The organism is Veillonella parvula (assembly GCF_018366295.1).
GTDB lineage: Bacteria > Bacillota > Negativicutes > Veillonellales > Veillonellaceae > Veillonella > Veillonella parvula_P.
Map to the genome: position 1 here is coordinate 576,714 of NZ_JAGZIJ010000001.1, position 50,390 is coordinate 627,103.

Below are 50,390 nucleotides of genomic sequence, written 5' to 3' on the forward strand. Positions count from 1 at the left end.
TAACTATCGGATAGTCCAACAAAAATCATATTGTGGCAGTTTTGCCAGTTCATTCCGAATCCAGCGATACTTGGCTTTGTTACCAAACATTTTAGGAATCCAGAACCAAAACCTAACATCATGCCCTGCTTTCGAGTCGCCTTATCACTACCTTTGACGTCCTCTGCGAGATCAATCATTTCTTTCAGCGTAGTTGATTCATCGTTAAGGTCGCACCACACTAGCCATTGCTCATTAGATGCATTGACTAAATCAGCTGCTGCTCTACATCTTGATTCAAGAGATGCTTTGCGAGCCCTGCGGCGTTCCAGTAAGGATAAAGTAGGGACATCATCACCTGTTTTATCAACAATAATTTCATGTACGTGTAACTCAGGCAATTCATAGCCATCATCTTCATAACCCAGGGAAGCCGGGTTATCTAGCACGACTGCCCATGACGCCATCCATTCCCAAAAGGTATTCTCCGCATGACCTTTTAATCGCCATTTAGCGGTATCGCTACCATCGTGCGTGAAATACATAGATAACATCTCATTACGGCTCATGATGCCGAGGAACTCTGCGTGATTGCCAAGTTCCATATAGTCATTCGGTGCAGGTGTTGCCGTACACGCTAGCCGATATGGCGTATTACTGAATCGATTAATCAAATCCGTACGCACTTTACCAGTGAATGATTTTAGGATACTTGATTCATCCAATACGACACCTATTAGGTTGTCGGTATTGAATCGTCCCAATTTCTCGTAATTTGTAATATTAACGCCTGGCACAATATCATCATCAGATTCGCATATAGTCACAGGAATATCGAAACGTTCACCCTCGGACTGTGTTTGAGCGGCCACAGCTAGTGGTGCTAATATGAGTACTGATCCACCTGTATGTAGATAAATCTCATACGCCCATGACAGCTGCATTAAAGTTTTACCCAATCCGCAATCTGCGAATATAGCAGCTTTACCTTTTGCCAAGGCCCATTTAACGATATCTCGTTGAAAATCAAATAGATGTTTGTTTAACATGCCTGAATCAATATCAAATCCATGAGATTCCGACATTTTAGATTTAGCGGATATGAACTCTTCATATTGTTGCAAATACGTCCTCCTTTAGATATAATCAACGTAGAATATTATTTTTCTAATTTGAGCTTGTTGATGTTGCCGCATCATCAGGCTCATTTTTTATGCCCAAATCCTCGCATTCATCAGGAATGCAGTAGTCTCGCTTTGGACAGTTGCTGCAATTTCGCAATTTAATCACCACCCTTCAAAGCACTTAAATCAAGCACCATCTCAGGCTTTCTAGCTTCCCATGTGTAATAATCTAATCCTGCTTCTTTTAGCTTATCGGCAGCAGCTCTACCTGACTGAGAGGCATAGATGAATCGATATGCGGCGTTACGTGTATGTTGAATAGCATATATTAGATCTTCATATGGTCTTACTACGGCGCATATGGCTGCCCAATTTTCATTTGGATCGTCATATAAAACTTGGCAACGGCTATTCAATCGACCAATTAGGGCATCCTTTGAAGGTAGCATATCGATAAATGCATCCCCGAAACCGGCATTCGATAGTGCTTCCGCAAATGTGAGAGCATTCGATAAGGCCTCTTCAAATTTTTTGAAGTCCTCCCTATTAGATAGGGCCTCTTCTAAAGCAGCAATCTTTTCTTTATGCAAAGCACTAAGACTTTCCTCACTAATTTGATACACAAATTCTATTAATTTTTGTTTGCTGACATAAGATTTTGTCATTTTCTGTCTCCTTTAGTTGTAATAAGGGTTTTTACAATAATCTCCGTGAGTTCTTACTCGTGGAATGTACGTGACATTTTCCTGCTCTTCAGCATCCATTTCGGCTTTATCTTTGTAAAAGCCATATAAGGATATAACGAGTCCGATTAACGATTGCAATATAAACTGTTCCCATCCAATATGGTCAACTTCTAAGGCGCCCATAGAACCTACGACCAAAAATGCCCCAAACAACATATATCCCATTATTCCTCGTCCTCCTCAATCCGTTCAGCCGTAATGCCATCTGTAGTCACGATAATACGGATTTCCGATTCATCATAATCACACATAAAATCTTGCAACTCATATGCTGCATCCATAATATTGCTATTGATGTGATTTAAAATACGATCAGATTCGATTGCTTTTAGATGTGCGGCCATTGCTGTTTCGTTTACTGGAATAGCTTTCATAATTACGTTTCTCCTATAACATCATCATTGATAAAATAGATGCTACTGCTGCCGCAGCCAAACTCAAATGCATTCCTGCGTCAATCCATGTCATGATTAATTCCTCCTAATGAATTCCTGCGGATTTAAACTCCGCATCAACTACTTTCACGTCCCAGCCTAATGAATGGACAAGGAACGTCCTAAATCCCTCTTTATCAATGACAAAGCTACGGGATTTCTTGCCCGGCGACTGCCAGGCATATGCAAACGGAAATCGGTCTCTTGCGATGCCCTCTCGGATAGCCGTTAGACTAACACCGAGCACGGTCGACATCTGGGCGACTGAAATCACTTTTCTAATCATGTGCACTGCCCCTCCTTTTACTTGATTTTAATTCAAGTTTCTAGTCAAAAAAATTTGGTCAACCGTACAGCCGAAGTACTCCGCCAATGCCACTACTTTACTAATGGCCACATTGGATATATCCTTTTCCCACGCGTTATACGTGGCAACAGATATGCCAAGATCGGCGGCAACTTGCGCCTGTGTTGCCCCTTTCCGAGCCCTCAACTCGGAAATATAAAATTTGTTTGGCATTACTACCACCTCCTTATCGTGACCTCATAATAACATGAATTAAATTCAAGTGTCAATAACGAATTTGATTTTTTTTCAAGTTTACGATAAAAAATATAAAATATAATTGAATTTAATTCAAATGCATTATATAATTAGTATATAAGTTTGGGAGATCGAGAGGAGGATATTATGAAACTTTCAGATAATATTAGGTACTTTAGGAAATTAAGAAACTTATCACAGGATGAGATTGCTAAACGGCTCGGGTATAAGTCATTTACTACTATTCAGAAATGGGAAACAGGAATGGCCGAGCCACCAGTAGGTAAATTATATGAACTAGCAGATATACTACATGTCAGTATCATGGACCTGCTAAAGGACAATTTAGATGCTGAAGAAAAGTTAACAGTGAGCACGAATTCCTATCACTACGTACCTGCATCTGTATCAGCGGGCGCGTTAACCACGATAGACGCCATTAACTTCATGCCTACCATATCTATCCCTGATTTCATGATGGGGCGCTATGCGGGCAATAAGAATATATTACTTATGGCTGTCAACGGCGAAAGCATGAATAATGTTATCCAAAATGGATCCGTTATTGCCATCTTAACAAATATAGAACTACCAGATATCCATGACGGAGATATTGTAGTTATTAAGAATGGAGGGGATTATACAGTTAAAAGATTCTACAATGACAAACAACATCAAGAATTTGTATTTAAACCTGATAGCTCGGATATGGCATTTCGGGACATCATATTTAGTTACGAGAATACAGATGACTTATACCTGATTGGTAAGGTTGTTATGTACAATGTAACTTTGTAAGAGATTAATATGGGAGATTAATAAGGGAGATAAACAATGAAATTCTATAAAATTTTATCTATCGCGGCATTATTTGCAACAGTTGCTAGTTCTTCATTTGCACAATTTATTGATGTAACCCCAGAAACGTATGATAAAATCTGGAGCACCGGGCAAAATTATAAAACTGATCGTAAACTTGAAAGCCCAATTAATTATGGAGTTGAACTTCGGAGTGGAGCTGGTGGCGCCGCGGTATTAATTACCCCAGCTACAATCACTAAATATGTATCATATTCCAAAGACGATCGTCTGATTTTTCCAGACGAATCTTTTAAGAAAGCCATACTAAACAGTAATGATTATGTATACATAGCTACATATGCACTTCATCTAAAGAATCCATTAGCCGGTACAGTAATGCCTCAACTACCATCACAACGATTACTTATAGAAAAGGACAATCAGTATATAATCCCAGTAGCGATGAATACCAAAATCTATGATATGATGCCGCATAGCTATGCCCTTGTCTACTATGCAATACCTAAACAAATAATTATGAACCCACCGTATACTATTAAATTTATTAATGGAAATGGCGATAAAATTGAAATACCTATTACCACTGATAAATTAGCAGAACTTATGGATAAAGAAAATAAATTAGTCTATAAGACAAGTGATTAATAAACGTAAAGCCCCTATCCGATACTACTCAGATAGGGGTATTTTAGGAGGTATGTAATTATGGCCATGAAACGCGCCAATGGTACTGGCACCGTGTATAAGATGAAACATAAGGCTCTACGTAAGCCATATCGAGCCGTGGTGACTCTTGGATACAATTCTGAGGGTAAACCCTTACGGAAATCCATAGGTACCTTTGCAACGCAAAAAGAAGCGTATAATGCCCTTGCCTTATTCTCTACTAATCCACAAATTCAAGAGGAACGCAAAATCACTTTTGGGCAGTGCTTTGATTGGCGTATGGAAGAAGCTGAACGCCAGGGGCTATCTAAAGGGCGTATTAAAAGCATGCACGTTGTCCGAAAATTGGTAGAACACCTATTTAATATCGAAATGAGAAACCTTAGGGCGGCGCATCTGCAGTCTATATTCGATAATTCGACGCACACAAAATCTTATCAAAAGTTAATTAAAGCGATCATAGTTTCGGTCGGCACACTTGCCGTAAAGCAGGAAGTCATCCCTCGTAACTACCTTTCTGATATTATCATCAACAAAAACGCAACGCCGATTAAGAAAGCTAACATATTTACAAATTTAGCGCTCTATGAGCTTTGGCGGCACGATGACGATATAATCTCCAAGCTAACACTCATATACGCCTACACGGGGCTCAGATTGAACGAATTACAAACAATTCGAGTTGATGATGTCCACATTAAGGAGCGGTATATGATTGGCGGTTCTAAAACGGAGGCTGGCCGTAATCGAGCTATCCCTATTGCAGAATGTATCTCCCCTTTCATCAAGGAACTCTACCAGCAAGCAAAATTTAAACGCTCCGAGTGCCTACTAGATGGCGTGATACATAAGGACATATACCGCAAGGAACTGCAAAAAAGATGTAAAGAATGGAACCTAGGCGAGCACAAGCCACATGATACCAGACATACTTTTATATCAATGTGCAGCAATATAGGTATTGATGAGATTATAATCAAGCGGATCGTCGGCCACGCTAACAAGGATAATATCACTGCAGATGTCTATACGCATAAAACACTACAACAATATATTGATGCGGTGAATAAGTTACCTTACGGAGGTGACCTATTAAAAGGTGAGCAACGGTTGAGCAACCGAGAAGAAATTAGGTGATTTATACCGTTTTGCAAAAATAAAAAGACCAGTAAACATAAGCGTTTACTGGTCTTTTAGATTTGTTGTACTATTCAGCGGAAATTACAGAAACTGGGCAAACGGATTCGCAAGAACCGCAATCGATGCAAGCATCGCCAATTTCGTATTTAGTTTCGCCTTCAGTAATGCAGGAAACTGGGCAAACAGATGCGCAAGAACCACATTTAATGCAACCATCAGCAATAACTCTCATAATTAGGACCTCCATCAAAATATAGATCAGAACTTTTTATTATCATTTAGAAAGGCACTTGCCTCAACTTATGTTCTCATTATCACACAGTTCAAATTGAAAGTCAAATGAAAATGATAAAAAATTATAGAATATTTTGCATAATAATTGTTCCTTTTTATCATAAAAAGCCTATATTCATATGCATTTTGATATTTCTTTTCATTTATGTAATTGAGTTTAATAATCAATAATTGAGAATGCACTAATTATCATTTCAATTAAAATACGTACTATTATACTAGGAATTCAATTATCAATATTTATTATCATAAAAACTATTTTTTTATTACAACAGATTTAACGCTTATCTATATTTTAATCTAACATATAAACTTCACTCTAAAAAAGGCCGAATCATACGATTCGACCTCATTTATATTTATAAAGTAAAGTAATATCTTTACTATTATTCACTATATAACAATAATACTATTTTTTTCTTATAGCACTTAGAAAGATGTTAAGAATGTTAGTGTACCTAAAATAACGCCTGCAAGGTTTGGTACGATTAAAATATAATCACGTTTAGGTGATTTTGTCCAACCATATAATACCCAGATCAAACAGGATACTGCTGCAAATAATGGTTGCCATGGTTGACTAGGTTGACCATGAAGATTAGCAATTATTTGTGGGATATAGGCTAAAAATACAAATACACCAATAAATGCACCAATAGAACCAACTAACATGTTAAATCTTTCTTTTGTCATAGATGACCTCCTTATTCAACATTACATTATTATATCTTACACAATATACTATATCATATTTTTTTCGATGTAGTCAATTGTGTAAAATTAATCATGCAAATTAGTTTAATTCATATTGCTTTTGATTACACTTATATGTAATCTATATTAAAATCATATAGACTAAAATCATAAAAAACGAGGCCGAATCTTACGATTCGACCTCGTGTGTGCTTGTATAGTAGAGTAACCTATTCCCTATTATTTACCAGGGAAGAATGGCCATACCATTGGAATGATAATTAAGCTTACTACGAAGCAAACTAAAATCAATGGAACGCCAGCTTTTACATAGTCAGTAAATTTGTATTGACCAGGACCAAGTACTAATGTATTTGGAGGTGTACCTACAGGTGTACCGAATGCGCAGGATGCGGCAACGCCGATAGCCATCAATACAGCATGAGGATCAGCACCCATACCTTGAGCAATGGAGATACCGATAGGAGCCAATAATGCACAAGATGCAGTATTAGACATAAATTGCGTCATAACACAAGACAAAATAAACAATACGCCTGTTGCAAAGTAAGGACTAGGATCGGAACCCATAACACCAATTACTGCATCAGCAATCATTTTACCTGCACCAGATTGATCAAGTGCAGTTGCCACTGGCATCATACCAGCAAACAAGAAAATTGTTACCCAGTCAATAGATGTGTAAGCTTGTTTTTCATTCAAACAACCAGTTAATACGCAAAGCATTGCACCAATAACAGCAACCATGCTCAACGGTAAGTTAATACCAAAGTGTTCTTTCAATGGTTCACCTAAAATCATGGCAAGGATTACACCTAAAAGAATAAGTCCGGAGAACAATTGTTTCTTAGGATCGTTAGAAATATCTTCAGCAGCTACTTCTTGTTCTACATCACCGGCATCAGTAATTTCATGTTTAGGTAATAAATGTTTACCAATGAGCATCATGAATACGATAGTAGCGATAGTCAAAGGAATGCCAATCCAAGCAAACTCAAAGAAACCAAATGGTTCAATGCCAAATTTAGTCAATGTACCACTTACAATGATATTAGGTGGTGTACCTACCATTGTAATGATACCACCGATACCTGCAGCGAATGCTAAAGGCATCAATTGACGAGATGCAGGTATCTTAGCAACAGCACAGATACCAACAACTACAGGAAGTAAAGCAGCTGTTGTACCAGTGTTAGATAAAAATGCGGACATGGTAGCTGTTACAAGCATAATCGCAAGCATCAAGCCATTTTCGCTAGTCCCTGCATGAGATACTACGGTTTCCCCAATTTTTTGAGCCAAACCAGTATAGAATAATGCAGCACCAACAACGAACATGCCTGCAAACAACACAACTGTACTATCAGATAAACCAGAGAATACAACCTTAGGAGTAATAATACCCATAAGGCCTAATGTAATTGCGCCGCCTAAAGAAGTAATAGCTAGAGGAATAATTTCCGTAACGAATAAAACAGCCATAACTGCAAGGACGATTAAGGTTTGTTCTGCAGTACCCATACATCATCATCTCCCTTCAGAGAAATGCACTGACATAATTATAAGAGATATAAAATATAACCTACGATACCAATGGCAGAGGCCATTATAAAAGTAATCCCATATCCCTCTCTTGTTTTAGGATACCCAAATAATAAAGTTTCACCAAGAAAACCTCGGCGGTTAAACCAAGAATATTTAGTTCTCTGCTGAAACCATTTAGCTTTACCTTCAGCACCGATAATCAGCGCAGTAATAAAAAAAAACAATAAATGCCCAAACAAAACAAATCAGTATTTTTAATTCAATTGATAACAAGTGACCACCTCTACTATATTTAAAGCACTAGAAGGTTATTCTGTGAAATCTTGCTAATCACCTAATGACCGATCTGAAAAGCATTTATTGCAAATATTCCCTTTTATGTATGATTACATAATGACCAAGGGCTTTTTGATTCACCAATAGGTGTACCAATTTAGGTACACCTGGGTGAATAATTATTAAATTATTAGTGGTTAGACAACATAGCAAGCATTGTACCTGCAGCTACTGCTGTACCAATAACGCCAGCTACGTTAGGACCCATAGCATGCATGAGCAAGAAGTTAGCTGGGTTAGCTTTCGCACCTACTACTTGAGATACGCGAGCCGCCATTGGAACCGCGGATACACCGGCAGAACCAATAAGTGGATTTGTTTTACCACCATCTACTAAGCTCATCAATTTACCAAATAATACGCCACCAGCAGTACCACCGATAAATGCAACTAAGCCTAAGCAGATAATAAGAATTGTTTGTACGCTTAAGAAATGTTCCGCACTCATTGTTAAACCAGTACCAGTTGCCAAGAAGATTGTAACAGTATTGATTAACGCATTTTGAGAAGTATCGGACAAACGTTCAGTTACGCCAGATTCACGGAACAAGTTACCTAACATCAACATACCTAAAAGGGATGTAATGGAAGGAAGCAATAAGGAAATGAAGATCGTTGCAACAATTGGGAACACGATTTTTTCAAAACGTGTAACTTCACGCAATTGCTCCATAACAATTTCGCGTTCTTTTTGCGTAGTGAAGAGTTTCATTACAGGCGGTTGAATCAACGGTACCAAGGACATATAGGAATATGCGGCAACCGCGATAGCACCTAATAAATGAGGAGCTAGTTTAGTAGCTAAGTAAATGGATGTAGGGCCGTCAGCACCACCGATGATACCGATAGCAGCTGCTTCTTGAGCTGTGAAGCCAAGCATCATTGCGCCACCTAAAGCAACGAATACGCCGATTTGAGCGGCAGCGCCTAAAAGCAATGTTTTAGGATTAGCAATGAGTGGACCAAAGTCAGTCATTGCACCTACACCTAGGAAAATTAAAGGTGGGAAGATTTCTTGGGAGATACCTGCGCTAATAAGTGCCATAACGCCTTCTTCGAAACCATTACGAGGAATATTGGCAAGTATACAACCAAACGCAATCGGACCCAACAATAAAGGTTCAAACTCTTTAGCAAATGCCAAATACAATAGGATCAAACCTACAAGAATCATAATAGCATTGCCTGTTGTAAATGCGAGGAACCCGCTATCTGTAATAACGGATTGAATCGCAACAGCAAAAGCCTCCATATGCGTTCCCCTTTCACAAATATAAAATTGTTAGATGACGTGGCGCAGCCACGTCATACAACACTTGGTATTAGCCAAGAACAACCATGTCGTCACCAGTGGATACAGTTTGGTTAGCAGATACGCGAACTTCGGAAACTACAGCATCATGTGGAGCTGCGATTTCATTTTGCATTTTCATAGCTTCAAGGATCAACAAAGTTTCGCCTTTTTTAACTGCTTGACCAGCAGATACTGCTACAGATAAGATTTTACCAGGCATTGGAGCTTTTACAGTTTCAGCACCTGCTGGAACTGGAGCTGCTGCTGCAGCAGGAGCTGGTGCAGGAGCTGCTTTAGGAGCTGGAGCTGCTGCTGGAGCTGCTTTAGGAGCTGCTGCAGGAGCCGCTGCTTTTACTTCATTAACTTCTACATCATATGATGTACCATTTACTGTAACGTTGAATTTTTTCATCTTAAATTCCTCCAAAATGTGTAGTTCCTACACAAAACTTATAAATATTTTTACACATATAAATTGAGTAATCCCACGGATTATCAAAATAGCCAATTATCTTATCGATTACCACGCAAACGGCCTTCCATTTTCCAATTGTAGCTTACGATTGGACGGATATGCGCGATTTGATCAGCGGAATAACCCATTGCCGCTAATGCACCAACGATTACTGCTACTACATCTTGAGATGGAGCTTTACCGTTAGTTGTTGTAGCATTGCTCATTACAAATGCCTCCTAAAAATATTTTAACCTCTACCGCTTAAGCGACCTTCCAAGCGCCATTTAGCACTGGTTGCTGTAGGTCGAATAGATGCAATTTGTTCAGATGAGTACCCCATCGCCACAATGGCACCTACGATAGCTGCTACTACTTCATCCTCATTTTGAGCAGATGCATTTGCTGGAGCTACAAAAGTAGCTGTTGGAGTAACAACAGGAGCAGTTGCTGCTGGTGCTTCTTTTTTCTTCCTAGTAGGATCGATTAAATGTACGATTTCCATAAGAATACCTAAAGCTATCAATACAGCAAATACAACTGTCATATTAATCGCCATGATTAACCAAGGATTGGTAGTAACTGCTTGTCCTTCCATAATCATTCCCCTTTCTAAAAAAGTAGTAAAGAAAGGTATCTCCCAAATTCGATGATATGTTTACCGAATCGAATTATAATGGAATATTACCATGTTTCTTTGGAGCACGGTTTTCGCGTTTACTTGCAAGCATTGCCAAAGCGTTGATAACTGCTGGACGAGTTTGTTTAGGTTCGATTACAACATCTACGAAGCCACGTTCTGCAGCTTTATAAGGAGTCGCAAACTCTTCTACATATTTAGCTGTTTTAGCATCTTTATCTTCGTCTTTCTTGAAGATAATATTAGCTGCACCAGCAGGACCCATTACAGCGATTTCGGATGTAGGCCAAGCATATACTTGGTCTGCGCCTAAATCTTGGGAACACATAGCGAGGTAGGAACCGCCATATGCTTTACGAGTGATAACAGTAATTTTTGGTACTGTAGCTTCAGAGTAAGCATACAACATCTTAGCACCATGACGAATGATACCGCCCCATTCTTGATTTGTGCCAGGCAAGAAACCAGGAACGTCAACGAAGTTAACGATTGGAATATTGAAAGCATCACAGAAACGGATGAAACGGGAAGATTTGTCAGAAGCGTTAATGTCCAAGCAACCAGCCATTACCTTTGGTTGGTTAGCGATGATACCAACGGATTGACCATCAAAACGAGCGAAACAAGTAATGATATTTGTAGCATAGAATGGTTGTACTTCATAGTATTCGCCATTATCTACAGTAGCTGCGATAACATCTTTCATGTCGTAAGGCATGTTACTGTTATCTGGCAACAAGCTATTCAAGCTTTCATCTTCACGAGTTGGATCGTCACCAGTATCTACCAATGGAGCATCTTCCATATTATTGGATGGCAAGAAGCCTAATAAGTAACGAATTTGAGCGATACAATCATCTTCATTTTCAGCTGCAAAGTGAGCAACGCCAGACACGGAGTTGTGCGCCATTGCACCACCAAGATCTTCAGCTGTTACTTCTTCACCAGTTACAGATTTGATTACTGCAGGACCAGTGATGAACATTTGAGAAGTGTTTTTAACCATGTAGATAAAGTCAGTCAATGCTGGAGAATATACAGCACCGCCTGCACATGGACCCATGATTACGGAAATTTGTGGAATAACACCAGATGCATTTGTATTTTCAAAGAAAATTTTACCGTAACCAGCAAGGGCATCTACTGCTTCTTGAATACGAGCACCGCCAGAATCGTTGATACCAACAATAGGAGCACCCATTTTCATTGCTAAACGTTGTACTTTAACGATTTTAGCAGCATGCATTTCACCAAGAGAGCCACCTTCTACAGTGAAATCTTGTGCAAATGCATATACTAAACGACCATCGATAGTACCATAACCTGTTACTACACCTTCGCCTGGTAATTCTTTCTTTTCTTGACCGAAGTTAACACAACGATGTTTAACGAATTGATCAAGTTCAACGAAGGAATTATCATCGAACAATTTAGCCAAGCGTTCGCGAGCAGTCATTTTACCTTGAGCATGTTGTTTCTCAACGCGTTTTTCACCGCCACCAGCTTTAACTTTAGCTAGTTTTTCGTGCAATAACTCGATTTTTTCCTGCACTGTTGCCATTATAGCACCTCCAAATAAAACTTGTTACAGTATCATTTTATTTCATAAATGAATAAAGTTCAAGAAGCATACATATTTAATATATAACGTAGGATTATATGTATATGTATATCTACAACTCATATATAATGATGTGAATTGGATACTGTATTATTTCATACGTTGACATAATTCAAGCAAAACACCGCCAGTTGCTTTTGGATGTAAGAAAGCAATTGAGGAGCCGCCTGCACCATAACGAGGTTTTTCGTCAATCATACGAACGCCTTTAGCCATCAAATCAGCAATAGCATTTTCAATATTATCAACGCGCAATGCAACGTGTTGGATGCCATCACGACCGCCATTTTTTTCGATAAATTTACCGATAGGGCCATCTGGAGTTGTAGTTTCTAAGAATTCAAGTTCAGCATCACCACAAGGGAAGAAGGATACTTTTACCTTTTGTTCTTCTACGATTTCGTCTTCAGGAAGATGTTCAATGCCTAATGCATTTTTATAGAATTCTTTAGTTGCTGCTAAATCATTAACACCAATACCGATGTGGTCCACTTGTAATACTTTAAAAGCCATTTTGATTATCTCCTTTTATAAGGCTAAATCTCTCATGCTATGTAGTCGCCGTCTACTTTAGCACATTTGACATAACGCCGTTAACAACTGTATATGGATCGCTCATGCGTTCATTTACAGCTGCCACTTGGCTATTAAATTCATCGCTAGTGACTATTTTTTCCGCCACATAACGACCAATTTGCTCATTAATCATTGCGATGATTTCATCACGCGTACGTTCTGCCCGGCGAGCATCCAACTCACCAGAGTCTTCAAGATACTCAAAATGTTCATCCAAGGCTTCGATGAGTTCATCTACACCTTGATCTTTGCTGGCAACAGTACGCTTAATCGGAGGTCTCCATTTGACTTCGCGAGAATCGAGATCAAGCATCATCTCGATTTCAACATTCAAACGATCGCAACCGTCCCGATCCGCTTTGTTGATAGCAAATACATCGCCAATTTCAAGAATACCCGCCTTGATAGCTTGGATATCATCACCGAGACCAGGAACTAGTACAACCAATGTAGTATCAGCATTTTTTACAATATCTACTTCAGATTGACCTACGCCTACAGTTTCAATAATTACTAAATCCATGCCAAAGGCATCCATGAGTTTTACAACGTCTGCAGTCTTTTTAGATAATCCACCAAGACTACCACGCGTGCCCATGCTTCGAATGAATACATTTTCATTTAATGTTAAATCATTCATTCGAATACGGTCCCCCAAGATAGCACCTCCAGAGAATGGGCTAGTTGGGTCGATGGCAACGATGCCGATTTTTTTACCTTGATCTAAATAATGTTTAACTACCTTATCGGTCAAAGTACTTTTACCAGCACCAGGGGCCCCTGTAATACCGAGAATACGTGCGTTCCCCGTTTTAGGGTAAATTGCCTTCATAATATCGATGGCATTATCATACTCGTTTTCTACAGCTGTTATGGACCGTGCTAAGGCTAGTCTAGAACCTTCAAAAAGGCCTTTAACTAAATCCATTCGCCTCACCACCTATCTTCGAATATGGGAATAGAGGGGAGCCAACTATTCGAGTTGCACCCCTCTTTGCCCAAGCAATTATTTTACGTTTTCTTTAATAAAGTTAACGATATCGCTAGTTGGTGTGCCAGGTGTGAATACTGCCGCTACGCCAGCTTTTTTCAAGCCAGGGATATCAGCGTCAGGAATAACGCCACCACCGATTACAAGAACATCCCCCATGCCTTTTTCTTTCAAAAGTTCAACAATTTTAGGGAACAATGTATTGTGAGCACCGGAAAGAAGAGATAATGCAACTACATTAACGTCTTCAGAAAGCGCTGCTTCAACGATTTGTTCTGGTGTTTGACGAAGACCAGTGTAGATTACTTCGAAACCAGCATCGCGAAGTGCGCGTGCTACTACTTTTGCACCACGGTCATGACCATCAAGACCTGGTTTTGCTACAATTACTCTAATACGTTTTTCTGCCATGATATATTACCTCCGAAATCAGCTGATATTATAATGTGGAATGAGCTTCGTATTCACCGAATACTTCGCGCAATACATTACAAATTTCACCCAAAGTAGCATATGTTTTAACTGCTGCAAGAATTAATGGCATCAAGTTAACAGATTCGTCAGCTGCACCAGCTTTCAAATCAGCTAAGGCTTTATCAACTGCGGCTTGATCGCGGTTAGCACGAACTGCTTGAGTTTTCTTAGATTGGTTAACACCTACGGAAGCGTCTACGCGAAGCAAGTCTTTTGGAGCTTCTTCTTCAACTTGGAATTTGTTTACGCCAACGATTGTGCGCAAGCCAGATTCAACTTCCATTTGCCATTTGTAAGCGGATTCTTGAATTTCTTTTTGGATGTAGCCTTTTTCGATTGCTACTACAGCGCCGCCCATTTCATCAATTTTCTTGATGTATGCCATAGCTTCGTCATAGATAGCGTTAGTCATAGCTTCAACATAGTAGGAGCCGCCCAATGGGTCAACTACGTCAGCCAAACCAGATTCGTAAGCCACGATTTGTTGAGTACGAAGGGCTACTTGTACAGATGCTTCTGTAGGAAGAGCCAAAGCTTCGTCACGGGAGTTTGTATGTAAGGATTGAGTACCGCCCATTACAGCAGCTGCAGTTTGAAGAGCAACACGAACGATGTTGTTATCAACTTGTTGTGCAGTCAACATGGAACCAGCTGTTTGAGTATGTACACGAAGCATCATGGATTTTGGTTTTTTAGCACCAAAACGTTCTTTCATGATTGTTGCCCACAAGCGACGAGATGCGCGGAATTTAGCAACTTCTTCAAGTACGTTATTATGAGCATTCCAGAAGAAGGAAAGACGACCAGCGAATGTATCAACATCAAGACCAGCTTTCAAAGCTGCTTCTACGTATGCGATACCATTAGCAATTGTAAATGCGATTTCTTGCACTGCCGTGGAACCTGCTTCACGGATGTGGTAACCGGAGATGGAAATAGTATTCCATTTAGGAACGTATTGAGAACAATATTCGAAGATATTAGTGATCAAACGCATGGATGGTTTTGGAGGGAAAATGTAAGTACCACGAGCTGCATATTCTTTCAAAATATCATTTTGAATTGTACCTTTCAATTCAGTGGAAGGTACGCCTTGTTTTTCAGCTACTGCAATATACATTGCCAACAAAACAGACGCCGGAGCGTTAATTGTCATGGATGTGGATACTTTACCAAGGTCGATGCCCTCGAACAAGATTTCCATATCTGCCAAGGAGTCAATAGCAACGCCTACTTTACCAACTTCGCCTTCAGCCATAACATCATCAGAGTCATAACCGATTTGTGTAGGCAAGTCAAATGCACAGGAAAGACCTGTTGCACCAGATTCGATTAGGTAGCGGTAACGTTTGTTAGATTCTTCAGCTGTAGCGAAGCCTGCATACATACGCATTGTCCAGAAACGGCCACGGTACATAGTAGGTTGTACGCCACGAGTATAAGGGAATTCGCCAGGCATTCCCAAATCGCGTTCATAATCAAAGCCTTCAATATCAACTGGTGTATACACACGGTTGTATTTTAAGTTTTGACGTTCTGGAGTTTTTGCGCATTTTTCGTCACAAAGTTTGTTGTACTCAGCAATTTGGGCTTTTAAGTTTTCGTAAGCCATGTTTTCATCATCCTCCTAAAAAAACAGGTTATTTTTTCATGCTTCCAGTTTCTGTGAAGCGTTTATGCCAAGAAAGAGCTTCATCAAGCAACATTGGTGTATGGGCATCCTTTGTTGCAGCTAATGCTTTTTCTAGGTATTCAGTTAACATAGGTTTGTAGTCTGGGTGAGCACATTTTTCAATAATCAAACGAGCTCTTTCCACTGGGCTCAAACCACGACAGTCAGCAACACCTTGTTCTGTACAGAAAATCATAGTGTCATGTTCTGGATGATCCACATGGGATACATATGGAACGATAGAACTGATGTCGCCATTTTTAGCAACGGAGTTGGTACAGAAGATAGTGAGATATGCACTACGTGCAAAGTCACCAGAACCACCAACACCATTCATCATTTTGCTACCCATAATATGAGTAGAGTTTACATTGCCAAAAATATCAAATTCGATAGCAGTATTCATGGCAATGACACCAATACGACGAGCAATACCAGGGTTATTGGAAATTTCTTGCGGACGAAGAATAATTTTTTTACGATATTCATCAATATTCGCATAGAAACGTTTCAATCCATCTGGAGAAGGACTCAATGCAGTACCGGAACATACAGTTACTTTACCAGCATCGATCAAGTCAAACATACCGTCTTGAATTACTTCTGTATAAATAGATAAATCTGTGAAAGGCCCTTGAGCCAAGCCACTGATTACCGCATTTGCTACAGAGCCCACGCCGGATTGCAATGGAAGCAAGTTTTTAGGCAAACGACCTTCTGCAATTTCTTGTTCAAAGAATTTGATAAGATGTTGACTCATTGCCTTTGCATCATCATCAATAGCAGCTAAAGGTCTTGTTGTATCAGGTACATCACTTGGAACCACAGCAATGATTTTGCTAGGATCACAAGGTATTGCTTCTGTACCGATACGATCGCCGGCCTGTTCCAACGGAATTGGTTTACGATGTGGCGGATCCAACGGTTCATAGATATCATGCATACCAACTAAAGATAATGGTTGAGATACATTTACCTCTACGATAACCTTTTTAGCTTGACTAACAAATGTTGGAGAATTACCAACAGAAGTAGTTGGTACTAAAGAACCATCTTCGTTGATTTGACATACTTCAATAATTGCTACATCTAAATCCCCGAAAAATCCATAACGAATATTTTGTGCCATTGTGCTTAAATGCATATCGATGTATTTAACATCTCCACCATTTAAAGCCTTTCTCATATCTTTATTGGTTTGATATGGAAAGCGGCGATTAATACCATTAGCACGAGTTAATGCGCCATCAGCTTCATCACCTACGGAAGCACCTGTCCACAAATCGATTTTGAATGGTTCTTTTTCCATTCTTTCTGCCAATGCCAATGGCACAACTTTTGCATAACCCGATGGTGTAAAGCCGGAAATACCAACTTTATCATTAGGGTTAATCAACTGAGCTGCATCATAAGCAGTGACAATTTTACCTTGCAGGTCCACATTTTTTACGCGGTCTTTGATGTCTATCACCATAACCATCTCCTTTAAGAGTAACATTGTTAAACGACAATTGAATCTCTTTGGTCTAATACGTTCCTTAAACCGACTTCATCGTAGTCCACATCCAATGTATTGTCAACTTATATGACTAAAATGTATTTTTTATCACACTCCGACTGTGCATTATGACCAAAACGCATAGGTTTTTACATTTTCACATAAGTTTTATTCACACCGATATAACTCACAGGAATTATCAATTTAATAGTATATATTGTTGTTTTTTATATATATCGAACTATCTCAATACAACATATAGAGCCTTATCAATATAATAAAAAAATAATATATACAAAAACTGACCGCTACACCTCCTATAAAAATATAGATATACAAAAAACCGGTTTTCAAATGCAAGCAATAATGTTCAATTATTCTAACATTAGAAAACCGGTTAAATATACTTAAGCTTACCCTGCTAAGGTATGTATAAATTATACCATACTATGAAATTGTATCGCTACCATAAAACTTACTGATTATACAAAATATACCTTTTACATATATTTCTTTGTGGAAAGTTGTACTTTCACAAAGGCCCCAACCCAACCAAGGAGTTGCCAAAAAACAATAGTAACTTGATGGCTATAGAGCTCAAAATCAGACAATCCACTAAAAAGAACTCCGATAGCTAAAGCACCTATACCTATCTGTGCAGCTTGTCGGAACATATCCCCTTTCAAACGAACAGATGTAATAACATGACCGACGATAACTGCTAGGAATGATAGCAAGCCAGGAATACCTGTTTCAGCCAATATATTTAAATATAAATTATGGGCATGATACATCAACACATTAGGACCTTGAATGTAATAGTTATACTCTGGATAAACTAAGTAAAATGTATTCCACCCAATACCAAAGATTGAATTTTCTCGTACGATATACATTGTGCTGTCCCATAGAGCCCAGCGAAGATCTGATGACGTATCATGACCTTGGAATATAGACCAAAGTCGCGAAGCAACTTCCCCTTCATAGAAGTATAGAATTAACGGTACCACTAACAAGGATAAGAATAGTCTTCGTTCTACGAAAATAGCCCAATACAGAATCATGGCCGCAAAACTAATCCAAATACCACGCGAATAGGTTAATAACATCGTTAAAAATAATACAACACCAATAATCAGCATTGTAACAACTTCACGAGTACGATTCTCTTTCATATAAACAAGAATATAGCTAATACATACACTTAGTACCATCAATAGATAAGCCCCTAACAAGTTAGGATTTTGCAATGTAGACGCCATTCGACGCATCAATTTAGGGAATTGTGCTGCATCAACCCATTCTTTTATATGTATATTGGGAACAAATATATACTGATAGGCCCCAATAATGCATACAAGAACGGCTGTACCTAAAAAAGCACGAAGAAAATAGTTCCACTGTTTAGGTGTTCGGATATAGGTACGAACTAAATAGTACATGCCCCCACCCGCTACAATTTGGTAGAACCAGCTCTGAATAGACCAATCCCAGTTTGGGGACATTAACGACGATATACCTGTCCAGATAACAAAGATCATAACAGTCCAAGATAAATAACCTGTCGGCAAACTCAATGATTTACTAGAAATCAAATCATATAATGCTAGACCTATAGCCAACCAGAGAAGTACATCTCCCACCATTGGCTGAAGTGGCATCGCAATGACAACACCATAGATTAATCGTTCAATATAAAAGGTAAGTCGTTTCTGATTAGGAATGAGTGAGAGTTCCATATTCTCACCTCAATGGCTCATCTCATGGAAAAACCACTGACGAGCATCCCCTAGAATATATAAAGAACCACATACAGCAATGATATCACCAGTCTTTGTATGTTTGTATGCCAATGCTAATGCAGCCTCAACAGATTCTGCAGTTTGAGCCGTCACCTTAGGTACAGTACGACGAATCACTTCAACCAAGTTTTCAGGTACCTCTGTTCTATCTGTTGGTGCAGGTACAGCGAGGACTGTGTCGCCAGATTTAACCACTTCACGAATAATAGCCTCTTGATCTTTATCTTTAAGGATAGCCATTACCACCGTTTTCGGTGTGTCCTTAAATAGTTCATTGTACGTCATGGCAAAAGACTCAGCCCCGGCCGCATTGTGAGCACCGTCAAATATAAAGGTACGATCTAAGCCTCGTTTAACTTCAAAGCGCCCCGCCCACGTAGTGCGAGCAAATCCTTCACGCATTGTTTCTTCACTGATGTTCGTATCCTCTTTCATCAACAGGCGTACAGCCATCAATGCACAAGCGAGATTTACAGATTGGTGAATGCCAGCCATCGTCGTAAACAGCATAGCAGGTGCAGCATCGTTAGAACTAACCGTAATCATTTGGCCACCCGTTACAGCGCTGCGGCTATCGATACCAAAATCTTTATTAAAAACATAAAGCTTAGCATGTTGTTTTTTAGCTACGTCCTCAATAACATTAAGAGGTGTATCTTGTGCAGCTGTCACTACAGGCACTTTAGATTTGATAATCCCCGCTTTATGGCGTGCAATTTCCTCGACAGTATCACCACAATATGCTTGATGATCTATTGTTACATTAGTAATAACAGATACTTTTGGAGTCACGATATTAGTAGAATCTAGTAAGCCACCTAAACCAACTTCTACTACAGCATAGTCGACACCTTGCTCCTTAAAGAATAAAAATGCAGCAGCTGTTAATATTTCAAATTGTGTTGGCGCTTCTATTCCATTACTAATAATAGTATCTACTGCAACCTTTACGCGACTAATTAATTTTCCAAAGGCTTCCTCTGTTATATTTCCATCATTAATTTGAATACGCTCCGTATAGGATTGAAGGTGAGGCGATGTAAATCGCCCCACCCGTAATCCACTTGTAAACAGTGCGTAGGAAATATATGAGGTAACCGAGCCCTTACCATTTGTACCTGTAACATGAACAATTTTATAATCTTCTTGTGGATTCCCTAACACATCCATAAGAGCCGTAATTCGTTCAAGACCAGGTTTAATACCAAATGAAGATGCCTGCTCCAAATAGGCTAAGGCCTCCTGATATGTCATATAAACCTCCTATTATAAGGTTTCAAGGAACGCTTCACGTTCCAATAACGCTTGTTGTTTTTGTTTATATTCTTCTAACTTTTCTTTTTCTTTTGCTACTACAGCTTCAGGAGCTTTTGCTAAGAAGCCTTGGTTAGACAATTTACCTTCCAAACGAGAAATTTCTTTTTCCATTTGGATTTTTTCCTTTGCAATACGCTCTCTTTCTTTTTCACCGTCAATCAAGTCTTTAAGTAAGAGATATACTTCCATACCATTGACAACGGTTACAGTTGCATTTTCTGGTTTTGGATCATCGATACTAAGAATTGTTACTTTCTCAGCCCAAGCCAATGTTACGAAGTAGTCACTATGTTCTGCTACAGTTTTAGCTAATGCTTCATCTGTTGGCGCTACGATAACCTCAGCTTTTTTACCTAAAGGCACATTCATTTCAGCACGCATGTTACGAATACCTTTGATAGCATCCATCATAACTTCCATTTGACGTGCTGCCCCTTCAAGATTATCGAATTTCAATGCTCCAGGCCATTTAGTAACAACGATGCTGTCCCCTTCGTGTGGCAAATGTTGCCAAATATGTTCAGTTACGAACGGCATGAATGGATGTAATAATTCGAGCATATGACGTAAGATTGTTACAAGTAAATATTGAACTGTACGACGATCACGTTCGTTGCTTTCACTATACAAACGAGGTTTCGCTAATTCAATGTACCAATCGCAGTACGTATTCCAAATGAAATCATATACGGAACTTGCCGCTTCACCAAGTTCGAATTTATCGAGATTAGATGTTACGCTTTGTACTGTTTCATTGTATTTTTGAACAATCCATTGGTCTGCTAATGTCAAATCATCTGCTGTTGGAACGAAACTTTCATCATAATTTGTAAGGTTCATCAATACAAATTTTGATGCATTCCAAATCTTATTGGCAAAGTTACGGTTAGCCTCAACACGTTCCATATAGAAACGCATATCGTTACCAGGTGTGTTGCCAGTTACAAGAGTAAAGCGCAATGCATCAGCACCATATTGGTCGATAACTTCAAGCGGATTAATACCATTGCCCAAAGATTTACTCATTTTACGGCCCTGGCTATCGCGAACAAGACCATGAATAAATACATGTTTAAATGGAATTTCATGTTCAAACTCAAGAGCCATAAAGATCATACGAGCAACCCAGAAGAAGATGATATCGTAACCAGTTACAAGCACACTTGTTGGATACCATTGTTTAAGTTCTGGAGTTTGCTTAGGCCAACCCATTGTAGCAAATGGCCATAAACCAGAGCTAAACCATGTATCAAGAACATCTGGATCTTGTGTAACATGACCGTGGCAATGAGGACATTCTGTAATATCTTCACGGCTAACGATCGTTTCACCACAGTCATCACAATACCATGCAGGAATACGATGGCCCCACCACAATTGACGAGAAATAGTCCAATCGCGGATATTTTCAAGCCAATTCACATATGTTTTTGTAAAACGTTCAGGAACGAACTCTACTTCGTGGTCTTTAACAACCTTAAGAGCTGGCTCTGCCAATGGTTTCATATCTACGAACCATTGTTTAGATACCATTGGTTCGATGATTGTATTACAACGGGAGCAATGACCTACTGCATGGTCATGATCATCAATTTTTTCAAGTAGGCCTAATTCTTTAAGTTCTGCTACTACTTGTTTACGCGCTTCTTCACGAGGTAAGCCATTAAATTTGCCAGCACCTTCATTCATTGTTGCATCATTGTTCATAACAACGATGGATTCCAAATTATGACGTTGGCCCATTTCAAAGTCATTAGGGTCATGAGCAGGTGTAATTTTTACACAGCCTGTACCGAAGCTAGCATCTACATAGTCATCGGCAATTACAGGAATTTCTCGATTAACAAATGGCAAGATCAATGTTTTACCAATGAGATCTTTATAACGATCATCATCAGGATTTACTGCTACTGCTACGTCACCAAACATTGTTTCTGGACGAGTTGTAGCAACAACAACAAAACGATTATCTTCACCTTTTACAGGATATTTAATATGCCGTAAATGGCCATGTTCGTCTTCATGCTCAACTTCAACATCAGATAACGCAGTGGCACAACGAGGACACCAGTTGATGATGCGTTCACCGCGATAGATCAAACCTTTTTCATAAAGGCTTACAAATACTTCGCGCACTGCATGGTAATACCCTTCATCCAAAGTAAATCGCTCACGGTTCCAATCACAGGATGCGCCAAGGCTACGGATTTGTTTTACAATAGTATCACCATATTCTTTTTTCCATTCCCACACGCGCTCTACGAATTTTTCACGGCCCAAATCATAGCGAGATTTTCCTTCTTCTTTAGCAAGCATCTCTTCTACTTTGATTTGTGTAGCAATACCAGCGTGGTCTGTACCTGGCATCCACAATACATTGTAGCCTTGCATGCGTTTGAAACGGATGAGGATGTCTTGTAATGTGTTATCAAGGGCATGCCCCATATGCAACATACCAGTTACATTAGGAGGTGGTAATACGATACTAAATGGCTCTTTATTCGTGTCTACTTCTTCGTGAAAGTATCCTTGATTTTCCCAATAAGAATACCATTTGCCTTCTATTTCACCAGGATTATATGTGGTTAAATTTTCGTAGGTTTTCATCGTTCCTCCTAAAAGACTCCTTAGCGCTTCATAATTTTAGCCAATACAAATAGGCTTGTTTCATATAGCAATATCATAGGTAATGCAATCATCGTTTGCGAGAACATATCCGGTGTAGGTGAAATGACAGCACCTATGATAAAGGATATAAGAATAAATATCTTTCGCTTCGTTTTTAAAAAGCGTGATGTAATTAAGTTGAAATATCCCAAAATAATTAAGATCAACGGCAACTCAAAGATAAATCCAAAGGGCAGTACAAAGGATAATACAAAGTCCATATACTGACCAATAGAAAACATCGGCTGTAATTCATCTGTAGCAAAGCCCATAAAGAACTTCACTGCTGCAGGCAATACGAGAAAATAAGAAAATACAATACCTATCCCGAATAGACCAATTGCTACTGGTAAGATCCAGTTAGATAGCTGCTTTTCTCGCACAGTTAGTGCAGGCTTAACAAATAGCCAAATCTGATGCAATATAATGGGAGCGGCTATGACTAAGCCACCTACAACAGACACCTTCATATATGTAAAAAATGCTTCAGTAGGTCTCATATAATAGAGCTTGCCAGCCGGTTTTAGGAGTATTTCCAATAATAAGTCTACATAATAATAAGAAATACAAGTTCCCACAATAACCGCTACAGCTATTATAATCAATCGTTTTCGCAGCTCTGAAAGATGTCCTACAAGGGACAATTCCCTTGCTTCATCCATCATCTTCTGCTCTATAGCCGTATAAACTGGTTCATCTTCCACATCCTCAGAAATGTGTTGAGTTGCCACTTTATATCGTTCTTGCTCAGACTTTTGTTCTGCTTCACGCCGTTTTTGACGAACTACACTATCAAAAGAAGGTTTTTGCATGGGATATTCGAAATCCGATTTTGGTTCGAATGGTTCCATATTATACCTTTCTATCAGCCAGATTTTCTACAGCCATCACAAGAAATTCCTTCCCTGGGAAATCACGCACTGCAGCGAGTGCCGCTAGAGCATCTTTACAATATTTATCAGCTACAGCTAATGTATTATCAATTCCACCTTGAGCAATAACATAATCAATAATGTCTTGCTCATTACCACCATTATTTAAGCCTTTAATCTCTTCAAGCAATTTATCTTTATTACCATCGTTAACGATGCTTAATAACGGATACGTCAATAGTCCCTCTCGAAGATCATTCCCTACAGGCTTTCCCGTTGTTTCCGCTGTTTCACGATAATCCATAATATCGTCTGTAATTTGGAATGCCATGCCTAATGCATGACCATATTTTTTCAATTCTATGATTTCATCCTCTTGCCAATCTCCTAAGAGACCACCAAGCTCCATACAGCCTTCCATGAAGTCTGCTGTTTTCTTTTGCGTCTTTGTCATATAACGCTCTATGCCTTGATCGATGCGATATACATCTTCCATTTGCATGAACTCACCTTCTACGAGGCATGTAATAATATGAGAGAATACTTGAAGATACTTCATATTCGTCATTTCAGATACGATTTTAAATGCTTTGGCAAATAAATAATCACCACTAAGGATAGCTACCTTATTGCCTTTATGCATGTGAATTGTATCCTCCCCACGGCGAATTTCAGCTTGATCTAAAACATCGTCATGGATAAGTGTTGCTAAATGAAGCATTTCAACAGCCTCAGCAATTTTAATGCGTTGACGCTCTATAGATGTACCTGCATTAGCAATCAATAAACACAATTGAGCGCGCAAACGCTTACCACCTGCTGCTGATAACGGTCGAATCAGTGCATTGAAGTCCTCTGCACCGGTATTAAAAGATGATGCAAGAGACTCTTCGACACGCTCTAAATCTAGAGCAATGCGTTCCATAATCTCTAATTCGTTCGTTTGACTCATGCTTCATCTCCTACCAAAATTTTATTGATTCGTTGTTGTAAAAGCTCACGTCCAGTATGCTTTAAAGAGCTGTACAAAATCGGCGGGGTAGCCGTTGGATATAGCTCTTTAATAATAGACAAGTTTGCAGACTTTTCTTTAGCCGTCAATTTATCGGCCTTGGTCACTACAATTTGTAACGGAACACCGGCTTCGACGAGCCAATCAAAGGCCACCTTATCAATGGCCATTTCAGGATGGCGACCATCGATAAGTAAACACAACAACATCAATCGTTCAGAATGTAAAATATAATCGGCAATAAAGGAAGACCACAGATTGCGGTTTCCTTTATTTGTCTTTGCAAAACCATAACCAGGAAGGTCAACGAGAAACCAGTTATATCTGCGTTCCTCGGTTTCAGAAATATCCTCTTTTGATTCAATATCAAAGTAGTTTATCGTCTTAGTCTTACCTGGCTGACCACTAACGAGGGCTAACCCACGATAGTTACATAAAGAATTAATCAACGAAGACTTGCCCACATTAGAGCGTCCAAGGAAAGCGATTTCTACGGTATCCCCTTCAGGATATTGATCCGCCTTTACACAGGAAGTATTATATTTTGCAGCTATAATACGAGGCCCCTTTGGTTCTTTTCGTGTATATTGTGGTTTTGGGCCCATTGGTTTAGTGGATTTTTTCTTCTTTTGCATTACACAAGTGCCTTTGCTAATACTTCATCCATTGTCTTAACTGGCGTAATGATGAGGCCTTCTTTCACAATGTCAGGTAATTCTGCAATATCCTTTTCATTGCCTTTTGGAATCAATACCTCTTTTATACCATGAGACAAGGCTGCTAATAATTTTTCTTTTAAGCCGCCTATTGGTAATACGCGGCCACGCAATGTGATTTCACCAGTCATGGCAATATCAGAACGAACCTTGCGGTTAGTCAAAATAGATACCATAGCTAATGTCATTGTAATACCTGCTGAAGGACCATCTTTAGGGGTTGCCCCTTCTGGCAAGTGAACGTGAATATCAAGCTTTTTATAAAAATCTTCTTCAATCTTTAAAGCTTTTGCATTATGGCGAATATAACTCATAGCCGCTTGACCAGACTCTTGCATAACCTTGCCGAGACTACCAGTTAAAGCCAATTTACCGGTACCATTCATAGTTGTAGCTTCACATGGTAATACTACACCACCAACAGATGTCCAAGCTAATCCATTTACATAGCCAACTTGTGCTTTCTTTTCTCGCTCTTGGTCAACAAAGATTGGTGCGCCTAAGAATTCGTGAAGATTCTTAGTAGTGACTTTTGGTGCGTCTCCGCCTTCTTCAACTACTTTGAAAGCAATCTTACGGCAAATCTTAGCAATTGTTTTCTCTAAAGTACGAACACCTGCTTCGCGAGTATATTCGGAAATTACCTTTCTTAACACAGCATCAGATAATTTAACCTTGTAATCTTCAAGGCCATTTTTCTTAATTTGCTTAGGTGTTAAGTAACGCTTAGCAATTTCTAGTTTTTCTTCTTCCATATAGCTGGACAACTCAATAATTTCCATACGATCTAACAATGGACCAGGAATATTAGATGCTACGTTAGCCGTAGTAATCCAGAAAACTTCAGAGAAGTCGAACGGTACTTCGATAAAGTGATCACTAAATGTGCTATTTTGTTCTGGATCCAATACCTCTAATAACGCTGAGGATGGATCACCTTTATAATCAGATGCTAATTTATCAATTTCATCCAATAAAAATACAGGATTCTTAGTACCTACATTTTTTAACCCCTGAATCATACGACCAGGTAAAGCACCAATATAAGTACGTCGATGTCCACGAATTTCAGCTTCATCACGAACACCACCTAAGGATGCACGGATAAACTTACGATTCATTGCTTTAGCAATAGAGGTAGCCAAAGAGGTTTTACCAACGCCTGGTGGGCCTACTAAACAAAGAATAGAGCCACTATTTTTACCGGTTAATTTACGAACCGCTAAAAATTCTAAAATGCGTTTCTTAACCTTTTCAAGGCCATAATGATCGGCCTCGAGCATAGCATGAGCGCCCTTAATATCTAAACGATCTTCCGTTAATTCGTTCCACGGTAATGCCAATACCCAATCTAGGTAATTGCGCAAAATTGTTGCTTCCGGCATCAATTGAGGCATGCGGCTGTAACGAGAAATTTCTTTATCAATACGCGTATGTACGTCTTCACTTAGGTTAAGTGCTTTTAACTTAACTCGTAGTTCTTCTGCCTCCTCCTCGGGATCCCCTTTATCCCCCAACTCATCGTGGATAACGCGGATTTTTTCGCGCAAGAAATATTCCTTCTGCGCTTTTTCCATAGATTGACGCACTTGATTATTGATGGAATTTTCCAAATCAGAGATTTGTAATTCCATATTTAAAATGCCTACAATCATGTTAAGACGACGAGCCACAGATAATTCTTCAAGTAACTCTTGACGTTTCAAATTATTAATAGGCAATAGAAATGCAACTTGGTCAGCTAATTCACAAGGATTGCGTAATTCCATAACGCGCGTTACACCTTCATCAGTAACTGATTTAGCTTCTTCTGCCCATTCGCCAAATTTAGCTTGAACCAAACGACGATAAGCTTCAAGCTCTACATCGTCTTCAAATTCAGACGCCACTCGTTCATAGTCTCCTATATAATAAGGGTCCATGCTAGTAATATTCATAAGACGAATACGAGTGATGCCCTCTACAAGAACACGTACTATACCACCTGGTAAGCGCAACATTTGTTTAATTTTTACTAATGTACCCATTTGGGCTAAATCATGAACTGTTGGTGCATCTACAGCATCATCTTTTTGAGTTACGACGGCTAAAATGCGGTCCTCATTCATTGCGGCTTCCACCGCCTTAATGGATTTGTCTCGACCGATATCGAGGTGAATCACGATATTCGGGTATACTACCATGCCTCTGAGAGGTACGGTAGGGATCCCAACTTCGAGTAAATTCATACTTCCTCCAGGTATATATATTATAAAAAGAAACTCATTCCTACACAGAAATGAGTTTCTTCGAATTACGATTTCAACTGGATGTCTTGGTCTGCCTCATTTTTGAGTATAGGTTCACCTGTGCTTAATACGGATTCACGATTCACAATGCACTTAGTTACTTCCGGCATGGAAGGAACCTCAAACATTACGCGTTTCATCACCTTTTCAATGATAGCACGCAAACCACGAGCACCTGTTTTTCGCTGTAATGCTTCATCAGCGATTTCTTCTAATGCATCTTCAGTGAAAGTTAACTCTACACCATCAAGGGATAGAATTTTTTCATATTGTTTTGTTAATGCATTTTTAGGCTTTGTCAAAATTTGAATTAATGCATCTCTGTCTAATTGATCTAATGTCACCATTACAGGCAAACGTCCAATAAACTCAGGGATCAAACCAAATTTTAATAAATCTTCAGGTACAACATCTTTTAAGATAGCCGATACATTACGTTCTTCTTTACGCTGTACATCTGCACCAAAACCAAGTGTTTTCTTAGCGGTACGCTTAGTAATAACCTTGTCCATACCATCAAATGCACCACCACAAATAAAGAGAATATTTGTAGTGTCGATTTGAAGCATTTCTTGATTAGGATGTTTTCTACCACCTTGAGGAGGAACAGAAGCAACGGTACCTTCTAAAATTTTAAGCAATGCTTGTTGTACACCTTCACCAGACACATCACGTGTAATAGAAGGATTTTCGGACTTACGAGCAATTTTATCGATTTCATCGATATAGATAATGCCCCGTTCTGCCCGAGCTATATCATAATCTGCAGCTTGAATAATTTTAAGTAAGATGTTTTCTACATCTTCCCCCACATACCCAGCTTCAGTTAAGCTTGTAGCATCTGCAATAGCAAATGGTACTTCTAGCATTTTCGCTAAGGTTTGAGCCAATAGTGTTTTACCACTACCAGTAGGACCAATGAACAATACATTAGCCTTTTGTAATTCTACATCATCTACTACATTATCTGTTTGTAAGCGTTTGTAGTGATTATATACGGCCACAGCTAAAGAGATTTTAGCATCATCTTGACCAATGACATATTCGTCAAGATGAGCTTTAATTTCTCTAGGCGTTGGCAATTCTTTTAAATTGAAGTCGTCCGTCTCAACCGCACCCAACTCATCTGCAATGATGCGTTCACAAACTTCAACGCATTCGTCACAAATATACACGTTAGGACCCGCCACTAATTTGCGGACTTCTTCGCTTGTGCGTCCACAAAAACTGCAGCGCATAGTATCTTTATCTTTTGCCAAGGGGCGCCTCCATTACTTGCTTTCTACAGGTTCTCTTGTGAGTACCTCATCGATTAAGCCGTATTCAACGGCATCCTGAGCACTCATGAAGTTATCGCGATCTGTATCGCGAGCTACTACTTCAATATCTTGTCCACTGCGAGAAGCTAAGATACCATTTAACTCTTCACGCATGCGAAGAATCTCACGGGCATGGATTTCAATTTCAGATGCTTGTCCTTGCACACCACCTAATGGTTGGTGAATCATAATGCGTGCATGAGGCAACGCATAGCGTTTACCTTTAGTGCCAGCTGTTAAAAGTACAGCACCCATGCTCGCCGCAGAGCCTACACAAATAGTAGACACATCTGGTTTGATATATTGCATTGTATCATAAATAGCCATACCTGCGGTTACAACACCGCCAGGGCTATTGATATACAAATGGATATCCTTATCAGGATCCTCTGCTTCCAAGAATAACATTTGCGCAATAACCGCATTTGCCACATTATCATCGATGGGGCCACCAAGGAAAATAATGCGATCCTTTAACAAGCGAGAGTAAATATCATAGGAACGCTCTCCGCGTTCACCTTGTTCAACTACGATTGGTACATACATGTAATCACCTTTTCATGTACCTAGTTGAGCAAACTATTATTCTGCAGATTCAGCGCCTTTTGCATTATCAATAATGAATCGAGCTGCTTTTTTGCGAGCTACAGAGCCTGCCAACATAGCTACACGACCTTCTTTTGCAATAATATCCCAAACTTCTTTAGGATCTGCCCCAAAGTTTTGAGCCATAATGAAGATTTCACGGTTCATATCATCTGGAGTTACTTCGATACCTTCAGCAGTTGCAATAGCATCCAATACTAAATCAGCACGTACGTTTTCAGCTGCGGAATCTTTGTATTCAGAGCGTAAATCTTCGATAGTTTTATTGGAGAATTTCAAGTAGTCATCAAGTTTCAAGCCACGGCCTTCCATATTCATAGCCAATTCTTGAATCATTTGTTCTACGCGATCTTTAATCATTACTTCTGGGATTTCTACAGTTGCATTTTTAACAGCTGTTTGAATCAAGTCCGCATTGTAAGTATCGATTGCACGACGGGAAGCTTCTTCTTCCATTTTAGTGCGAAGATCTTTTTTCAATTCTTCAATAGTTTCGTAAGAGCTTGCTTCTTTTGCGAATTCATCATTTAATTCAGGCAATTCTTTACGTTTAATATCATGAATATGAGTTTTGAATTCTGCTTCTTTACCAGCAAGTTCTGCTACGAAGTAGTCTTCAGGGAATGTTACTTTTACAGTTACATCATCACCAGCTTTAGCGCCAATCAATTGATCTTCGAAGCCAGGAATGAAGCTACCAGAACCGATCTGTAATGGGTAGGATTTACCTTCACCACCATCAAAAGGTTTACCATCAACGGAACCAGCAAAGTCGATTACTGCGAAGTCATCTTTTTGAATTGTAGCGCCTTCTTCAGCAACAACCATTTTTGCTTGTTGTTCACGAATATTGTTCAACTGTTCTTCGATTTGTTCATCAGATACTGTAGCATCTTGTTTTTCTGCTTCTAAACCTTTGTAATCGCCAAGTTTAACTTCAGGGCGTTTAGTTACAGTAGCTTTGAAAATCAAATCTTTGCCTTCTTCGAATTGTTCGCGTTCGATTTCAGGTTCAGATACAGGCACGATATCATTTTCACGAAGTGCAGCACTATAGTTTTGGCTAGCCAATACTTCAAACGCTTCTTCCAAGATAGCTTCTTTACCGAAGTTCATTTCCAAAATACGGCGAGGCGCATGTCCTTTGCGGAAGCCAGGGATGTTCACTTGACCTGCAATGCGTTTTACAGCTTGTTTAATGCCCTTATCTACTTCTGCTGCAGGTACTTCAATAGTTAACGTTACTACGTGTTGATCAACAGGATTTACAGTTGCTTTCATTTAAAATATGTCCTCCTCGAAGGGCAATATGCCCAAATTTCTGTAGTATATTATGCACTCCTAATAATAACATAAATGCAAGGTCAATGCAATTCTTCTCAATATACACTAAAAGACCACCCCAAAACGGGTGGTCTTTACATATTTTACATAATTATGCTAATTAGTTATCTTTAGCAATCAATTTGATAATGTCCCGACGAGACAAAATTCCAATCAAACGGTACTCTTTATCTACAACTGGCACATTTTTCAAATGTTGATCAAGCATAACAGATACAATTTCTTCTACATCTTTATCCGGTGTGGTTGTAATTACTTCATCAGTCATCAACTCATGAACGTGAGATGCCAATAATTTTTTAAATTGAGCATTGTATTCACCGATGCCATTGTAATAGATGCTAGCGCCTAATACATTAACATAATGAGGCACATGAGGACGTACTTTTTTATAAAGTAAATCACCTTCAGAGATAATACCTAACAGCTTATTATCATCATCCACTACGGACACAGCTGTTAAATTATATTTAACCAATAAATCAGCTACATCAGAAATCGGCGCATCTTTGCCAACAGTAACAGGGTATTTATTCATTACTTCTTGGATTTTCATAGTGAATTCCTCCTTATAAATACATCTTGCTTTATTATACTATTCGCCACAGTATAATAAAACTCCTTTTTTCTGAAAGTATTATACAAATAATTTTTAGGTCTACGACTTCTACCAATGATAAGGTTCATTGCGATTGATTTTTGATGCTCGATAAATTTGTTCTACAAGTAGCAATCGAACCATTTGATGAGTAAAAGTCATAGGGCTAAAAGATAATTTATAATTTGCAGTCTGACGTAATGTATCACTCACCCCAAAGGCACCGCCAATAATAAAGGCCATATCGCTCACACCATCCACCTCAAGTTTAGATACCGTCTTAGCGAGTTCTTCAGAGGACATCGTTTTGCCATACACATCAAGTAATACGGTATACGCATTTTTAGGAACCGCTTTTAATAAACGGTCTCCTTCTTCGGCAACAACTTGTTTGCGATCCGCATCACTCGGCTTATCTCCAATTTTACTTTCATTCAGCTCTGTAATTGTAATACCACCATAGGGACGCATACGTTTCACAAACTCTGCTACACCCTCACGTAAATAAGCATCTTTTAATTTACCAATACAGACTATATAAAATCTCATTTTTACCTCTTCACAGATTGGATGGACACGATTTCATTAGGTTGACCATGTTGCAGCTTCATTTCAGGTCCAATACGAACACCACCATCCACAAGCATTTTACCAATAGTTTGAGTAACAAGGACAGCGTTATTATTATTTTCAGATCGATGAGCCAATATAACTTGCATAAAATTAGGACGCTTCATCATGAGTAGAGCTTGTGCAGCCATTTCATTACTCAAATGACCTTCATCACTAGCCACACGTTGTTTTAAAAACGGCTGATAGGGTCCGAAACGCAACATATGCGGATCATAATTTGCCTCTAGCACTAACAGCGTCGTATCATCAAGCCTGCGTAAAATATCATCTGAAATCACACCTGTATCAGTAACAACAGTTGCCTTATCGTTCCCAGTAAACACATTTATTCCAATTGGATCAGCCGCATCATGACTTACCGAAAACGGCTCTACGGTGAGACCGCCCAACGTTAAACTGCCCTTTGTAAGCTCAATCAATCGATTCTTCGGTACGATTAACTTATCTTGAATTTCACGCCATGTGCCCTGCTTCGTATACACAGGAAGATCAAATCGTTTTAGTAATTGTTGTAGTCCCGCAATATGATCACTATGTTCATGACTGACGAATATGCCCTCCACCTGAGCCATGTCTATATGCAATTCTTTTAACCCATTGACAATGCGCCGGCAACTAATGCCTACATCATGCAATATGACAGAGTTCCCTTTTTTTATTACTGTACAATTGCCCTTGCTACCACTGGCAAGGACATGGACCTCCAACGGTGATGATTCACTCATCAAAACACTCCATATACTTAATCATAAATCTATTATTTCTGTAAAAGTCAATAGCTTAGTTATTTAGTTAAACATTGTATTAACTCATTTAAATTCAAGCTATTATTACGTTCTTTCAGATAATTTAGTCAAACGCTCTACAAAGTACGACATATTAGCCTCAATATCTGGTCCTCGACGGAACATGTCACCGCCAACGAGGAACATAGTATCATTTCCGTACAGCTCAACGAGTTCATTAAGACGAGCATCTGTAACACCACCACCCGGTGCCGGGCAAGCTGCTTTCATCAAGCCCATTGGTCGTTTAATGTAAGAGGAAATTCTCTTGCATTGTTCCTCTGTAAAAGTAAAGCGTCCACCATAAGATACGAAAATTGGCATATCAGCCCCAAAGATACGAGGTAATAAACCTAGTTGTAAATAGTCAGCTACTCCAGATACACCAGGGCTTACAAATCCACCAGAATAAGCTGGATGATGAATAATGGGCAATCGTAAGTTTTCATCAGTAGCTAATTTGTGTAACCAACCGAAACCAACGAGACCTGAGGCCACCATGAGAGCTGTAGCACCAGCCTCTTTGGCAAAATAAGCGCGTTCTAACACATCTGTACCATCACCTGATACGTTTGCAGCATATAAAGTATGTGTACCATGTACAGCATTCATTTCCTGTACCATAGCAGCACATCGTTTTACACGATCTTTATATTGAGAGAAGGACTGATTAGAAATACCATGATCATCCTTTATGACATCTGCACCACCACGTGTGTAAGCGCCACACATACGAGCCAATTCTACATTCGGTGTGCCCATCGGCTTTACAACGGCTTGAATCATTGGACGCGTCGGGGTTTCCACTAATCGACGAATTCCTTGTAAGCCAAATCGTGGTCCCTTAAACACATCGTAAAGTGTTGGACATAGTTCAATATCTACTACCCAAATGTGTGGCTGTAACGAAGAATTACCAAAGACAACATTTAAAAATTGTGTAGCCTCTAAGGCCGTGGTATCTACGTGATATGAAATACGAGCCAAATAGTAACGAGAGGTGTCAATTACAGCATTTAGCATCACACCTACATTGATATAAGGAGAGTCTTCTACTATAGGTTCAAGAGATTCTAGTCGACCAGTAATAGTTTCTTTAATGTATGTATCCGTTACAAACTCATAAGGAAATTCTATAGTTTGCTCCACTTGAACAGCCCAAGCAATTGATTTTGCTTCTTCATATGTACTCGCTTCTATTCTATATGTAACTATAAATCGCTCGTCTTTCATAATGCGTCTCCTTTGCAATAATATTATTTAATTATATACCAAAGTAGTATACGATTCCATAAAAAAAGACCTCACTCCAAATCAGAGTGAGATCTTTTTAACAAACAAAAACATATATATTGATGTTTTACCTATACTAACAAGGTTTCTACTGTGAGAGACAATACATATAATCGCATGAGAGTAAACTCGTCTAACTATATCTTATTGGTAGAAATGTTTAGGATAACCTTTGAATCGTGTGAAGTGGCGATATTTACGAGTCGCACGATTAGGTTCGTTAACAGTTTTATAACCAAAACCATTAAACATTACATTTAAAATAACAGCTACTATACTACCAGCTGTGATACCAGATTTCAAAAGAATTTGAGCCCATGCTGGAAAGTGTGTATAGAATTGAGGTGCTGCAAGAGGAATCATGGATACCCCAATACTAATGGCAACTAGCATCAGGTTATAGTTACCATCGAAACTAACTTTACCAAGAGAACGAATCCCACTGGCGATAATCATGCCGAACATAGCAATCCCTGCGCCCCCTAGTACAGCATTTGGAATACAAGCTACGATAGCGGCTAATTTAGGGAAAAGGCCTAATAAAATTAAAATTACACCAGATGCTGCTACAACGAAACGACTCTTAACACGTGTTACAGCAATAAGACCTACGTTTTGAGCAAATGCTGTATACGGAAAACTATTAAGGATACCACCAATAATAGTAGACAAGCCATCCGCGCGAAGTACCGCAGCCAATTCATTTTGACCAATAGGTTTATCTACAATTTCACCTACCGCAATACTATCACCAGTTGTTTCTACCATAACTACGAGCATTACAATAATCATAGATACAATAGAAGCAAAGTCAAAGGTTGGAAGACCAAAATAGAATGGTGTTACAACAGAAATCCATTGAGAACGTCCTACCTCTGAAAAATCTGTAATACCAACAATCATAGCTAAGGCTGTACCAAGAATAAGGCCAACTAAGATTGCCAAATTACCAAGGAAACCTTTACCAAATCGATAAGTTAATATAACGAGAACAAATGTAGCTACACCAAGAGCTATGTATAGTGGATCGCCAAAGTTTTTATTGCCTACGCCACCCCCCATCCAGTTAACAGCTACTGGCATCAAGTTGATACCAATAATAGTAATGATAGTACCTGTTACTACAGGTGGGAATAGCCGAATCAAACGACTGAAAAATGGTGCCACAAGGAATGTAAAGAGACCAGCTACGATAATCGCACCGTAAATCGTATTGATATCATGCTGTTGACCAATCATAATCATAGGGCCTACAGAAGCAAATGTAACACCTTGAATAAGAGGAATACGCCCGCCAACAGGTCCGAATCCTAATGTTTGAATCAATGTAGCTACACCACATGTAAATAAGTCAGCTGTAATCAAACGAATTAAATCTTCAATTGGCAAATGCATAGCTTGTGCAATAATAATTGGTACAGCTACTGCCCCAGCATACATAGCCAGAACGTGCTGTAAACCATAAGCGAATAACTGCGGGATTGGCAGCATACCATCTACATGGTCGACACCAGATGCACCTTTACTCATAAGAATCACCTCATATCTTACGTTTTAGTTACTAGTTAAACAATATAGTCATACTATCGTACATGATAGAGTTTAGAAATCTCATCGACTTCACGTGGGAACCTTGATGGCTAGGGGCAAAAGCCCCTACCATTAAGCAAATATTCTATTTTTTATAACCTGTATGTTTAATCGGCAAGGACCTACGTGGTTCTCCGTCGATACGACGATACGCATTTGCAATAGCCGGTGCAATCGGAATGCTAGAGATTTCGCCAATACCTTTAGCTCCGTATGCATATTGTTCTGGTGTCCCTTTTTCGATAAGACTTACATGAATTGGAGGACATTGGGTAGCTCTAAGAAGTCCTAGCGTACCGTATTTAGATGTTACATACCCTTCTTTATAAGGGAAGTCTTCTGTAACTGCATAACCCATTCCCATAATGGCGCCACCTTCGGCCTGACCCGTACAGGATTGAGGGTTCACTACACGACCTACATCGTATGCTACATGTAAATTAGCAATCTTATTGTCTTCACCAATTGTTGCTACACATGCACCATAACCATAGGCAACGTGATTTTTTGGATGCGATTTATCAGAATTAAATGGATCTGTTTCACCGAGGAACTCTTCATAAATCTCTACGCCATTCAGTTCTTCTAATGTTTTAGTATTTAACATTTCTTTTAAGCGAAGACTTGCTTTGCGCGTTGCTTCACCGGTAAAGAGTGTTTGGCGAGATGCAGTAGTTGTACCAGAATCTGGTGTGCGTACTGTATCAGGACGTTCTACAAATACTTTATCCGCCGTTAAGCCTGTTGTTTCACAAAGTACTTGTGTTGCCATAGTAGCCATGCCTTGACCAATACAAGCAGCACCCGTACGAATACGAACTTTACCATCACGTACTTCTAAAATAACACGACCCGTATCAGGTAGTCCTACACCAATACCACTATTTTTCAAACATACCGCAAGACCAGTACGATCAGAGGCATAATATGCATCTTTTACAGCTTCCAAACATTCTACTAAAGCGGTTTCTTTGGAACAAATTTGGCCGTTTGGTAATGAGTCACCAGGGCGTACAACATTTTTATAGCGGAATTCCCAAGGATCCATGCCTACCAACGCAGCTAATTCATCAATATTTTGCTCTTGACCAAAGATAGTTTGTGTTACGCCAAACCCACGGAATGCACCACCAGGAACAGTATTTGTATAAACACATACACCATCAAAGGCAAAATTATCAAAGTGATAAGGGCCACAAGAATGAGTACCAGCACGTTGAAGTACAGGACCACCTAAAGATGCATACGCGCCACAATTAGAAACGATATTTACCTTACTTGCTACCAGATTACCTTCTGCATCACAAGCTGTTGTAATATCCATTTCCATCGCATGACGTTTAGTATGGATATTAAGACTTTCTTGACGAGAGAATAGAACCTTAGTTGGTTTACCTGTAAGCCAAGCTACGAGAGATGCATGATGCTGTACGGTCATATCCTCTTTACCACCAAAGCCACCACCTACGAGCATGCTATGAACCTTTACAGATTCATTTGGAATGCCAAGCATACGAGCAACTTCACGCCGATCATCATAAACATTTTGGCTACCTGAATACAGATGAATTTCGTCTCCCTCACGATATGCAACGGCACATTCTGGTTCCATAAATGCATGGTCGGTTTGAGGCGTGGAATAATGATTTGTTACTACAAAAGCAGCCTCTGCAATAGCCTTATCTACATCGCCACGAGATAATGTTTGACGAGATAATACATTTCCGTCTGGATGTAACTGAGGAGCATCTGGTTTTAGTGCTTCCAATGGATCTAGTACGGGTTCTAATTCAGTATAATCAACTTCAACTAGAGCCAATACTTCGTCTAAATATTTCTTTTCTGTAGTTGCAACAAGTGCAACTGCATCGCCTACATAACGTGTAATATCACCTTCTGCGATAAGTACATCCCAATCCGGCACTAAATGACCAGTCTTATTGAATGGTACATCCTTAGCGGTCAATGCCGTTACACACGCTGGATGTTCAAGAGCTTTAGATACATCAACACGATCAACTCTAGCTCGTGGGTATTTAGAACGCAATGCTTTGGCATAAATCATGCCATCCATATAGATATCATCAGCATATTGTCCAGTACCTAATGCTTTTTCCTCAGCATCTACACGGTGTAAACGAGCGCCTACATTACCATTTGTATCCTTTTCTGGAACTGGTAAGTTCTCACGGAACATTTTTGCAGCTAACATAATGCCCTCTTCAATTTTTACATAGCCTGTACAACGGCAAATATTACCTAATATCGCCTTTTTAACATCGTCAGGTGTAGGGTCATTATTTTCGTCAATCAATACTTTTGCACTAATAATCATACCTGGTATACAGAAACCACACTGCACCGCTCCGCATTCACCAAAAGCATAGGTGTATACAGCTTTTTCCCTATCAGTTAATCCCTCAATCGTTACAATTGATTTGCCATCTAATTGGGATAATTTACTAACACAAGCTTTTGCCTTTTTCCCGTCTATAATTACTGTACACGTACCACATGCACCAGCACTACAACCTTCTTTAGTGCCCGTCAACTTTAAATCAGCTCGCAAGAAATCAATTAAACGTTGATCCTCTTGAACCTCATATTGGGTGCCATTCACTTGAAAGCGGTACATATATAGCCCTCCTCTCATTAAGGAATACATTCACCAAGATATGATTCTGTTAAGGATCCATCTTGTACCACATGGTGACCTCTAAGGATAACATCTCGAACCTTGCCAGTTACAGATATTCCTTCGTAAGGTATATAGTCAGCCTTTGTATGGGCGGACTCTTTTGAAAGCACATGTTCTATATGCTTATCTACAATTGTTATATCCCCATCACTACCTACAGCTAATGTACCCTTCTTGGGATACATGCCATATAGCTTTGCTGGGTTTTCACTAACTAATTTCATAAAATCTACAGCGCTCATATTGCATTGGTTAACCAACACATCATAAGCAATGATACCCCGTTCTTCGGCTCCAGGAATACCTCCAGGAATTCGGGTAAAGTCATACCGACTCTTTAATTTTTGATCATTAAAGGTAAAGCTACAATGGTCGGAACCAATGGTTTGAAAAACACCATTTACTAGTGCATCCTTCAATGCCATTTGATCTCGTATCGTTCTAAGTGGAGGACTCATCACAAATTTAACCCCTTCAAAATCAGGTAATTTATATCGTGATTCATCAAGCACCAAATACTGTGGACATGTTTCACAAGTGACTTGATGTCCTAATGCCCGCTCACGTAGAACTTCATCTACACCTTCTTTAGAACTTACATGCACAATATGCACGGGATACTCTAATGCAGCACCAATTGTACTAAATCGCTTAATCGCTTCCGATTCAATCATGGCCGGTCTTGTGAGTGGATGATTGTCTACATCTAATTCACCACGTTTACGTTTATCTGCTACAAAGGCATCGATAAGATCACCGTTTTCACAGTGAGCCCCTACAAGCGCCCCCGTTGGTTTTATAGCTTCAATAGCATCATAAATTTCTCGATCTGTTAAACGGAAGCCATACGCTAGGTACACTTTAAAAGACGATACACCAGCTTCTACAACCTTTGGTATTTCATGAGATACCTCTTCATTCATTTCTACAAGCTCCATATGGAATTTGTAGTCACAGGAGCAATGCCCTAAGGCACGCTCCTTGTGAACTTCTAAACCTTTACAAAGGGATCCTTCCTCAGGAGAAGCAAAGTTAATAATTGATGTTGTCCCACCAAGAATAGCGGCTTTTGTACCACTATCAAAATCATCCGCAGTAGACGCTAATGCATTTGTCATCTGAAAGTGTGTATGAGGATCTATGAATCCTGGGAACACATAACAACCTTTTGCATCAATTACTTTAGCCCCGTCTGGAACAGGAATGTGTTCATCGATGGCGACAATTTTGTCGCTATCAATTAGTAAATCTCCGGTAAGGATTCGATCAGTTAAGACCAAGTCCCCTTGTTGTATGATAATCATGATACATAGTACACATGCTCTTTACAGAAGGCATGTACAACTCCTTTCAATTCTTCAGGTAATGCATCAATGTCACATACGGCTTCTTCACCTTTAAAGCGATAACCACAGCTAGTACCTTTGATGTAGAAACCATCATTTGTACTATCTGCTAAAGCTTCAGCATTGTGGAAGAATGTAATGCGATCCTTGTATGGTTGACAAGGTTCTACGCAATGACATGCACAGTTACCACACTCATTACAGCTTTGATCAACATGGACGATCAATTTAGCATCATTTACAGTAACGACTTCATTACATCTATTAGGACATACGCGAACACAAGCACCACACACTACGCGGCAGTGGTAGTCAGAGCTATGTGTACCAGGGAAGGATGGCATTGCTTCGCGTTTTTTCTTCATAGCATCGCTCTTCTTGAAGATTTTGTTCTCAGCGATGTCTTTAGCGAGTTTAGCTATAAGTTCTTTATGAACTTTTAAAGCAGCATTGTAATCAGTAGATTCCACTTCGTCTGCTAAGCCTTTGAAAGTATTGTAACCTTCACCTTGTAGAAGAATTGTACATACTGTTACAGGCCAAATACCACAATCAAAGATAGCTTTGATATTTTGTTTTACAGCACCACCACTATAAGACATAGGTAAACGTTCGCCAAATTGAGCACTTAGGAGCTCAGCCACACCAATTGTTACAGGTAACAAGGATTTACCAGACATATACATTTGCTCGCCTGGCAATTCATTGTTGTGAATTTGTACAGGGAATGTATTTGTCAATTTAACACCGAAAATCTTATTGTGTTTTTCACCAAGAGCGATAAGACGCTCTAACATCGGAACAGCTTTGTCAAATTGAAGGTCAACTTCAAACTGGTGATCTTCAAAGTCAATGTACTCAAAGCCAGCGTTATCCAATAATTCTCTAATGCGTTTTGGACCTAACAATGTAGGGTTGCATTTTAAGTATAGGTGAAGACCTTTTTCACTGATAAGGTACGAACAAATGGATTCGATTTCTTCTGCTGGACAACCGTGCATTGTGGACAATGTGATTGCTTGACAAAGTTCATCACCAATGGAGTTGATGAAATCAGCATCGATATGTTCAAATTCATCTACGTGGTCAAGGCACCATTGTTTGCAAGTATCCCACATTGGAGATTGAGATGCACTGCGCATTGTGTTGATGAATTTATCAACCATAGGGCTCTTGATACCAGCCAAGTTGTAGCCAACACTCATGATGAATAAGAATCCATCTGGATCGCCTAATCCTAATTCTTTAGAGATTAATTTTAATGCGAACCAAGCTTTAATGTATTCATCAGCAGCTTCATCACAGCTATATTCAGAAGACCATTCTACATTATATGCTTCATCTACAGAGTAGATACAAGGTCTAGGAATACCTAGTTCTTCACCGTACATGATTTGTACGGTTTTTAATTCAATGCAACGAGCACCAGCTACATAAGATGCCACAATATTTTGTGCCAACTGTGTATTAGGACCAGCTGCTGGACCTACAGGATTTTCAATGGATTTACCAAAGATAGATAAGCGTTGATCATGATTCGTACGATGAATTTTATTTACATTGTAAATGCGATTGTACATCTTGTACTCAGTTATAATGTGGTTCATCAAATTTCCGAAACTTACCGGATACATAATGTCACTCATAATGTCACACTCCTTTAAAGCGCTTGCGTTATGGGTTTAGTCGTTTCCATAAACCTTTAGATGTTGCTAAAACTTCGTCCATTACTTCAGCTTTATCAATGCCTTGTAATTTACGATCAATCATGCGTAGTACACCATCACTAATAGTTGTTACCACATACATACCATTAGCACCGAATAGTAAGTGACCATTGATGTTGTTTTCATCAAGTGGTGTTGGTGCTGCGTAATCAAGAACAATTACGTCAGCTGCGGCACCTTTTTTAAGGATGCCTACCGTAGTATCGAAGAATTCATTAGCCATTTTGCGGTTGTTTTCAAATAGCATATAAGGTACTTCTCCCCAGCCTACATATGGTTTATGTTGCTCATGTTTCACAAGACAATTCGCTACTTTATAAGATTCGAGCATATCATTTGTATAACCATCTGTACCAAGACCAACAGTGATTCCTGCATCTAATAGTTTCAAGATATCTGTCGTGCCTACTGCATTACCCATGTTACTTTCTGGGTTATGTACGACCTTAGCTTGAGATTTTTTCAATAATGCCACATCTTCGTCAGTTACGTGTACACAGTGACCAGCGATGCTCTTAGGGCCTAAAATACCTGCCTCTACGAGACGTCTAACAGGTGTCATCCCATACTTTTCTTTACTATCTGCCACATCTTCAGGACCTTCTGCAACATGAACATGATATCCCAACTGATCCTCATTATGAGCTTTCACATAATCTAATGTTTCCGTGCTCAATGTGAAAGATGCATGCAAGCCCATCATCGCCGCCAGTCTGGATGGATCTTGTTTTGCTTCTTTACCAAAACGTACGTTTTCTGCAACAGCGGCTTTCATTTGGTCTACGCCATTGCGGTCGGATACTTCATAGCATAAACATGAGCGAACGCCGAATTGTTTAGCTACATCTGCAATGATGGATAAGCTGTTAGGAACTTCACCATAACTTGCATGGTGGTCAAAAATAGTAGTTACACCATTTTCGATACAGCCTAAATACGTAAGTAATGCACTTGCTTTTACATCTGGAGCCGTCAATTTATTATCTAAGTAGAACCAAAGTCCTTCCAAGATTTCACCGAAGTTAGTCGGTGCTGGACCTGGCAACGATAAGCCTCGTGCAAGAGCGGAGTAAATATGATGATGTGCATTAATGAAACCTGGCATAATTAGGCCACCATGAGCATCAATAATTTCTGCGTTTGCATAAGCTTTGCATAATTCATCATATTTACCAATATCAACAATTTGAGTCCCGTCGATAGCAACAGCACCATCATAAATGATAGGTCTATCAGCGTCGCGAGTAATAACAGTACCTTTTCCTAATATAATCATGTGGGCACCTCCTCAACGATTCGTTGAAATGCATACTTATAAACTTATATATTATTATAATACGATACGTGTGCCTGTTTTTCCTGCTATACCATCTTTAGATTTCTCTAATAATGTGATAATTGAGACACGGCCTTTTTTGGATTCTGCAAATGCTATAGCGGCTTCTACCTTTGGTTTCATCGAGCCTTCTGCAAACTCACCAGCTGATACATATTCTTTAGCTTGTGTAACGGTTATTTCATCAAGCCATTTTTCATTTTCTTTACCAAAGTTAATAGCAACCTTTTCAACAGCTGTTAAAATAACGAGAACATCAGCATCAATTTCTTGGGCCAATAAACTACTAGTCCAGTCTTTATCGATAACAGCAGCTGCACCATGAAGTTCATTGCCTTCTTTAGTTACTGGGATACCTCCCCCGCCACAAGCAACAATTAATTGTTTACCTACTAAACCTTTAATTGCTTCTAGTTCAATGATTTCTTTTGGTGCTGGAGATGCCACCACACGACGATAACCACGACCCGCATCTTCTTTTACCACATAATCGTAATTCTTTTCTGCGTATTCAGCTTCTTCCTGAGTCATAAAATGACCAATTGGTTTTGTAGGATTTTGAAAAGCTGGGTCATTTTGATCAACAAGTACTTGTGTAACCATAGTCATTGTTGGCAAATCTTTAATACCACGATTTAAGAGCTCTTCGTGAAGAGCATTTTGTAAGTCATAACCAATATAAGCTTGGCTCATTGCTACACATACAGATAATGGAGTGTTTGGTTGACCTTCTACTTCACGAGTCAATGCAGCCATCGCATTGTTGATCATACCAATTTGAGGTCCATTACCATGTGTTACCACTACATCACAATCAGCTTCTACTAAATCAATAATTGTTTTAGCTGTACTTTTTACAGCAATTTTCTGTTCTGGTAAGGAATTGCCTAATGCATTTCCCCCTAATGCTACTACAACTCTCTTTTTCATGTTATGCCTCATAACAAACTATTAAGAATAAAAGGAGCCATCAATACGGATGGCCCCTAAACTTTACTTTACGGTTGAACTCGTTCGGTTCCCTTCCGTTCTAATTCTTTTAAGGTTTCTACAGGATTTTTAAATTTGCTAAGGAAAATCATAGCTGCAATAACATATGGTTTGTAGCTTGCTTCCTTATAAAGAGGTATGCGATAGCGATCAAATACTGTTGCATCTACTTCGCCTTCTTCACAACTTACACCTGTAATATCTGCTGGTAAGCAATGTAAGTAAAGAGCTTTGCCGTCCTTTGTGAGACTCATCATCTCTTCCGTACATGCCCAATCTTTATGTTTACCATTTTCTTCAAGAAGAACTTTTTCTAATGCTTTAATACCTTCATGATCATTTTCACCATACAGTTTTGTACGTTTTTCCATTGCACCGAATGGAGCCCAGCTCTTAGGATATACGATGTCTGCATCTTTGAAAGCATCCTTCATGTCGTTAGTTCTACGGAATGAACCGCCGCTAGCTTCAGCTTGTTTCTTAGCGATTTCTTCAACTTCCGGCATTACTTCATACCCTTCTGGATGGGCTAATACAACTTCCATACCGAGACGAGTGAATAAACCAATAGCACCTTGAGGTACGGATAAAGGTTTACCATAAGATGGGGAGTATGCCCAAGTCATAGCAATCTTTTTGCCTTTAAGGTTTTCTACACCGCCGAATTCTTTGATGATATGAGCTGTATCAGCCATGATTTGTGTAGGATGGTCGATATCACATTGGAGGTTTACAAGTGTTGGGCGTTGCTCTAGTACACCATCTTCGTGACCTTCTTTAACTGCATCGGAAACTTGATGCATATAAGCATTACCTTTACCGATATACATATCATCACGAATACCAATAACATCTGCCATAAAGGAAATCATATTAGCTGTTTCACGAACTGTTTCACCGTGAGCGATTTGAGATTTTCCTTCATCTAAATCTTGAACTTCAAGACCTAGCAAATTACAAGCGGAAGCAAAGGAGAAACGAGTTCTTGTAGAGTTATCGCGGAATAAGGAAATGCCAAGACCACTGTCAAATACTTTAGTGGAGATATTGCGTTCTCTAAGAGCACGTAATGCATCAGCTACGGCCCAAACACCTTTTAATTCGTCATCAGATTTTTCCCAAGTTAGGAAGAAATCTTCGCCGTACATTTTACTAACGTCTAATTTTTGTAAAGTTTCAATACTTTTATTGAAGTCTGTCATCTGTAAGTCCTCTCTTTCAATTCCCTAAAGGGCTACTTAGGATCTAACTTTATACGATGCCTCATCAAATAGTGAGGCACTATATGAAATTCTAAATATCAACTATTTCCAGTTATTCCGTTTATATTAAATCTAATTCAATGTATGTGATATTAATTTTTGCAATATACGGATGGTAATAATGCATATACAGCAGCACATGTTACAAGATCTTGTTTCCATGTAATTTCGTTAGGTGCATGTGCTTGTGCTTCTGCACCAGGACCGAAGCCAATGCATGGAATGCCATTACGGCCCATGATAGATACACCATTTGTGGAGAATGTCCATTTATCAGTTAATGGGCGAGCTTTACGCATTTCAACTGTATCTTCTGCACCAATACGTTCATTGCCATATAAGCTAGTGTATGCTTCTTCCAAAGCTTCTGTTACTTTATGATCTTTAGGAATTACCCATGTTGGGAAGTAGCATTCGATTGGATAGGTTAAACCAGTCCAAGATGGACGAGCATATTCGTACATGGATACTTTCGCACCATATTCTTTAACATGTGGCAACGCTTCGATTTCTGCCAAACAACTTTGCCAAGTTTCACCAGCAGTCATACGACGATCCAAGGAAATAGCACAGGAGTCAGCTACTGCACAACGGCTTGGAGAAGTATAGAAAATTTGGGAAGTAGTTACTGTACCGCGACCTAAGAAGCGAGCTTCTTCGTAATGGTCAGGGTTGAATTTAGGGTCAAGCATTTTAACAAGACCTTTAATTGCTGTGCTTTCATCGGCAGAATTAGCATTCAAATCACGAATGTCTTGAAGAATATCTGCCATTTTATAGATAGCGTTGTCACCGCGTTCCGGCGCAGAACCATGGCAAGATACGCCTTGTACGTCTACGCGGATTTCCATGCGACCACGTTGCCCACGATAGATACCGCCATCAGTTGGCTCAGTGGATACTACGAATTCAGGACGGATATTGCGTTCTTTAATCATGTATTCCCAGCAAAGGCCATCGCAGTCCTCTTCTTGTACGGTGCCTACAACAAGTACACGATATTTATCACTTAGAAGTCCTAAATCTTTCATAATCTTAGCGCCGTATACAGCGGATACAATACCACCCAATTGATCAGATACGCCACGGCCACCAATTTTAGTTTCGTCTTCGAAACCATCATATGGATCAAAATCCCAATTGTCACGATTGCCAATACCAACTGTATCAATATGTCCATCAAAAGCAATGAGAGTTTTCCCTGTGCCCATATATCCGAGAATATTCCCCATAGGATCTACTTCAACTTCATCGAATCCTAGGTTTTTCATTTCTTGTTCTATACGTTTTACATGATCTTTTTCTTCAGCACTTTCTCCTGGAAATGCTACGATCTCACGTAAAAACTTTGTCATCGCTGGGCCATAAGTTGCCGCTGCTTGTTTAATTGCTTGTAAATCCATAATTAATGCCTCCTAACGATCTTCACCATACCACATAATGTTTTTATATCTTTCAGGATCCGTATCACCTTCAGTGGAGAAACAGAGTACCTTTGAAGACGCATCTAATTCTAACTCTTTTCGTAAGTCTTCATATTCCGGCATCGTCATAATTGCCATTACAAGACCTAATGGAACTGCACCAGACTCACCAGTAGTAATTGGAGTATCGCCTTTAATTGGTGCACCACCAACGCGCATGCCTAAACGTGCCACCCAGTCAGGCGCAGAAACGAATACATCTGCATGATTTCTTAAAATATCCCAAGAAACCGTGTTCGGTTCACCACAAGCTAAACCTGCCATGATTGTTTCTAAATCACCTTCTACGATACGAGGTTTACCATCATCAGCTACAGCTCCTTTGTATAAACAAGCTGCTGCTGCCGCTTCTACAACCACTAATTTAGGTTTTTTAGCCACATTGCTGTATAGATTAGTGAAGTAACCCACTACAGAACCGGCAAGGGAACCTACACCAGCTTGTACAAATACATGTGTAGGAACTTTACAATTATCAGCTTCTAATTGATTTGCTGTTTCCATAGCCATTGTGCCATAGCCTTGCATAATCCAGTTTGGAATTTCTTCATAACCTTCCCATGCAGTATCTTGAACTACAACACCGTTAGGAACTTCTTTAGACTTTTTAGTTGCTAAGCGTACACACTCATCGTAATTGAAGTCTTCGATTGTTACGGTAGCGCCTTCATTTTCGATTTGTTTTCTGCGGTATTCTGTAGAGCCCTTTGGCATAAATACTACAGATTTTTGACCTAATTTATTGGCTGCCCATGCTACACCGCGACCGTGGTTACCATCAGTTGCAGTAAAGAATGTAGCTTGACCAAACTCTTCTTTTAATTTTGCAGATGTTAATACATCATATGGTACATCCTCAACAGCTTTACCAGTTTGTTGCGCCACATATTTTGCCATCGCATAGGAACCGCCTAATACCTTAAATGCATTAAGGCCAAATCGGTAAGATTCATCTTTTACAAAGAGTGCATCAACACCGATATAAGACGCTAAATTCTTAAGCGATACAAGTGGAGTAATGCTATATTGTGGAAAACTTTCATGAAACGCTTTAGCTTTCTTAACCTCTCTAACATCCATAACGGACAAAAACTTGTCACTTGATGGTGCCATCGTATTACGCTTCCACTGAATTCGTTCCATATTTGCCTCCTAGGATTCTTCCTTTATAGTATTTAAATCACTATAAAGAGTAAACTTAGAAATATTAAAATACTCTGCTATCTTCTCAGAAGACTTCGAGATAAGAAAAGCCCCTTTTTCGTTTAAGTAGGTTATAGCTTTTAAGCGTTCCACCTTATTCATCAATGGTCCTGGTTTACCAACTATACGTTCTACGTCTAGTAATAAATCATCTAATAGCTCCGATACACTTGTCGTAATTTTTTCAACAGATCCTGCATCTTCCTGACCTGTATTGACCAGACTATCCAAAAGTCGATGCATCAAAACAAACTCTGTTATATCTTGGTTAATCCCCAACAAGTATGCTATACGACCTGTATCATCACGAATATACATGGTAGAAGATTTTAATATTCGGCCATCTTTAGTTTTTGTGAGATAACCAAATCTACCCTCGCTACCATCGTCATGACTCAGCACATCTAAAACCACATGCGATGGACCATCACCAACATGTCGATTAGTTATAGTTCCATTCTCAATATATACAAGAGACGAATTGATATCCCCTTTTAAATCATGAATCAATACTTCACAGGATGGGCCAAATTGCGCCGCTAATCCATGGGCTATGACTTTTATTCGCTCTAATGTACTCATTGAAATAACCCCTCTTCCAATGTCATTAATTAACCTTTCCAATTTAAATTACGCCAGCCCGATTAATAGCTAATATAAAATTAACCCTAACTATTTTTGTATTAACCTAAATTTTTGTTAGGTTCTTTAACTAAATTATAGGACTATGTGTACAAAAATGCAATATAATTATGCATTAAAGTTATTTATAATTATACGCTTATATACACGAATAGAGATAAAGATAAATAAATATTATGATTTTCATCACATTTACTTAATGATATTAAAATTTTTAATGACCTATGCTTCATCCTATCAATCATAAATACATACAAAAAAGGCTGTAATAACGACTTATCGTCATTACAGCCTTTTTATTATTAACTATTAGTATTTATTTAGTAGTTGAAATCAAATTAAGCATTTGCTAATGTTTTACCTAATTCTTGGCATTGTGCATTACCATCATCATCAGGTTCGCCCAAGATTGCTACGCCATCAGCCACTAATTCGCCACCAGCATCTTTAATTCGAGTGCCCCAGTCTTCCAACCAAGTGCCACCCCAACCATAGGAGCCAAAGATCGCTATTTTTTTACCACTCAACTTGCCTTCTAGTTCAGTGTAGAATGGTTCAAATTCGCCTTCTTCTAATTGTTCTGCACCCATATCAGCACAGCCAAGAGCTAATTTTTCATAAGCTGCTGCTTCATCAACAGATACTTCAGAAACGGATTTTACTTCAACTTCTTGACCTGCAGCTTTAATACCTTCAGCTACTTCATAAGCCATGCGTTCTGTATTGCCTGTACCGGACCAAAAAATTACACCAATCATCTTGTACCTCCTAGGCCGTTCTTGCGACCAATGAACTAAATGTTTTTCCCAACATCAATTGAGTTTGACAAAATTCACGACATGCTTTGTAACACAAGAAAGAGCGTTGCGCATTTACCACATCATGGTAAACCTTCCACTCTCCGCACATTCGGTATCCTCCACCACGATAAGAAATAAAACATTTCACATCCTTTAATGGGTAACCTAAAAAAATGCCGATTTCATGTGGAAACTCAATGCTTACTTCCATACGATATCTAAGATGTTCAAGCATCTCCATAATGCTCATTCGATCATGATAACCGTAGGCTTTCAAAAATAACATCACCGCAGGTTGGCGTACATAGTCTCTTAATTGCTTCTCACGGAATACCAATAATAGTCTTCGCGCTTTACAACGACATAATTCAAAGAAGAACAATCCTTTTTCATTGAACGCTTTATTATACTCTATCAATACAAATTGGATTTGTTCATTCATGTCCCGTGGAATAGAAACCAAGTTCGATAGCTTAACACCTCGAATTGCCGGTGC

General features: G+C 39.2%; 48 protein-coding genes and 1 pseudogene (1 of these 49 only partly in view). 3 read left to right on the forward strand and 46 right to left on the reverse strand.

What is annotated here, in order from left to right; genetic code table 11:
• From KHY58_RS02810 to KHY58_RS02835, 6 genes are all read right to left on the reverse strand, one after another.
• A protein-coding gene (locus KHY58_RS02810; RefSeq protein ID WP_278471853.1) for a DEAD/DEAH box helicase crosses the window boundary here: on the reverse strand, positions 1–1,103 show its 5' portion. The gene continues 274 nt to the left of window position 1, outside the view; the window shows 1,103 of its 1,377 coding nt (coding positions 1–1,103); the start codon lies at positions 1,101–1,103; its stop codon lies off the left edge, out of view.
• A gap of 158 nt (positions 1,104–1,261) precedes the next feature.
• Positions 1,262–1,693 (reverse strand): hypothetical protein, encoded by a 432-nt coding sequence (locus KHY58_RS02815; RefSeq protein ID WP_278471854.1) that lies wholly within the window; start codon positions 1,691–1,693, stop codon positions 1,262–1,264.
• 87 nt (positions 1,694–1,780) lie between these two features.
• Entirely contained in the window at positions 1,781–2,014 is a 234-nt protein-coding gene (locus KHY58_RS02820; protein ID WP_278471855.1) for a hypothetical protein, read from the reverse strand.
• Entirely contained in the window at positions 2,014–2,223 is a 210-nt protein-coding gene (locus KHY58_RS02825; protein WP_278471857.1) for a hypothetical protein, read from the reverse strand. Before KHY58_RS02825 ends, KHY58_RS02820 begins: the two co-directional genes overlap by 1 nt.
• A gap of 106 nt (positions 2,224–2,329) precedes the next feature.
• Complete coding sequence (locus KHY58_RS02830; protein WP_077707734.1) at positions 2,330–2,569, reverse strand: hypothetical protein; 240 nt, start codon at positions 2,567–2,569, stop codon at positions 2,330–2,332.
• 27 nt (positions 2,570–2,596) lie between these two features.
• Positions 2,597–2,803 (reverse strand): helix-turn-helix transcriptional regulator, encoded by a 207-nt coding sequence (locus KHY58_RS02835; protein WP_004697581.1) that lies wholly within the window; start codon positions 2,801–2,803, stop codon positions 2,597–2,599.
• A 171-nt stretch (positions 2,804–2,974) separates the two neighbouring features.
• Between KHY58_RS02835 and KHY58_RS02840 the strand changes: the two genes are divergently transcribed.
• The 3 genes from KHY58_RS02840 to KHY58_RS02850 are packed head-to-tail and all read left to right on the forward strand — an operon-like array spanning position 2,975 to position 5,452.
• The gene (locus tag KHY58_RS02840) at positions 2,975–3,625 is read left to right on the forward strand and encodes an XRE family transcriptional regulator (RefSeq protein ID WP_278471861.1); all 651 of its coding nucleotides are present in this window, start codon (positions 2,975–2,977) and stop codon (positions 3,623–3,625) included.
• A gap of 36 nt (positions 3,626–3,661) precedes the next feature.
• Positions 3,662–4,294, forward strand: a complete 633-nt coding sequence (locus KHY58_RS02845; protein WP_278471864.1) for a hypothetical protein — start codon at positions 3,662–3,664, stop codon at positions 4,292–4,294.
• 60 nt (positions 4,295–4,354) lie between these two features.
• Positions 4,355–5,452 (forward strand): tyrosine-type recombinase/integrase, encoded by a 1,098-nt coding sequence (locus KHY58_RS02850; protein ID WP_278471867.1) that lies wholly within the window; start codon positions 4,355–4,357, stop codon positions 5,450–5,452.
• A 70-nt stretch (positions 5,453–5,522) separates the two neighbouring features.
• On the opposite strand, the gene KHY58_RS02855 is transcribed toward KHY58_RS02850, so the two are convergent.
• From KHY58_RS02855 to KHY58_RS03045, 40 genes and pseudogenes are all read right to left on the reverse strand, one after another.
• A complete protein-coding gene (locus tag KHY58_RS02855; RefSeq protein ID WP_004696472.1) occupies positions 5,523–5,687 on the reverse strand; it encodes a DUF362 domain-containing protein in 165 nt (54 codons plus the stop codon).
• A 491-nt stretch (positions 5,688–6,178) separates the two neighbouring features.
• Positions 6,179–6,442 carry a SemiSWEET family transporter gene (locus KHY58_RS02860; RefSeq protein ID WP_004696474.1) on the reverse strand — a complete coding sequence of 88 codons (264 nt, stop codon included), beginning with the start codon at positions 6,440–6,442 and terminating at the stop codon, positions 6,179–6,181.
• A gap of 240 nt (positions 6,443–6,682) precedes the next feature.
• Positions 6,683–7,984, reverse strand: coding sequence for an SLC13 family permease (locus tag KHY58_RS02865; RefSeq protein ID WP_004696476.1), 1,302 nt, complete (start codon positions 7,982–7,984; stop codon positions 6,683–6,685).
• Positions 7,985–8,022: 38 nt separating this feature from the next.
• A pseudogene (locus KHY58_RS10000) lies at positions 8,023–8,281 on the reverse strand (hypothetical protein).
• Between the two features lie 193 nt (positions 8,282–8,474).
• Positions 8,475–9,596 carry a methylmalonyl-CoA decarboxylase subunit beta gene (gene mmdB / locus KHY58_RS02870; protein WP_008601435.1) on the reverse strand — a complete coding sequence of 374 codons (1,122 nt, stop codon included), beginning with the start codon at positions 9,594–9,596 and terminating at the stop codon, positions 8,475–8,477.
• 70 nt (positions 9,597–9,666) lie between these two features.
• A complete protein-coding gene (gene mmdC, locus KHY58_RS02875; protein WP_278471870.1) occupies positions 9,667–10,050 on the reverse strand; it encodes a methylmalonyl-CoA decarboxylase subunit gamma in 384 nt (127 codons plus the stop codon).
• A 101-nt stretch (positions 10,051–10,151) separates the two neighbouring features.
• Positions 10,152–10,319, reverse strand: coding sequence for a methylmalonyl-CoA decarboxylase subunit epsilon (gene mmdE / locus KHY58_RS02880; protein ID WP_004696483.1), 168 nt, complete (start codon positions 10,317–10,319; stop codon positions 10,152–10,154).
• A 23-nt stretch (positions 10,320–10,342) separates the two neighbouring features.
• Positions 10,343–10,690 carry a methylmalonyl-CoA decarboxylase subunit delta gene (gene mmdD, locus KHY58_RS02885; RefSeq protein ID WP_024061998.1) on the reverse strand — a complete coding sequence of 116 codons (348 nt, stop codon included), beginning with the start codon at positions 10,688–10,690 and terminating at the stop codon, positions 10,343–10,345.
• 73 nt (positions 10,691–10,763) lie between these two features.
• Entirely contained in the window at positions 10,764–12,293 is a 1,530-nt protein-coding gene (mmdA, locus tag KHY58_RS02890) for a methylmalonyl-CoA decarboxylase subunit alpha (RefSeq protein ID WP_004696486.1), read from the reverse strand.
• A 150-nt stretch (positions 12,294–12,443) separates the two neighbouring features.
• Complete coding sequence (gene mce, locus KHY58_RS02895; RefSeq protein WP_004696488.1) at positions 12,444–12,866, reverse strand: methylmalonyl-CoA epimerase; 423 nt, start codon at positions 12,864–12,866, stop codon at positions 12,444–12,446.
• Between the two features lie 52 nt (positions 12,867–12,918).
• Positions 12,919–13,857, reverse strand: a complete 939-nt coding sequence (gene meaB / locus KHY58_RS02900; RefSeq protein ID WP_024061999.1) for a methylmalonyl Co-A mutase-associated GTPase MeaB — start codon at positions 13,855–13,857, stop codon at positions 12,919–12,921.
• A gap of 78 nt (positions 13,858–13,935) precedes the next feature.
• Positions 13,936–14,331, reverse strand: coding sequence for a cobalamin B12-binding domain-containing protein (locus KHY58_RS02905; protein WP_004696492.1), 396 nt, complete (start codon positions 14,329–14,331; stop codon positions 13,936–13,938).
• Between the two features lie 28 nt (positions 14,332–14,359).
• Positions 14,360–16,006 carry an acyl-CoA mutase large subunit family protein gene (locus KHY58_RS02910; protein WP_024062000.1) on the reverse strand — a complete coding sequence of 549 codons (1,647 nt, stop codon included), beginning with the start codon at positions 16,004–16,006 and terminating at the stop codon, positions 14,360–14,362.
• Positions 16,007–16,034: 28 nt separating this feature from the next.
• Positions 16,035–17,540, reverse strand: a complete 1,506-nt coding sequence (locus KHY58_RS02915) for an acetyl-CoA hydrolase/transferase family protein (RefSeq protein ID WP_101928845.1) — start codon at positions 17,538–17,540, stop codon at positions 16,035–16,037.
• Between the two features lie 524 nt (positions 17,541–18,064).
• Positions 18,065–19,303 carry an O-antigen ligase family protein gene (locus KHY58_RS02920; protein WP_105086668.1) on the reverse strand — a complete coding sequence of 413 codons (1,239 nt, stop codon included), beginning with the start codon at positions 19,301–19,303 and terminating at the stop codon, positions 18,065–18,067.
• A gap of 9 nt (positions 19,304–19,312) precedes the next feature.
• A complete protein-coding gene (locus KHY58_RS02925) occupies positions 19,313–20,620 on the reverse strand; it encodes a bifunctional folylpolyglutamate synthase/dihydrofolate synthase (RefSeq protein WP_278471875.1) in 1,308 nt (435 codons plus the stop codon).
• Positions 20,621–20,632: 12 nt separating this feature from the next.
• The gene (locus tag KHY58_RS02930; protein WP_278471877.1) at positions 20,633–23,290 is read right to left on the reverse strand and encodes a valine--tRNA ligase; all 2,658 of its coding nucleotides are present in this window, start codon (positions 23,288–23,290) and stop codon (positions 20,633–20,635) included.
• A 20-nt stretch (positions 23,291–23,310) separates the two neighbouring features.
• Complete coding sequence (gene tatC, locus KHY58_RS02935; protein WP_021148371.1) at positions 23,311–24,201, reverse strand: twin-arginine translocase subunit TatC; 891 nt, start codon at positions 24,199–24,201, stop codon at positions 23,311–23,313.
• A 1-nt stretch (position 24,202) separates the two neighbouring features.
• Positions 24,203–25,174, reverse strand: a complete 972-nt coding sequence (locus KHY58_RS02940; protein WP_021148372.1) for a polyprenyl synthetase family protein — start codon at positions 25,172–25,174, stop codon at positions 24,203–24,205.
• Entirely contained in the window at positions 25,171–25,869 is a 699-nt protein-coding gene (gene yihA, locus KHY58_RS02945) for a ribosome biogenesis GTP-binding protein YihA/YsxC (protein WP_024062006.1), read from the reverse strand. The genes KHY58_RS02940 and yihA overlap by 4 nt, the downstream gene beginning before the upstream one ends.
• The gene (gene lon, locus KHY58_RS02950; protein WP_004696511.1) at positions 25,869–28,178 is read right to left on the reverse strand and encodes an endopeptidase La; all 2,310 of its coding nucleotides are present in this window, start codon (positions 28,176–28,178) and stop codon (positions 25,869–25,871) included. Before lon ends, yihA begins: the two co-directional genes overlap by 1 nt.
• Positions 28,179–28,243: 65 nt before the next feature.
• Positions 28,244–29,497 (reverse strand): ATP-dependent protease ATP-binding subunit ClpX, encoded by a 1,254-nt coding sequence (gene clpX / locus KHY58_RS02955; RefSeq protein ID WP_008601448.1) that lies wholly within the window; start codon positions 29,495–29,497, stop codon positions 28,244–28,246.
• Between the two features lie 12 nt (positions 29,498–29,509).
• Positions 29,510–30,103: an ATP-dependent Clp endopeptidase proteolytic subunit ClpP gene (clpP, locus tag KHY58_RS02960; protein WP_004696517.1), complete on the reverse strand. Its 594-nt coding sequence runs from the start codon at positions 30,101–30,103 to the stop codon at positions 29,510–29,512.
• 36 nt (positions 30,104–30,139) lie between these two features.
• On the reverse strand, positions 30,140–31,444 hold the full coding sequence (tig, locus tag KHY58_RS02965) for a trigger factor (RefSeq protein WP_105086670.1): 1,305 nt from the start codon (positions 31,442–31,444) through the stop codon (positions 30,140–30,142).
• A 163-nt stretch (positions 31,445–31,607) separates the two neighbouring features.
• A complete protein-coding gene (locus tag KHY58_RS02970) occupies positions 31,608–32,063 on the reverse strand; it encodes a CBS domain-containing protein (protein ID WP_004696521.1) in 456 nt (151 codons plus the stop codon).
• Between the two features lie 111 nt (positions 32,064–32,174).
• Complete coding sequence (gene rlmH, locus KHY58_RS02975) at positions 32,175–32,654, reverse strand: 23S rRNA (pseudouridine(1915)-N(3))-methyltransferase RlmH (protein WP_004698704.1); 480 nt, start codon at positions 32,652–32,654, stop codon at positions 32,175–32,177.
• A gap of 2 nt (positions 32,655–32,656) precedes the next feature.
• Complete coding sequence (locus KHY58_RS02980; RefSeq protein WP_105086671.1) at positions 32,657–33,463, reverse strand: MBL fold metallo-hydrolase; 807 nt, start codon at positions 33,461–33,463, stop codon at positions 32,657–32,659.
• Positions 33,464–33,568: 105 nt separating this feature from the next.
• Positions 33,569–34,756, reverse strand: coding sequence for a RuBisCO large subunit C-terminal-like domain-containing protein (locus KHY58_RS02985; protein ID WP_105086672.1), 1,188 nt, complete (start codon positions 34,754–34,756; stop codon positions 33,569–33,571).
• Positions 34,757–34,960: 204 nt separating this feature from the next.
• Complete coding sequence (locus KHY58_RS02990; protein ID WP_004698561.1) at positions 34,961–36,346, reverse strand: nucleobase:cation symporter-2 family protein; 1,386 nt, start codon at positions 36,344–36,346, stop codon at positions 34,961–34,963.
• A 145-nt stretch (positions 36,347–36,491) separates the two neighbouring features.
• On the reverse strand, positions 36,492–39,041 hold the full coding sequence (xdh, locus tag KHY58_RS02995; RefSeq protein ID WP_105086673.1) for a selenium-dependent xanthine dehydrogenase: 2,550 nt from the start codon (positions 39,039–39,041) through the stop codon (positions 36,492–36,494).
• A gap of 17 nt (positions 39,042–39,058) precedes the next feature.
• On the reverse strand, positions 39,059–40,408 hold the full coding sequence (gene hydA, locus KHY58_RS03000) for a dihydropyrimidinase (protein ID WP_105086674.1): 1,350 nt from the start codon (positions 40,406–40,408) through the stop codon (positions 39,059–39,061).
• Positions 40,405–42,096 carry a selenate reductase gene (locus KHY58_RS03005; RefSeq protein WP_105086675.1) on the reverse strand — a complete coding sequence of 564 codons (1,692 nt, stop codon included), beginning with the start codon at positions 42,094–42,096 and terminating at the stop codon, positions 40,405–40,407. Before KHY58_RS03005 ends, hydA begins: the two co-directional genes overlap by 4 nt.
• Before the next feature lie 28 nt (positions 42,097–42,124).
• The gene (gene ssnA, locus KHY58_RS03010; protein WP_105086676.1) at positions 42,125–43,453 is read right to left on the reverse strand and encodes a putative aminohydrolase SsnA; all 1,329 of its coding nucleotides are present in this window, start codon (positions 43,451–43,453) and stop codon (positions 42,125–42,127) included.
• 54 nt (positions 43,454–43,507) lie between these two features.
• Positions 43,508–44,443 (reverse strand): carbamate kinase, encoded by a 936-nt coding sequence (gene arcC, locus KHY58_RS03015; RefSeq protein ID WP_004696535.1) that lies wholly within the window; start codon positions 44,441–44,443, stop codon positions 43,508–43,510.
• A gap of 68 nt (positions 44,444–44,511) precedes the next feature.
• Complete coding sequence (gene ygeW, locus KHY58_RS03020; protein WP_105086677.1) at positions 44,512–45,705, reverse strand: knotted carbamoyltransferase YgeW; 1,194 nt, start codon at positions 45,703–45,705, stop codon at positions 44,512–44,514.
• Between the two features lie 152 nt (positions 45,706–45,857).
• A complete protein-coding gene (locus tag KHY58_RS03025; protein ID WP_105086678.1) occupies positions 45,858–47,168 on the reverse strand; it encodes a YgeY family selenium metabolism-linked hydrolase in 1,311 nt (436 codons plus the stop codon).
• Between the two features lie 12 nt (positions 47,169–47,180).
• Entirely contained in the window at positions 47,181–48,392 is a 1,212-nt protein-coding gene (gene dpaL / locus KHY58_RS03030; protein WP_012864621.1) for a diaminopropionate ammonia-lyase, read from the reverse strand.
• Positions 48,393–48,401: 9 nt separating this feature from the next.
• On the reverse strand, positions 48,402–49,034 hold the full coding sequence (locus tag KHY58_RS03035; protein WP_278471916.1) for a helix-turn-helix transcriptional regulator: 633 nt from the start codon (positions 49,032–49,034) through the stop codon (positions 48,402–48,404).
• 398 nt (positions 49,035–49,432) lie between these two features.
• A complete protein-coding gene (locus KHY58_RS03040; protein ID WP_004696544.1) occupies positions 49,433–49,852 on the reverse strand; it encodes a flavodoxin in 420 nt (139 codons plus the stop codon).
• A 10-nt stretch (positions 49,853–49,862) separates the two neighbouring features.
• On the reverse strand, positions 49,863–50,390 hold a 528-nt coding region (locus KHY58_RS03045; protein WP_278471919.1), incomplete at its 5' end, for a DUF3793 family protein.

What these genes read in the sequence shown, in the direction of transcription:
- KHY58_RS02820 (WP_278471855.1), bottom strand. Translation starts at nt 2,014, where the DNA reads ATGGGATATATGTTGTTTGGGGCATTTTTGGTCGTAGGTTCTATGGGC.
- KHY58_RS02825 (WP_278471857.1), bottom strand. Translation starts at nt 2,223, where the DNA reads ATGAAAGCTATTCCAGTAAACGAAACAGCAATGGCCGCACATCTAAAA.
- KHY58_RS02830 (WP_077707734.1), bottom strand. Translation starts at nt 2,569, where the DNA reads ATGATTAGAAAAGTGATTTCAGTCGCCCAGATGTCGACCGTGCTCGGT.
- KHY58_RS02835 (WP_004697581.1), bottom strand. Translation starts at nt 2,803, where the DNA reads ATGCCAAACAAATTTTATATTTCCGAGTTGAGGGCTCGGAAAGGGGCA.
- KHY58_RS02840 (WP_278471861.1), top strand. Translation starts at nt 2,975, where the DNA reads ATGAAACTTTCAGATAATATTAGGTACTTTAGGAAATTAAGAAACTTA.
- KHY58_RS02845 (WP_278471864.1), top strand. Translation starts at nt 3,662, where the DNA reads ATGAAATTCTATAAAATTTTATCTATCGCGGCATTATTTGCAACAGTT.
- KHY58_RS02850 (WP_278471867.1), top strand. Translation starts at nt 4,355, where the DNA reads ATGGCCATGAAACGCGCCAATGGTACTGGCACCGTGTATAAGATGAAA.
- KHY58_RS02855 (WP_004696472.1), bottom strand. Translation starts at nt 5,687, where the DNA reads ATGAGAGTTATTGCTGATGGTTGCATTAAATGTGGTTCTTGCGCATCT.
- KHY58_RS02860 (WP_004696474.1), bottom strand. Translation starts at nt 6,442, where the DNA reads ATGACAAAAGAAAGATTTAACATGTTAGTTGGTTCTATTGGTGCATTT.
- KHY58_RS02865 (WP_004696476.1), bottom strand. Translation starts at nt 7,984, where the DNA reads ATGGGTACTGCAGAACAAACCTTAATCGTCCTTGCAGTTATGGCTGTT.
- mmdB (WP_008601435.1), bottom strand. Translation starts at nt 9,596, where the DNA reads ATGGAGGCTTTTGCTGTTGCGATTCAATCCGTTATTACAGATAGCGGG.
- mmdC (WP_278471870.1), bottom strand. Translation starts at nt 10,050, where the DNA reads ATGAAAAAATTCAACGTTACAGTAAATGGTACATCATATGATGTAGAA.
- mmdE (WP_004696483.1), bottom strand. Translation starts at nt 10,319, where the DNA reads ATGAGCAATGCTACAACAACTAACGGTAAAGCTCCATCTCAAGATGTA.
- mmdD (WP_024061998.1), bottom strand. Translation starts at nt 10,690, where the DNA reads ATGGAAGGACAAGCAGTTACTACCAATCCTTGGTTAATCATGGCGATT.
- mmdA (WP_004696486.1), bottom strand. Translation starts at nt 12,293, where the DNA reads ATGGCAACAGTGCAGGAAAAAATCGAGTTATTGCACGAAAAACTAGCT.
- mce (WP_004696488.1), bottom strand. Translation starts at nt 12,866, where the DNA reads ATGGCTTTTAAAGTATTACAAGTGGACCACATCGGTATTGGTGTTAAT.
- meaB (WP_024061999.1), bottom strand. Translation starts at nt 13,857, where the DNA reads ATGGATTTAGTTAAAGGCCTTTTTGAAGGTTCTAGACTAGCCTTAGCA.
- KHY58_RS02905 (WP_004696492.1), bottom strand. Translation starts at nt 14,331, where the DNA reads ATGGCAGAAAAACGTATTAGAGTAATTGTAGCAAAACCAGGTCTTGAT.
- KHY58_RS02910 (WP_024062000.1), bottom strand. Translation starts at nt 16,006, where the DNA reads ATGGCTTACGAAAACTTAAAAGCCCAAATTGCTGAGTACAACAAACTT.
- KHY58_RS02915 (WP_101928845.1), bottom strand. Translation starts at nt 17,540, where the DNA reads ATGGTGATAGACATCAAAGACCGCGTAAAAAATGTGGACCTGCAAGGT.
- KHY58_RS02920 (WP_105086668.1), bottom strand. Translation starts at nt 19,303, where the DNA reads ATGGAACTCTCACTCATTCCTAATCAGAAACGACTTACCTTTTATATT.
- KHY58_RS02925 (WP_278471875.1), bottom strand. Translation starts at nt 20,620, where the DNA reads ATGACATATCAGGAGGCCTTAGCCTATTTGGAGCAGGCATCTTCATTT.
- KHY58_RS02930 (WP_278471877.1), bottom strand. Translation starts at nt 23,290, where the DNA reads ATGAAAACCTACGAAAATTTAACCACATATAATCCTGGTGAAATAGAA.
- tatC (WP_021148371.1), bottom strand. Translation starts at nt 24,201, where the DNA reads ATGGAACCATTCGAACCAAAATCGGATTTCGAATATCCCATGCAAAAA.
- KHY58_RS02940 (WP_021148372.1), bottom strand. Translation starts at nt 25,174, where the DNA reads ATGAGTCAAACGAACGAATTAGAGATTATGGAACGCATTGCTCTAGAT.
- yihA (WP_024062006.1), bottom strand. Translation starts at nt 25,869, where the DNA reads ATGCAAAAGAAGAAAAAATCCACTAAACCAATGGGCCCAAAACCACAA.
- lon (WP_004696511.1), bottom strand. Translation starts at nt 28,178, where the DNA reads ATGAATTTACTCGAAGTTGGGATCCCTACCGTACCTCTCAGAGGCATG.
- clpP (WP_004696517.1), bottom strand. Translation starts at nt 30,103, where the DNA reads ATGTATGTACCAATCGTAGTTGAACAAGGTGAACGCGGAGAGCGTTCC.
- tig (WP_105086670.1), bottom strand. Translation starts at nt 31,444, where the DNA reads ATGAAAGCAACTGTAAATCCTGTTGATCAACACGTAGTAACGTTAACT.
- KHY58_RS02970 (WP_004696521.1), bottom strand. Translation starts at nt 32,063, where the DNA reads ATGAAAATCCAAGAAGTAATGAATAAATACCCTGTTACTGTTGGCAAA.
- rlmH (WP_004698704.1), bottom strand. Translation starts at nt 32,654, where the DNA reads ATGAGATTTTATATAGTCTGTATTGGTAAATTAAAAGATGCTTATTTA.
- KHY58_RS02980 (WP_105086671.1), bottom strand. Translation starts at nt 33,463, where the DNA reads ATGAGTGAATCATCACCGTTGGAGGTCCATGTCCTTGCCAGTGGTAGC.
- KHY58_RS02985 (WP_105086672.1), bottom strand. Translation starts at nt 34,756, where the DNA reads ATGAAAGACGAGCGATTTATAGTTACATATAGAATAGAAGCGAGTACA.
- KHY58_RS02990 (WP_004698561.1), bottom strand. Translation starts at nt 36,346, where the DNA reads ATGAGTAAAGGTGCATCTGGTGTCGACCATGTAGATGGTATGCTGCCA.
- xdh (WP_105086673.1), bottom strand. Translation starts at nt 39,041, where the DNA reads ATGTACCGCTTTCAAGTGAATGGCACCCAATATGAGGTTCAAGAGGAT.
- hydA (WP_105086674.1), bottom strand. Translation starts at nt 40,408, where the DNA reads ATGATTATCATACAACAAGGGGACTTGGTCTTAACTGATCGAATCCTT.
- KHY58_RS03005 (WP_105086675.1), bottom strand. Translation starts at nt 42,096, where the DNA reads ATGAGTGACATTATGTATCCGGTAAGTTTCGGAAATTTGATGAACCAC.
- ssnA (WP_105086676.1), bottom strand. Translation starts at nt 43,453, where the DNA reads ATGATTATATTAGGAAAAGGTACTGTTATTACTCGCGACGCTGATAGA.
- arcC (WP_004696535.1), bottom strand. Translation starts at nt 44,443, where the DNA reads ATGAAAAAGAGAGTTGTAGTAGCATTAGGGGGAAATGCATTAGGCAAT.
- ygeW (WP_105086677.1), bottom strand. Translation starts at nt 45,705, where the DNA reads ATGACAGACTTCAATAAAAGTATTGAAACTTTACAAAAATTAGACGTT.
- KHY58_RS03025 (WP_105086678.1), bottom strand. Translation starts at nt 47,168, where the DNA reads ATGGATTTACAAGCAATTAAACAAGCAGCGGCAACTTATGGCCCAGCG.
- dpaL (WP_012864621.1), bottom strand. Translation starts at nt 48,392, where the DNA reads ATGGAACGAATTCAGTGGAAGCGTAATACGATGGCACCATCAAGTGAC.
- KHY58_RS03035 (WP_278471916.1), bottom strand. Translation starts at nt 49,034, where the DNA reads ATGAGTACATTAGAGCGAATAAAAGTCATAGCCCATGGATTAGCGGCG.
- KHY58_RS03040 (WP_004696544.1), bottom strand. Translation starts at nt 49,852, where the DNA reads ATGATTGGTGTAATTTTTTGGTCCGGTACAGGCAATACAGAACGCATG.